This window comes from Streptomyces showdoensis (assembly GCF_039535475.1).
In the GTDB taxonomy this organism is placed as follows: domain Bacteria; phylum Actinomycetota; class Actinomycetes; order Streptomycetales; family Streptomycetaceae; genus Streptomyces; species Streptomyces showdoensis.
Window position 1 is genome coordinate 55,801 of the sequence record NZ_BAAAXG010000012.1, and the last position, 56,973, is coordinate 112,773.

Genomic DNA, 56,973 nt, shown 5'->3' on the forward strand with positions numbered 1-56,973 from the left:
TCACCTTCTGGCCGCGGTCGTGGCCGTCCTGGCCCATCTTGGCCACCAGGATGCGCGGCCGGCGGCCCTCGGCCTCCTCGAAGGCGTCCACCAGGGCCCGGGTGCCGTCCACGGACGGGGACGCGCCTGCTTCGTTGCGGTACACGCCGGAGATCGTACGGATCTGGCCCGCGTGCCGCCCGTACACCTTCTCCAGGGCGTCCGAGATCTCGCCGACCGTCGCCTTCGCTCGGGCCGCGCGGACCGCCAGCTCCAGCAGGTTGCCCTCGCCGCCGGCGGCCCGGGTCAGGTCGTCCAGCGCGTCCCGGCAGGCCCGCTCGTCGCGCTCCGCGCGCAGCCGCCGCAGCTTCTCGATCTGCTGCGCCCGCACCGAGGAGTTGTCGACCTTCAGGACCTCGATCTGCTCGTCGCCGTCCACCCGGTACTTGTTGACGCCGATCACCGGCTGCCGGCCCGAGTCGATCCGCGCCTGGGTGCGGGCCGCGGCCTCCTCGACGCGCAGCTTCGGGATGCCCGCGTCGATGGCCTGCGCCATGCCGCCGGCCGCCTCGACCTCCTGGATGTGCTGCCAGGCACGGCGCGCCAGGTCGTAGGTGAGCCGCTCCACGTACGCGCTGCCGCCCCACGGGTCGATGACCCGGGTGGTGCCCGACTCCTGCTGGAGCAGCAGCTGGGTGTTGCGGGCGATCCGCGCCGAGAAGTCGGTCGGCAGCGCGAGCGCCTCGTCGAGGGCGTTGGTGTGCAGCGACTGGGTGTGCCCCTGGGTCGCCGCCATCGCCTCCACGCAGGTGCGGGTGACGTTGTTGAAGACGTCCTGGGCGGTGAGCGACCAGCCGGAGGTCTGCGAATGGGTGCGCAGCGACAGGGACTTGGCGTTCTTCGGGTCGAACTGCTTGACCAGCTTCGCCCACAGCAGCCGGGCCGCGCGCAGCTTGGCGACCTCCATGAAGAAGTTCATGCCGATCGCCCAGAAGAACGAGAGCCGCGGCGCGAACGCGTCCACGTCGAGCCCCGCCTCCCGGCCCGCCCGCAGGTACTCCACGCCGTCCGCCAGCGTGTACGCCAGCTCCAGGTCGGCCGTCGCGCCCGCCTCCTGGATGTGGTAGCCGGAGATGGAGATGGAGTTGTAGCGGGGCATGTTCCGCGAGGTGAAGGCGAAGATGTCGGAGATGATCCGCATCGACGGCTTCGGCGGGTAGATGTAGGTGTTGCGGACCATGAACTCCTTGAGGATGTCGTTCTGGATGGTCCCCGCCAGCTTCTCGGCCGGCACCCCCTGCTCCTCGGCCGCCACGATGTACAGCGCGAGCACGGGCAGCACCGCGCCGTTCATCGTCATCGACACCGACATCCTGTCCAGCGGGATCCCGTCGAACAGCTGCCGCATGTCGTAGATCGAGTCGATGGCCACGCCCGCCATGCCGACGTCGCCGGTCACCCGCGGGTGGTCGCTGTCGTAGCCGCGGTGCGTCGGCAGGTCGAAGGCGACCGACAGGCCCTTCTGGCCGGCCGCCAGGTTGCGCCGGTAGAACGCGTTGGACTCCTCGGCGGTCGAGAAGCCCGCGTACTGCCGGATGGTCCACGGCTGGTTCACGTACATCGTCGGGTACGGGCCCCGCAGGTACGGCGCCACGCCCGGGTACGTGCCGAGGAAGTCGACGTCCTCCAGGTCACGCCCGGTGTACAGCGGCTTGACCCCGATGCCCTCGGGCGTCTCCCACAGCAGGTCGTCCCCGCCGGAGGACCGCTTGAGGGCGGCGCGCCACTCCTCGGCGCTGCCGGCGGGCGAAGGGGATCCCAGGCCGATCCCGGTGAAGTCGGGGATTCCCATCAGGACACTCCCATGCGGTCGAGGGTGGCGGAGAGCACGGCGACGGCGTCGCACCCCGCGAAGACGTGGCTGTCGACACCGGCGTACGTTCCCCGGCCGGCCAGGGAGACGTGCGCGGCGCCGGCCGCGCGCAGCCCGGCGGCGGCGGACTCGGCCTGCTCCTCGTAGAGCGCGTCGCTGGAGCACAGGCAGGCCTCGCCGGCGCCGCTGTCCTCGAAGGAGCCCTCGGTGACCGGCTCGATGCCGCCCGCCTGGAAGAGGTTGGCGGCGAAGGTGAGCCGGCCGGTGTGCGCGGCGGCGGGGCCGAGCGCGGCCAGGAAGACCTTCGGGCGGGCGCCGGTCGCCGCGAGGTGCGCGTCCGAGCGGGCGCGCAGCGCCTCGAAGGCCTCGTCGCGGCGCACCCGCGGCAGACCGCCGGACGGCTCGGCCGGGGCGGGCGCGCGGACCACGGGCTTCTCGCCCAGGTGCGGGAACTCGCTGACACCGGTGACGGGTTCGCGGCGCTTGGCCAGGGCCTTGGAGCGCTCGGCCCAGGTGGCGGCCAGGTCCTCGGCGATCCTCCCCGAGCGCAGCACCGCGGCCTGGCCGCCGTCCCGCTCGATGCCCTGGAAGAACTCCCAGGCGGCGTGGGCGAGTTCGTCGGTCAGCCGCTCCACGTACCAGGAGCCGCCGGCCGGGTCGATCACCCGGGCCAGGTGCGACTCCTCGATGAGGATCGTCGAGGTGTTGCGGGCGATCCGCCGGGCGAAGGCGTCCGGCAGGCCGAGGGCGTGGTCGAAGGGGTGGACGGTCACGGACTCGGCGCCGCCGACGCCGGCCGCCAGGGTGGCGAGCGTCGTCCGCAGCATGTTCACCCACGGGTCGCGGCCGGTCATCATCACCGAGGAGGTCACGGCGTGCTGGAGCTGCGCCCCGGCCGCCGGGGCCCCGCAGGCCTCCGCGACCCGCGCCCACAGCCGGCGCGCGGCGCGCAGCTTGGCGATCGTCAGGAACTGGTCGGCGGTGGCCGCGTAGCGGAACTCCAGCTGCCCGAGGGCCTGCTCCACCGTCAGGCCGCCCGCGGTGAGGGCCCGCAGGTAGGCGACGCCGGTGGCGAGCGAGGCGCCCAGCTCCTGTGCGGCGGAGCCGCCGGCCTCGTGGTACGGCAGGGCGTCCACGGTCAGCGCGCGCAGCCCGGGGTAGGACTCGGCGCACAGCCGGGTGAGGGCGACCGTGGCGGGGAAGCCGTCGCCGTCGTAGGCGGCGCCGGTGCGGGCCTCGGTGCCCAGCGGGTCGGCGCCGAGGTTGCCGAGCGCTGCCTCGGGCGCGATGCCGCGCCGGGCGAAGACGTCGAGCAGCTCGGCCGCGGCCGTCGGGGTCTCCGCCCCGGCGTCCAGGACGACCGGGGCCAGGTCGAGGTACACGTCCTTCAGGACCCGGTCGAGCTCGCCGGCCGGGATGCCGCCCGGACCCACGGCCAGCCACAGCGAGGTGACGCCGTTCTCCAGGTCGGTGAGGACCGTCTCGGGGTCGGCCACGGCGTGCCGCTGGCGCACGTCCCAGCCGTTCGCCGTGTTGCCCTCGGGGCGGCCGGCCCGGACGAAGGGGGCGAACCCGGGCAGTCCGGCGTCGGGAGCGGACCCGGAAGCGGCGACGGCGGTGTCGGCGGGGCCGTCCGCCGTGTACAGCGGGCGGGCCCGCAGGCCGTCCTCGAGCACGGTGGACAGGACGTCCTCGGCCTCGGTGTCCGGAACGTCCTTGCCCGACCTGCTCAGTACGCCCGCCACGAGGCGCTGCCACTGCGCATGGGTCGCTGCGGGGAATTCGGCGGCCAGCGAGAGGCCGTCGTCAGGCAGCACAGTCATGCTCGGATGCTAGGTCAGCCCCACAAAGGAGCGCAGGGTGATCCGCTGTGACCTTGACCTCCCCTGATCGGCCTTGAACGGCGGGCCGCATCCGTGCTCGCGCCCGCCCCGCACCGGCTCATCCGGAGGCCGCGTCGAGCTCCTCGTCCAGGGCGATCGCCGCCGAGATCAGCGCGAGATGCGTGAACGCCTGCGGGAAGTTGCCCAGTTGCTCGCCCGCCGGGCCGATCTCCTCCGAGAAGAGCCCGACGTGGTTGGCGTAGGTCAGCATCTTGTCGAAGGAGTACCGCGCCTCGTCCAGCCGCCCGGCCCGCGCGAGCGCCCCCACGTACAGGAAGCTGCACAGCGAGAAGGTGCCCTCGCCGCCCCGCAGCCCGTCGGGCGACGCCGCCGGGTCGTAGCGGTAGACGAGGCTGTCGGTGACCAGCTCGGCCCCCATCGCGTCGAGCGTCGACAGCCAGCGCGGGTCCGAGGGCGCGATGAACCCGACCGCCGGCATCAGCAGCAGCGAGGCGTCCAGCACCTCGCTCCCGTAGTGCTGCACGAAGGCCCGCCGCTCCTCGCTCCAGCCCCGCTCCATCACCTGACGCAGGATCGCGTCCCGGGCCGCGGTCCATCCCGCCAGGTCGGCGGGCCGGGCGAAGCGGGTGGCCAGCCGGATGCCCCGGTCGAAGGCGGTCCAGCACATCACCCGGCTGTACGTGAAGTCCTGCCGCCCGCCCCGGGTCTCCCAGATGCCCTCGTCGGGCCGGTCCCAGCTGCCGGCCAGCCAGTCGAGCACGTCCGACACGGCGAGCCAGCCGTCCCACCCGATCCGCCGGGCCGCGCTCCCGCCCTCGCGGGCGAGCCCGAAGACCGCCTCGCCGTAGATGTCGAGCTGGAGCTGCGCGGCCGCCCCGTTGCCCCGCCGGACCGGGGCGGAGCCGCGATACCCCTCCAGGTGGTCGAGGGTCTCCTCGGTGAGGTACGGGTCGCCGTCGACCCGGTACATGATCTGCAGCGGCTCGCCGGTCACCGTCCGCTGCTCGCGCAGCCGCGTGCCCAGCCACAGGCGGAAGGCGTCCGCCTCCTCCTCGAAGCCGAGGCCGAGCAGCGCGTGCACCGACAGCGAGGCGTCCCGCACCCAGGTGTAGCGGTAGTCCCAGTTGCGCTCCCCGCCGATCCGCTCGGGCAGGCCCATGGTGGCGGCGGCGACCGGGGCGCCGGTGGGCGCGTACGTCAGCAGCTTGAGGGTGATCGCCGAGCGGTTGACGCCCGCCTGCCACCGGCCCCGGTAGCGGCTGCGCCGGATCCAGCGGTGCCAGAAGTCGCGGGTCCGACGGAAGTCCTCGGTCAGCGAGGCCCGGTCGACCGGCGGCGGCGGCCCGGCGCCCGCCTCGTCCAGGGTCAGCACGACCGCCGCCACGTCCCCCTGCGCCAGCTCCACCGCCGCCCGTACGTCGCGCCCGTCCGGGCCGTCCCGCAGCAGCTCCACGGGCCCGGCGGTCTGCAGCACCGCCCGGATCCCGGGCCCCGCGAACGTGGCCGTGCCCGCACCGTCCAGGGTCAGCTCGTGCCCGGCCCGCCCGTAGTCGAAGCGCGGCCGGCACTCCACGGAGAAGCGGACCCGGCCGCGCGGCACCCGCAGCACCCGGATCAGCCGGTGCCGGGCCGTGGCCGTCTCCGGCCGGTCCAGCGGCATGAAGTCGGCGACCTCGCCGACCCCGTCCGCGGTGAGGAAACGGGTCACGAGGACCGCCGTGTCGGCGAAGTACAGCTGCCGGGTGGTGACGTCGGGCGCGTCGACGGTGACGGCGAAGTGCCCGCCGCGCTCGTGGTCCAGCAGGGCGGCGAAGACGCTCGGCGAGTCGAAGCGGGGCGCGCAGAGCCAGTCGACGACCCCGTCGGACGAGACCAGGGCCGCGGTCTGCAGATCTCCCACGAGCCCGTGGTCGGCGATGGGCGGATAGCGGCGCACCGGGCTCACGGGACCTCCTCGGCCGGGGGAACGGACGCCGGTCCGGACCGTGCTCCGACGGCCCCGGCGCGACCCGACGTGACCCGAGCCTCACGGCGATCGGCCGGTCCGACCAGGCGGGATCGGCCGAACGGGGGACACGGCGGTGCCCGCCCCCGGGCCCCTACCGCAGCGGCTCGCTCAGCTCGATCGCGCGCAGGGCCGCCGCCAGCGCCGGCTCGTCGCCGACGTCGAGGGCCGTGTCGGTCAGCTTGACGACGTGCTCGTCGCCGTGGGCCAGGGCCCGCTCGAAGACCTCCTCGGCGGTGACGGAGCCGGGCGGGACGTACGCGACCGGGGCGTCCGGCGCGTACATCGAGGTCACGGCCGCCGAGGCCGTCCAGGCCGCCCGCAGGCTGGGCACCCACAGCTCGCGGGGGAGCGCCGGCAGGGCCCGCAGCACCGCGTTGGGCGCCGTCGCCGCGTGCACCAGCATCGTCTCCTCGCCGTGCCCGTGCGTGGCGTACCGGTGGGTGGCCGCCCGCACCAGCTCGGCCAGCAGCCGCCGCGCCTCCTCCGGGTCCGTCACCCCGTCCGCCCACACCGGCAGCGCGTCGACCCGGGCGAGCCGGTCGGGGAAGCCGCCGTCCCGCTCCCCGATCGGCCGGACCGCGTCGAGCGCGTCGGCGGCCCGCGCGGCGCCGGGCAGCGGGGCGAGGCCCTCGACGGGGCGGTGGCGCGCGGCCCAGTACCCGAGACCGTGCGCGAGTTCGGTCAGCCGCGGCGCGGTCTCCTCGCCCGCGAGCAGGGTGCGCACGCCGTGCCCCACCCGGATGACGGGGTGCGTGGAACCGCCGTACAGGCCCGGCAGCAGCCGCGGCCACCACACGGCGAGCACCTCGCGCCAGGGCCGCTCGGCGAGCTCGCGCCCGAAGTGGCCGATCCAGTCGGCGGCCCGCCGCGGGTCCCCCAGCGCGCGCCGCCAGTCGGCCGCGGTGACCGGCTCGACGCCGGCCGGGAACTCCTCCAGCCGGGGCGCGTAGCGGTCGAGCCAGCGGTGCACCGACCCGGCCCGCCCGTGGGCGGCGAGGGCCTCGACGGCCATCGGGGCGTGGTTGGTGAGCCGCCCGAGCCGCTCGGGCCCGGAGGAGTGCAGGCGCTGGAGCGCCTCGTCGAGCGTGCCTGTCGTGTCCATGAGAGGGACGGTAGGCGGGCCGGTGCGACGGCGGAACGGGCCGGGGACGTAGGGCGGGCGGACGAAGGGCGGAGGACGCACGCAGGACGGGCGGAGGACGGACCTAGGACCCGGGGCCCCCGTCCGGCGTCCGTCCGGCGTCCGTCCGGCCGGTGTCCTCCGGGCCGACGCCGGTGGGACGCCGGGTGTCGCGTCAGTACGATGGGCGGCCGGGTACCCGTTCCGGGGGACGGCGAGGCGGAGGGCGGCAGGATGGCGGAGGTTCCGCGACGGCGTGGGCAGGGCGAGCTGGAGACCCTGGTGCTGGCCGCGCTGCGGGCCGCCGACGGGCCGGTCACGGCCGGCTGGGTGCAGGAGCGGCTCGGCGGCGACCTCGCGTACACCACCGTCATCACGATCCTGACCCGCCTGCACACGAAGGGCGCCGTCGCGCGGGAGCGGGCGGGCCGGTCCTTCGAGTGGACGGCCGTCGCGGACGAGGCGGGTCTCGCCGCGCTGCGGATGCGCCGGGTCCTGGACGGCGAGTCCGACCGGGAGGCGGTGCTCGCCCGGTTCGTGACGGGACTGTCCTCGGCGGAGGAGCAGTTGGTGCGCGAGCTCCTGGCCCAGGCCGGGGAGGACGGGGAGGACTGACGCCATGGGGGTCTTCGTCTTCCTGCCGCTGGTCCTCCCGCTGACCGCCTGGCCGGTCGCGCGACTGGCCGAACAGCACCTGCACCCGCGCACCGCGACCCGGATGCTGACCGCCGTCGCCGCCGTCCTCGCGCTGTGCAGCACGCTGTGCCTGGCGCTGCTGGTGGTCGTCGGCACGGCCCAGCTCCCCGGCAACCCGCTCCCCGACGCCTGGTCCGACCCCGAGGTGCGGGCCGCGGTGCCGTACGACGAGGTGGCCGGCCGGCTCGCGATCCCCGCGCTGCTCGCCGTACTGGCCGCCTGCGGCTGGACGCTCGCGCGGCACCGGCGGGTGCGCCGCCGGGCGGAGCGCGCGCTCGCCCTCCTGCCCGCCCGCGCGGTCGCCGTGCTGCCCGACGAACTCCCTTACGCGTACGCGCTGCCCGGCGGGCGGCGGGACCGGGTGGTGGTCAGCCGCGGGATGCTGGCGCGGCTCGGCTCGCGCGAGCGCCGTGCGCTCTTCGCGCACGAGCGGGCCCACCTGGAGGGCCGCCACCACCGCTTCCTGCTGGCCGTGCGCGTGGCGGCGCGCGCCAACCCCTTTCTGCGCCCGCTGAGCACCGCCGTCGGCTACACCGCCGAGCGGTGGGCCGACGAGGAGGCCGCCGCGCGGGTCGGCAGCCGCCGGGCCGTGGCCCGCGCCATCGGCAAGTCCGCCCTGGTGTCGGCCGGGGCGCCGGCCCCGACCCTGGCCGGTTTCGCCGTGACCGGCCCGGTGCCGCGGCGGGTGGCCGCCCTGCTCGCCCCGGCCCCGGTCGCCCGGGCCTGGCCGCGGGTCTCCACCGCGACGGGCGTGGCGGCCTGGGGCGCGGCCGTGGGGACCGCCGCCTCCGCCGTCTCCTCGGCGAACTCGGCGGTCACGCTGTACGCGATCCTCCACACGGCCACGTCCCTGTAGCCCGGCGGCCACGCCCCGTCGGCCGGCCGGCAGGCGCCCGTCGGCCGGTCGTCAGCTGATCGCCAGCGGGTCGTTCGGGGCGAGCGCGGCCGCGATGCGCCGGGCGACCACCTCGGCCATGTTGCCCTCGGGCGTGGTCGGGGTCTTGGTCGCGGACACCGCGAGGGCGAGCCGCTTGGACGGCAGATAGGCCTGGATCGCCGCGTACCCGGAGAACGACGGGTTCTGCAGCACCCAGCCGTTGACGACGATCACGCCGAGGCCGAAGTGCTTGGCCTTCGTCTGCTTCAGGCAGATCGTGGCCGGGCAGGTGGCGGTCCCGCCGCCGAGGCCGACCGTGCCCGGGTTCAGCAGGGTGCGGTAGCCGCGGGGCGAGAGGAGCTCACCGCTGCCGATGCCCTCGGCGGAACGGGCCAGGTCGCAGACGTGGGTGGTGATGACCGCGCCGGGCGCGGTGGTCCACGACGGGTTCCAGAAGGTGGACTCCTCGTAGAAGCCGCGGTCGGAGGTGAAGGCGTGCAGCACCCGCTGCGGGATGTCCGGGGTGAAGTCGTTCCGCGTGTTCCGCAGCCCCAGCGGCCCGGTCACCCGCTCCCGTACGAACTCCTGGATCGGCATGCCGGTGATCTTCTCCAGCGCGGCGACCAGCAGCACGTAGTTGGCGTGCGAGTAGCTCCAGCTGGTGCCCGGCTCGTACCAGAAGGAGTGGCGGTACGGGTAGGAGAGCAGCTGCCGCGGGGTCCACTGGCGGAACGGGTGCGCCGTCAGCTCCTTCACGAACGCCGGGTCGGTCACGTAGTCGTGCAGACCGGTGGTGTTGGTGGCCAGCATCCGCAGGGTGATCTGCCGCGCCTTGGGCACGTCGGGCAGCCACCGGTCCACGGTGTCGTCCAGGCTCACCGTGTGCTCCTGGACCAGCTGGAGCAGGGCCGTGCCGATGTGCGCGAAGGCGACCGAACCGGCCCGGAAGTGCATGTCCGGCTCGGCGGGCACCCCGGTCATGGACTCGCCGAGCGCGTCGGTGAGGACCTCGCGCCCGTCGAGGGTGACCTTCAGTTCCACGGACTTCAGCCTCAGGTCCGCCTTGGCCTTGCGGGTGATGTCCAGGACCCGCCGGGCCTGCCCGTCGAGCGGCCGCCGGGTCCGCTCGCACGACCGGTCGCCGTGGCCCGCCGGCTCCCGGGCGGCGGCCGGCGCGACGGCGGGGGCCTGGGACACGACGGCGAGGAGGGCGGCGCAGAGGGCCGCGCGGAGCGTGGTGCGTCTCATGCCCGCACTATCTCCGCGCCGCCGGTCCCGCCCCGCCCGCAACTCCGGCGGACACTCCGCACGGGGGGCGGGGAGGCGGCCGTGTGGGGCAAGGGCGGAGCCGTGGCGGGGCAGGGCGGCGGGCCTCAGGCGCCGGCGGCGTCCAGGCGGGCGAGCTGTCCGGCGGAGAGGCTGAGCTCCAGGGCCGGGAGGGAGGCCTCGTACTGCTCCAGGGTGCGCGGGCCGATCAGCGGGATCACCCGCGGCGCGGTCTGGTGCAGGAGCCAGGACAGCACGAGCTGGTTGGGGGTGGCGCCCGTCTCGGCGGCCAGCCCGGCGAGGGCGTCGAGCCGCGCGTCGGCGTCGGGACCGGCGTACCGCTCCATCATCCAGTGGTCCCGGCGCTTGGCCGGGTCGTCGTAGATGCCGCGCAGGATCGGCGAGTAGGCCACCAGGCTCAGGTCCTCGTGGGCGCGCAGGTAGTCCAGCTGCTCGTGGTCGACGACCGAGGCGACGTCGAGCCCGGTGCGCGGCCGCAGGTAGGAGTGCTGCTGCTGGAGGGCGACCGGGGCGGGCCAGCCGTGGCGCTCGCACAGGCCGCGGATGCGCTCCATGCGCCAGGTGCGGACGTTGGACCAGCCGATGTACCGCGCCTTGCCGGAGCGCACGATGCCGGCCAGCGCCTCCAGGGTCTCCTCCAGCGGGGTCGCCCGGTCGTCCACGTGGACGTAGAGCAGGTCGACGTGGTCGGTGCCGAGGCGGCGCAGGCTGTCGTCGATCGACGTGTTCAGGGTGCGCGCCCCGGCCCCGTCGAAGCGGGCCCGGCTCCAGTCCGCCCCGCCCCCTTCGAGCCGCGCCTCGTCGGCGTTGACGACCAGGCCCGCCGCCTTCGTGGCCAGGAACACCCGGTCGCGGCGCCCGCCGCGGGCCATCCAGCGCCCCAGCACCGCCTCGCTCTCGCCGCCGTCGCTGCCCGGCCGGTCCCACCAGCAGTAGCAGTTGGCGGTGTCGAGGAGGGTGCCGCCCGCCTCGGTGAACCGGTCGAGCAGGGCGACCGAGGTCTCCTCGTCCGTCGTCGTGCCCATCAGCATGCAACCGAGGCCCAGCTGGCCGATCCGCTCCCCGGTGCGGCCCAGTTCGACGTGCTTCATGGAACTCCCCCTCGTCATCGGCCCGTTCGCCGGTGGCACACGCTAGGTGTTGGAGTGCGCGCGAAGGCAAGCCGCTCCGAGCGGGGTCTCCCCAGGCCGTCGGCCGGACAGCGGGGCCAGGTCGGGCTCGGTCCAGGAGGTCCGAGCCGCCTCGCCGGCCAGGGTCTCCGGCCGGCGGTGACACGGGCGGGTGAGGAGACCCGTCCGCCGGTCCCGGACGGCCATGCCGGATGATCGAACGCATGCTGTTCGAGTCCCTCTCGGTCGCCGCGCTCGTCGTGGTGCTGGTCTGCGCCGTCGCCCGCCCGTTCGGGTGGTCGGAGGCGGCCTTCGCGGTGCCCGCCGCCCTGCTCCTGGTCCTCGTGGGCGCCGTGCCCCTGGAGCACGTGCGGGAGGAGGCGGTCCGGCTGGGGCCGGTGATCGGGTTCCTCGCGGCGGTGCTGGTGCTGGCCCGGCTCTGCGACGACGAGGGGCTCTTCCACGCCTGCGGCAGCTGGATGGCCCGCTGGGCCCGCCGCCGGCCGCGGCGGCTGCTCGGCGCCGTGTTCGCCCTGGCCTCGCTGATCACGGCCGCCCTGAGCCTCGACGCCACCGTCGTGCTGCTCACCCCGGTCGTCTTCGCCACGGCCGCCCGCATGGGGGCCTCGGCCCGCCCGCACGCCTACGCGAGCGCGCACCTGTCGAACACGGCCTCCCTGCTGCTGCCGGTCTCCAACCTCACCAACCTGCTGGCCTTCGCCGCCACCGGGCTGAGCTTCACCCGCTTCGCGCTCCTGATGCTGCTGCCCTGGCTGGCCGCCATCTGCGTCGAGTACGCCGTCTTCCGCCGCTTCTTCGCCGCCGACCTGGCACCCGGGCCGGACGGCGGCGACGGCGGGGCCGCCGGGGACGACGAGCCCGTCGAACTGCCGCTGTTCCCGCTGATCACCGTGGCCGCCACCCTGGTCGGCTTCGGCGTGGCCTCGGCGGTCGGCGTCGACCCGGCCTGGGCGGCGGCGGCCGGCGCGACGGTGCTGGCGGTGCGCGCCCTGCTGCGCGGGCACACCCGGCCGGCCGCGCTCGTGCGTTCGGCCGCCCTGCCCTTCCTCGCCTTCGTCCTGGCCCTCGGGATCGTGGTCCGCGCGGTCGTCGACAACGGCCTCGGCCACGCCCTCGGCGCCGTCCTGCCGGACGGCGCCTCACTGCCCGCGCTGCTCGGCACCGCGGCCCTCGCCGCGCTCCTCGCGAACCTGATCAACAACCTCCCCGCGGTGCTCGCGCTCGCCCCGCTCGCCGCCCCCGCCGGTCCGGGCGCCGTGCTCGCCGTGCTGCTCGGCGTGAACATCGGTCCCAACCTCACGTACGCCGGTTCGCTGGCCACCCTGCTCTGGCGCCGCATCGCCCACGAGCGGGGCCACGACGTCCGGCTCAAGGAGTTCACCCTCCTCGGCGTCCTCACCGTCCCGGCCGCCCTGGTCGCCGCCACCGTGGCGCTCTGGGCCTCGCTGGCCGTCCTCGGTCCCTGACGGTCGCCGGCCGAGGGGGGCCGTCCGCGGCCTTGTCAGGGGGCGAGCGGCGGGTGGAGCCTAGACCCGCCGGACGTCGACGCCCTGCTCGGTGAGCGCGTCGACGACGGGGTCGGGGGCGTCGTGGTCGGTGACGAGGATGTCGATGTCGGAGATGGCGCAGACGCGGGCGAAGGCCCGCCTGCCCAGCTTGGTGGAGTCGGTCACCACGACGAGGGTGGCCGCCCGCTCCGCCATGGAGCGGTTGGCGCTCGCCTCGCCCTCGTCGTGGGTGGAGGCGCCGAAGTCGGGGTCGACGGCGTCGATGCCGAGGATCGCGTAGTCCAGCGAGAGGCCCTGGAGGGTCGCCGCGGCGAGCGGGCCGGTCAGCTCGTAGGACTGCGGGCGGGCCACCCCGCCGGTCACGACCGTCTTCACGTACGGGCGGACGGCGAGCTCGTTGGCGATGTTGACGGCGTTGGTGACGATGGTCAGCGCCGGGCCGTTGGACTGCTGGGCGAGGTCGCCGCGGGTGGCCAGTTCGCGGGCGACCTCCGAGGTGGTCGTGCCGCCGTTGAGCCCCACGATCGCGCCCGGCGGGACGAGCGCGGCGGCGGCCCGGGCGATGCGCTGCTTCTCGTCGGCCTTGCGGGCGGTCTTGTAACGCAGCGGGAGGTCGTAGGTGACCCCGCTGAGCACGGCGCCGCCGCGGGTGCGGGTGAGCAGTTGCTGGCGGGCGAGCTCCTCCAGGTCGCGGCGGACCGTGGCGGGGGAGACGCCGAGCAGTTCGGCCGCCTCGCCGACCTCGATGCTGCCCTTCTCGCCCAGCGCGTCGAGCAGCCGCGTCCAGCGCTCGTGCGTGCTCATCACCGTTCTCCTCGCCTCGTGACCTCGGGGGGCCGAGCCTAACGCGCACTCTCCCGATATGAGCGTTCCTTGCGCATGCTTGCTCAAAGTTGCGCGCAGACTCTATAAAGGACTCAACTTCAATCATCACGGTTCGGGGAGGCGACGCCATGAGTCATGTCGACACGGAGATAGCCAGTCAGCCCGCCTGCTGGCGCCGCGCGCAGGAGGCGAAGCCCGAGGGCCTGCCCGCCGACGGCGAGCGCGTGGCCGTCGTCGGCTGCGGCACCTCCCTCTACATCGCCCAGGCGTACGCGGTGCTGCGCGAGGCCGCCGGGCTCGGCGAGACCGACGCCTTCGCCGCCTCCGAGTACCCGGCCAACCGCCGCTACGACCGGGTCGTCGCGATCACCCGCTCCGGCACCACGACCGAGGTCCTCGCCGCCCTGGCCCGGGTCCCCGAGGGCACCCCGACCGTCGCCCTCACCGGCGACCTCGACACCCCCGTCGTCGGCGCCGCCGACACCGTCGTGGACCTGTCCTACGCCGACGAGAAGTCCGTCGTGCAGACCCGCTTCGCCACCACCGCCCTGGTCCTGCTGCGCGCCGCCCTCGGCCTCGTGCCGGACGACCTCGTCGAGCAGGCCGAGCGGGCCGTCGCCGACCCGCTCCCCGAGGCCGCCGTGGCGTCCGAGCAGTTCACCTTCCTCGGCACCGGCTGGACCATCGGCCTCGCCAACGAGGCCGCGCTCAAGCTCCGCGAGGCCGCCGGAGCCTGGACCGAGTCGTACGCGGCGATGGAGTACCGCCACGGACCGATCAGCGTCACCGGCCCGCGGAGCACCGTCTGGTTCCTCGGCGCCCCGCCCGCCGGACTCCTCGACCAGATCGGCGCCACCGGCGCGTACGCCTCGGTCTCCGACGCCGACCCGCTCGCCGACCTCATCCGGGCCCAGCGCCTCGCCGTCGCCCTCGCCGGCCGCCGCGGCCTCGACCCCGACCGGCCGCAGGGGCTCACCCGCTCCATCGTGCTGGCCGACTCCTGACCCGGGCCGTGTCCGGCCGGTGACCCCCCGGCCCGCCGCCGGCCCCCTTCCGGCGGCGGGCCGCCCGGCCCCGCGTCCCCACCCAGCCGAGCAAGGAGCAGAACCGTCATGCCCCTCGTAGGAACGGGCGACATCGTCGGACCGGCCGCCGCCGCCGGCCGCGGCGTCGGCGCCTTCAACGTCATCCAGCTCGAACACGCGCAGGCCATCGTGGCCGGCGCCGAGACCGCCGGGACCCCGGTGATCCTCCAGGTCAGCGAGAACACCGCCCGCTACCACGGCGCCCTCGCCGCGATCGGCACCGCGACCCTGGCCGTCGCCCGGGCCGCCCGGGTCCCGGTCGCCGTCCACCTCGACCACGCGACCTCCGCCGCGCTCGTGGAGGAGGCCGTCGCCCTCGGCTTCTCCTCCGTCATGTACGACGCCTCCACGCTGCCGTACGAGGAGAACGTCGCCGCCACCGCCCGGGTGCGGGAGCTCTGCCACGCCTCCGGGGTGTGGGTCGAGGCCGAACTCGGCGAGGTCGGCGGCAAGGACGGCGTCCACGCCCCCGGCGCCCGCACCGACCCGGCCGAGGCGGCCGCGTTCGTCACCGCCACCGGCGTGGACGCCCTCGCCGTCGCCGTCGGCACCTCGCACGCCATGGACACCCGGGACGCCGCCCTCGACTTCGGCCTCATCGCCGCCCTGCGCGCCCGGCTGCCCGTGCCGCTCGTGCTGCACGGCTCGTCCGGCGTCGGCGACGCGGACCTGGCCACCGCCGTCGGGCACGGCATGACCAAGGTCAACATCGCCACCCACCTGAACCGGGTCTTCACCCGCGCCGCCCGCGAAGTCCTCGAAGCGGACCGCGCCCTGGCCGACACCCGCCGCTACCTCGGCGCCGGGCGGACGGCGATGGCCCACGAGGTCACCCGCCTCCTCGGCATCCTGGACGCGCGGACGGCGGTGGCCTGACCGGACGTCACCACGGTTGCGGACGGCCCTCGTTCCGCACCGCCGCCCCCGCCCGCCCCGCGGCATCGGCCTCACAGGGGGCGCGGCCGCCCCCCCCGGGTCACCCCTGGGCGGCGGCCGCGGCCGTGGCGCCGGGCGCGCCGAACCACCGCTCCAGCCGGGCGGTCAGCTCCCCCTGGTCCTCGCCGACCCAGGCCACGTGCCCGTCCGGCCGCAGCAGCACCGCGGCCGTGCCGGGCACGTCGTCGCCGAAGGCCTCGGCGTCGGCCTCGTCGACCCGGTCCACGACCCGGTCGACCCGGTCCGCCCAGCCCGCCACCGAGAGCCGTCCGGTGCGGTCGAGCAGCAGCCCGCGGCCGGCGTGCATCAGCCCGTACAGCCGCCCCCGCTCCAGCCCGACGTCCCGCAGCCGCCGGCCCACGAGCCCGTGGTCGTCGCCGAAGTCGTAGCGGACGTCGACCGCGGTGATCATCCCGGTCACGTACCGGTTCACCTCCTCGAAGTCCATCAGCCGTCCCAGCAGCGCCCGCAGCGCCGCCGCCCCCGGGTCCTCGGTCCCCATCAGCGTGATCTGCGCGCGGGTGTTGTCGAGGACGGCCGCGCCCACCGGATGCCGCTCGGCGTGATAGCTGTCGAGGAGGTCCGCCGGGGCCCACCCGTTCACCTCGGCGGCCAGCTTCCAGCCCAGGTTGAACGCGTCCTGCACACCGAGGTTGAGCCCCTGCCCGCCGGTCGGCGGATGGACGTGCGCCGCGTCGCCGGCCAGCAGCACCCGGCCGGACCGGTAGTGCTCGGCCTGCCGGGTCGCGTTCCCGAACCGGGAGAGCCAGCGCGGCGAGTGCGCGCCGAAGTCGGTGCCGGCGTGCGCCCGCAGCTGCGCCCGGAACTCGTCCAGGGTCGTCGGGGCCGTCCGGTCCTCGGCCACCCCGTCGGCGGGCACGACGATCCGGTACACCCCCTCGTTCCCGTCGACGTCCGGCACGGCGCCGAACCGCAGCTGGGTCCTGCGGACCTCCTCGACGACCGCCATGACCGTCGCCCGGTCCGCGGTCACCTCCATGTCGCCCAGCAGCGTCTCGACCGTCGACGGTTCGCCGGGGAAGCCGATGCCGGCCAGCCGGCGCACCGTGCTGCGGCCGCCGTCGCACCCCACCAGATACCGCGAGCGCAGCCGCGTGCCGTCCGCGAGCCCCACCTCCACCCCGGTCGCGTCCTGGCTCAGACCGACCACCTCGTGGCCGGGCCGGAGCTCGGCCCCGAGCGCCAGGGCGTGCTCCCTGAGCAGCCGCTCGGTGACCGGCTGCGGGGTGGTCAGCCCGTACGGGTGGGCCGTGTCCAGGCCCTCGGGCCACGGCTTGTGGATGCCCCCGAAGAAGCCGCCCACCCGGAACTTCTCGCTCACCGCGAGGAATCCGCCGAGCAGACCGCGCTGGTCCATCACCTCGACGCTCCGCGCGTGCAGCCCGCGCCCCCGGGAGTGCCCCAGCGGCTCGGCCGACTTCTCCAGCACCACCACCCGCACGCCGTGCAGCCGCAGCTCACCGGCCAGCATGAGCCCGGTCGGCCCGCCGCCGACCACGATCACATCCGTCATTTCCGTACACCTGCTCACGAGACATGCCAAAGTGGCTCGATCGGGAATCGGCCGCCCATTCTGCGCCTCGTACGGGGCCTTGCCGCAAGCCCCCCTGTGCGCTATATCTTGATAGTGGCAAGGAGTCTGTGACCTCCTTGCCCTTGTCATGTGCGGCCCGTCGCGGCCCGCACCGCCCCGACCCGCCCCACGCCCTTCCCTCTCGGCTGCGAGAATGATCGTCGGGAACAGGGGGAGGGGGAACTTCGGTGCGCGAACGGCTTCGGGCCCGGTTCCGGTACTGGTTCGACGGCACGATGGACCGCGGCACGCCCGCCCTGATCAGCTGGCTGGCCCTCGCCTCGCTGCTGCTCATCGGCGTGGCCTCGACGCTCGTCGTGCTGGTCACCGACACCGACGCCGAGGACAACGGCGGCTGGGCGGGCGTCGCCTGGATGAGCCTGCTGCGCACCCTGGACCCCGGCACCATGGGCGGGGACACCGGCGGCCCGGTCTTCCTCGGCCTGATGCTGGCCGTGACGATCGGCGGCATCTTCATCGTCAGCGCCCTCATCGGTGTGCTGACCACCGGCCTGAACCAGCGGATCAACGAGCTGCGCAAGGGCCGTTCCAAGCTCATGGAGCGCGGGCACACCATCGTGCTCGGCTGGTCGGAGCAGGTCTTCACGGTGGTGGCCGAACTCGTCGAGGCGAACCAGAGCGAACGCCGCTCGTGCGTCGTGATCCTCGCGGACCGGGACAAGGTCGCCATGGAGGACGCGATCCGCGAGCGCATCCCCGAACCGGGCCGCACCCGGGTCGTCTGCCGCTCCGGCAACCCGCTCGTCCGGGCCGACCTGGAACTGGTCAGCCCCGACACCGCCAAGTCCATCATGGTGCTGCCGCCGACCGGCACCGACCGCGACGTCGCCGTCATCAAGGTGCTGCTCCTGCTCAACAGCCGCAAGTGGAACGCGGTGCGTCCCCATGTCGTCGCCTCCGTGCACGACTCGGAGAACCTCGCCGCCGCCCGCCTGGCCGCCGGTGACACCGCCCTGGTCATCGACGCCGAGGACATCGCCGTCCGCCTCATCGCGCAGGCGCACCGCCAGACCGGCCTGTCGACCGTCTTCAACGAACTGCTCAGCTTCGTGGGCAACGAGTTCTACTTCCGCGAGGAGCCGTCCCTCGTCGGCGCCACGTACGGGGAGGCCCTGGGCGCCTTCGCCCGCGGCGTCCCGGCCGGGCTGCACCGCACCGACGGCCAGGTGCTGGTCAACCCGCCGATGGACACGGTCATCGGCCCCGGCGACCATCTGCTCATGGTGGCCGAGGACGACCTCCTCATCCACCGGGCCGACGCCCCGCCGCCGGTCGTCGAGACGGCGATCACGACCGCCCCGGTCCAGCCGCCCCACCTCGACCGGACCCTGCTCATCGGCGACAACTCCCGTACGGTGAAGCTGGTCAGCCTGCTGGACAGCCTCGTCGAACCCGGCTCGACCCTCGACATCGCCGCCCCCCGCCGGCCGGACGCCGCCCTCCAGGGGCAGCTGTCCCGCCTCACCGTCGGCTTCAAGCGCTGTGAGCCGACCCGCAGGTCCTCGCTGGAGTCCCTGGACCTGGGCGGCTACCAGCACATCGTGGTGCTCTCGGACGACACCGTCGCCCCCGGGCGGGCCGACGACCGCACCCTGGTCACGCTGTTGCACCTGCGCGACATCGAAGTCGGGCTCGGCGACCCGTACTCGATCGTCACGGAGATGCACGACGACGCGAACCGCGAGGTCGCCCAGGTCACCAAGGCCGACGACTTCATCGTCAGCACCAAGGTGATCAGCCTGCTGCTCACCCAACTCACCGAGAACCGGGACCTGTACGCGGTCTTCGCCGACCTCTTCGACCCGGAGGGCTCGGAGATCTACCTCAAGCCGGCCTGCGACTACGTGGTCCCGGGCGCCGAGGCGAACTTCGCCACCGTCGTCGAGGCCGCCCGGCGCCGGGGCGAGACCGCCATCGGCTACCGCCTCGCCCGCCACGGCGACGAGCCGCCCACCTACGGCATCTTCCTCAACCCGCCCCGCACGGCACCCCTCGTCTTCGAACCGCGGGACGCGGTCGTCGTCTTCGCCGAGAACTAGGGGGTCAGGGCCCTGCGCGCCGAACACCGCGGACAGCGCGCAGGGCCTTCCCGACCGGTGCTCCCCGCGCGGCGAGAGCCACTCCTCCGCACGGGGCCGGTGTGCTGCCGGTCAAGCAGGGGGAGACCCCGCGGACGACTGGAGTCGGATACGGGGTCAGGGCTTCTGGAAGCCGGCGTCCTGGAGGATCTTCTGGGCTTCGGGGGTGCTGAGCCAGGCGACGAACGCGGTGGCGGCGTCGGCGTTCCTGGAGTTCTTGAGGGTGGCGGCGGGGTATTCGGCGACGGCGTTCTGGTCGTCGGGGATCTCGACGGCGTCGACCTTGTCGGTGGCGCTCCGGGCGTCGGTCCTGTAGACGAGTCCGGCGTCGGCTTCGCCGAGTTCGACCTTGCTGAGGACGGCGCGGACGTTGGGTTCCTGGGAGACCGGCTTCACGGTGATCTTCTGGGCGTCGAGGATCTTCTTGCTGTACTTGCCGGCGGGGACTTCGGGGGCGGCGAGGACGATCTTGAGCTTGGGGTCGGCGAGGTCCTTGAGGGAGCCGATCTTGTGGGGGTTGCCCTCGCCGGTGGCGATGACGAGGCGGTTCCTGGCGATGACGGTGGGGGTGGTGGTGTCGGTCTCCACCTTGGCCATGCTCTTGGTGTCGGCGGTGACGAGGGCGTCGGCGGGGGCGCCTTGGGCGACCTGGGCGACGAGTTCCTGGGAGCCGGCGAAGGAGAAGGTGAGGGTGGTGCCGGGGTGGGTCTTCTCGTAGGCGGCGCCCGCGGTCTTGAAGACGTCGGTGAGGGAGGCGGCGGCCAGGACGGTGAGCTTGACCTGCGGGGCGGCGCTGCTGCTGCCGGCCTTGTCCTTCTTGCTCCCGCTGCCGTTGTCGGTGCTGTCGGTGGAGCAGGCGGCGAGCGGGACCAGCAGGGCCGCGGTGAGCACGGCGGCGGCGGTACGGCGTCCGGCGGGCGTGAGGGTGACGGACATGAGGCTTCGAACTCCTTCGGGACGGACGGAAGTACTGCATGAGGGCTCAGGCGTCAGGTGCGGCCGACCTCCCCTCCCGGCAGGACTGCATGTGCGACACCGTAGGGCTGTCCGGCTTTCATCTGCAACAAGTGTGGAGGACTCTCCATCGCGGATGAGAGGCGGCTGGGAGGAAAGCCCAAGAGGCTCCACGGGCTTCCCGGGAAGCTCCACCCCGGGGCGCCGGGTCCTGTGTGTTCGGACGAGAGGCGTTTCCGCGGCCTGGTCTGGCATCTACGATGGATCGTCTCGTATTCACCTTGCGCTTGTGGGGCGAGGCGCGCGCATTCATCAGGGGGCAAGGAGTTCCGCATGCAGGTCGACCATCTTCTCCGCCTCGACCGTCTCGACCTCTCCCTGGTCTGGGGGGACCGGGCGCTGCTGGCCCAGGAGGTCGGCGGCGTGACGGCCACCGACCTGGAGGACCCGGCCCGCTTCCTGGAGTCCGGGGAGATCGTGCTGAGCGGGCTCGTGTGGTGGAGCGGGGAGGACGATCCCGCGAAGGCCGAACGCTTCGTGTCGGCGCTCAGCGAGGCGGGCGCGGTGGCCCTGCTCGCCGGCGAGGAGACCCACGGCGAGGTGCCGCGGGCCGTGGTCGACGCCTGCCGCCGGCACCGCGTCGCCCTGCTCGCGGTCCCCGCGCACACCAGCTTCCGGGCGGTCACCGAGGCCGTCTACCTGCGCCGGTGGGGCGAGCTGAGCCGCCGCCCCACGGACCACTACGCGCTGCCGGAGAACGTCCGTGCCGACCTCGACCGCGCCCTCGAACGCGGCGCGTCGGTCGCCGAGTTGCTGGACCGGGCCTTCGCCCACCTCGGCACCCCCGACTGCCACCTGCTCACCGGCAGCGGCCGTACGGTCGCCCGGACGGCGGGCGCGGCCGAGCTGCCCGCGCACCGGGCGGCGGAGCTCCTGCGCGGGGTGCGCGGCACGACGGTGCGGGTCGAGGCGGACGACGACACGGCCTTCGACGCCTGGCACCTGCACCTGCCGGAGGAGGGCCGGGTCCCGCCGCGGGTCCTGCACGAGATCGCCGAACTCCTCGGCCGCCACCGGCGCCGCGAGGACCGCCGACGGGCGACGCGCGGCGCGGCGTCGGCGGAGCTCATGGCGGCGGTGGGCGCCGCGCACGCCGACGCGAACCGTCTCCACGCGGCGCTGGCCGCCTGCGGCCTGGGCGACGGACGCGCCTACACGGTGGTCGTGGCCGGGCTGGTGCCGGGCGGAGGCCTGGGGAAGGCGGCGGGTTCCGGTGTGCCGTCGGCCTCCGGTGTGCCGTCGGCCTCCGGTGGGCCGGCGGGAGCAGGAGCAGCAGGAGCAGCAGCAGGAGCAAAGGCCGGGGCTGGGGCCGGGGTCGGGGAGACCGACGGCGCCGCCGCGCTCGCGGAGGCGCTCGGCCACCTGCTCCCGGCCACCGTCGCCTCCGTCGTCGCCGGGTGCCCCGGCGGAGAGGCGATGGCGGTCCTCGCGCACGACGAGGGCGCGGGGCCGGAGCTGCGCGCCGTGCTCGGCGAGGTGTGGCCGCTGGTCCACGCCTGCCGCCCCGCCGCCGCGCTGCACGCCGGCGTCAGCGAGGCCGTCACCACCCCGGCCGCCCTGAACGCCGCCCTCGCCCAGGCCCGTTACGCCCTGGCCGCGGCCCGGGCCGCCGCGCCGACGGGTGCGCGCCTCGCCGGGCTCGGCGACCTGCGCGGCCTGGACTCCCTGGTGGCCGGGATCCCCGCCGAGGTGCGGGAGGTGTACCGCGAGACGGTCCTCGGCCCGCTCCTCGGGCCCGGCCGGGCCTCGCACGCGACGCTCCTGGAGACCCTGGAGGTCTTCCTCGCGCACAACTGCTCCTGGGCGAGGACCGCCGAGGCCCTGCACCTGCACGTCAACACGGTCCACTACCGGATCGAGCGCGTGGAGGCCCTCACCGGCCGCGACCTGTCCCGGCTGGACCACAAACTCGACCTGCGCGCCGCCCTGCTGTGCCGGTGAACGCGCTCCGGGTCAGGGCAGGTCGACGTGGACGCCGGTCGACTTCACCCGCGCGGTGACCGTCACCCCGACGGCGAGCCCGAGCTCCTCGACCGCCTCCCGCGTCACCAGGGAGACGAGCCGGTGCGGCCCGGACTGGACCTCGACCTGCGCGGCCACGTCGTCGACCCGTACCGCCGTCACGATCCCCACGAAGGAGTTCCGCACCGAGGTCGGCACGTCGTCCTCGGGCACCGCGTGCGGACCCGCGCCGCGCTCCACCGCGAAGCGGGCCAGATCGGCGCCCTCGACGAGCCGGGAGCCCGCCCGGTCCCGAGCCACCCGGAGCCGTCCGCCGTCCGCCCACCGGCGCACGGTCTCCGGACTCACGCCGAGCAGCTTCGCGGCCTGCCCCATGCTGTACGAAGGCACTGCGGCACCCTCTCACTCGATGGTGTGTAAAGCGGCCCCGGGGCGCCCTTCCGGGCGAGTCCCGCCGATGTGCGAACCCTAGACTTCCCGCACATGTCGCTCTGGCTGCTCAATCATTTCAGCACCTTCACCCTGACCGTGGTCACCGTCGGCGGGACCGTCCTCCTGGCCGTCGTCGGCAGCGTGCTGGCCCGGCGCAGGTACCCGTCGCTGGCCCAGGGCGAGCACAACGACATGGTGGGCGTGACGCTGGGGATGTTCGGCGCGATCTACGGGATCATCCTCGCCTTCGTCATCGTCACGCTCTGGACGCAGCTGGACAGCACGCAGACCATCGTCGCCACCGAGGCCACCGACGTGGCCCTGATCGCCCGGGACGCCGCCGCCTTCCCGCCCCCGGTCCGCGCCGACGTCGACGCCGCGCTGAGCGGCTACGTCCACGCGGTCGTCGAGGACCAGTGGCCCCGGATGCGGGCCGGAGATCCCAGCTACGGGGCCACGGCCGAGAAGCTGCAGAACGTCTTCGACGCGCTCCAGGCGTACGAGCCGAAGACCGCACGGGAGGAGGTCTTCTACGAGGAGGCCGTCGGCCGCCTCAACGACGTCGCCGGGCAGCGGCGGGCCCGCCTGACCATGGCCTCGCAGGAACTCCCGGCGCTGCTCCAGGTACTGGCCTTCGGCGGCGCGCTCGTCCTCATCCCGCTCACCTTCCTGTACGGCATGCGCCGGCTGCGCATCCAGCTGCTCTTCGTCGGCGCGGTGGCCGGACTCGTCGGCTTCAGCCTGCTGCTGGTCTTCGTCCTCGACCGCCCCTTCGCCGGCGACCTGAGCGTGAGCCCGGCACCGTACACGGAGGGGGCGCTCGCCCGGTACTGGAGCGGCGGGGCGGGCTGACGGCCGGCCGCCGGGCACGGGGTGTCCGGCGGCCGGGGGTGCGGCGGGTGTCAGGCCACGCCGCGGATCCGGGTGACGAGCAGGCCGCCGAGGAGGATGACGAGGGCCGCGGCGGCGTACAGGCCCGTGTAGCCGCCGAGGTGCGCGATGACCGGCGCGGCGAGCGCGGGGGCGAGGACCTGGGGGCCGGAGTTGGCGATGTTGATGACGCCGAGGTCCTTGGCCCGGTCGGCGGCCCGCGGCAGCACCTGGGTGACCAGCGCCTGGTCGACGGCCAGGTAGATGCCGTATCCGGCGCCGAGGACGGCCGCGGCGACGAGGGCGGACGGCCAGGTGTGGAGCAGGGCGAGCAGCAGCGCGGCCACGGCCATGATCACGGAGCACAGCACGACGAAGGTCCGGCGCCGGCCGACCCGGTCGGAGAGCGCGCCGACCGGGATCGCGGTGGCCGCGGCGCTGAGCGTGTAGACCCCGGTCAGGATCAGCACGCCGGTGCCGGGGTCGCCGTAGTGGACGGCGTCGGCCAGGAAGTAGAAGAGGTAGAGGGTGCCGAGGGCGTTGCCGAGGTTGATCAGGAACCGGGTGAGCCAGGCCCAGGCGAAGTCCGGGTGGCGCCGGGGGCTGACCCAGAACGACCGGGCGAAGGCGCGGGCGTCGAAGGCCGGGCGCAGCTCCCGGGGGAGGGCCGGCTCGCCGTGGCGCAGGACGAAGGGGAGGGCGAGGGCGACGGTGAGCACGGCGAGCGTGACGTAGCCGGAGCCGACGCCGGTGACGAGCAGGGTGGTGATCAGGGCGCCGAGGACGAGCCCGATCGACTGCATGAGCCCGGTCCAGCCCGAGACCTGCGCGCGCTGGGCCAGCGGCACCCGGTCGGCGATCGGGGTGGCGACCCCGGCCAGCATCGCGTTCAGGCCCGCCTGCGCCAGGCACCAGCCGACGGCGACCCCGGCGACGGTGTGCTGGCCGGCGGTGAACACGAGCCCGGCCGCCCCGGCGAGGGCGCCGCCGAGGATCCACGGGCGGCGCCGGCCGAACCGGCTGGTGGTGCGGTCCGACCAGGCGCCCGCGAGCGGGTTGGCGAGGACGGCGATCAGCGCGCCGAGACCGGTGACGAGCGAGAGCGCGGTGTTCTTGTCCTGCGGGTCGATCCGCTCCAGCTGGAGCGGCAGCAGGATCTGGATGGGGGTCATGAAGGCCATGAAGACGGCGAGGGTGGCCAGCGAGAGCCCCGTCGTCCAGCCGGGCCCGACGGGGGCGGTGGGCTCGGCGAGGAGGGCGGCCGTACCTCTCGCGCCCGGGTCGGCCGTGCGTCTCGCGCCCGGGTCGGCCGTACCGGCTCCCTCGCTCATGACCGCTGGGCGGCGATGAGGGCGCGGTACCACTCGAAGCTCGCGCGGGGCGTGCGGAGCCGGGTGGCGAAGTCGACCTCCACCAGGCCGAAGCGCTGGTGGTAGCCCTCGGCCCACTCGAAGTTGTCGAGCAGGGACCAGGTGAAGTAGCCGCGCACGTCGACGCCCCGCTCCATGGCCCGGGCGATGGCGGCGAGGTGTCCGGCGAGGTAGTCGATCCGGGCCCGGTCCTCGGTCCCGGCGGGCTGCGAGCAGCCGTTCTCGGTGATCCAGACCGGTGGGAGGGCGTCTCCGTAGCGGGCCTTCAGCCCGGTGAGCAGCTCGGTCAGCCCGTCCGGGACGACCGGCCAGCCGAACGAGGTGCGCTCGTACGGCTCCTCGGGCTCGGCCAGGTCGAAGGGCAGTCCGACGGGCGGGTCCGCGGGGGCGGTGACCCAGGTCGGGTTGTAGTAGTTGATGCCGAGGCCGTCCAGCGGGGCGGCGATGGTGGCGAGGTCGCCCTCGCGCACGACGCCGCCCCAGGCCGGGTCGGGCATGCCGTAGGCCGAGAGGTCGGGGTAACTCCCGCGCAGCAGCGGGTCGTTGAAGAGCCGGTTGTGCAGGACGTCGTAGGCGGCGGCCGCCGCGGCGTCGCGGTCCGAGCGGGCGTCGGAACGCAGCCGGACCGGGGTGCAGTTGTTGGCGACCAGCACCTGCGCGTCCGGGACGGCGGCCCGCAGCGCGGCGGTCGCGAGCCCGTGGCCGAGGAGCTGGTGGTGGGCGACGGGCAGGGCGTCCAGCATGAGCGCGCGGCCGGGGGCGTGGACGCCGAAGCCGTAGCCGAACGACATGTGCACGAAGGGCTCGTTGAGGGTGATCCACCGCTTGACCCGGTCGCCGAGCCGCTCGGCGACCACGGCCGCGTACTCCCCGAAGCGGTGGGCCGTCTCGCGGTTCAGCCAGCCGCCCTCGTCCTCCAGGGCCTGGGGCAGGTCCCAGTGGAAGAGGGTCGGGGTGGGCTCGATCCCGGCGCCGAGCAGGGCGTCGACCAGCCGGTCGTAGAAGTCGAGCCCGCGCGGCTCGGTCTTGCCCGCCCCGGTCGGCAGGACGCGCGGCCAGGAGAGCGAGAAGCGGTACGCGTCGAGGCCGAGCCGCCGCATCAGGGCGACGTCCTCCTCGAACCGGTGGTAGTGGTCGCAGGCGACCTCGCCGGTGTGCCCGTCGCGGACGGCGCCGGGGCGGCGCACGAAGGTGTCCCAGATCGAGGCGCCCTTGCCGTCCTCGTCCGCCGCGCCCTCGATCTGGTACGCGGCGGTCGACGCGCCCCAGGTGAACTCCGGTGGGAACGAGGGCAGTCGGGTGCCGTCGGTGGGGTCGCCGGGATCGGTGGAGCTCGTGCTCACGGGCACCTGCCTTCGTCGTGCTGATGCGGAAGTTCGCTCACGTTCGGCCGCAGGGGTGCACGGCGGGCCGCAACATAACATGAACCCTTGTTCATGTTCTATGGATGTGCGCGCGACCCGCTCCGGGCGGTGCCGGTTCCCGGTCAGCGCGCCCCGGCGTCCGTCAGCCGCGCGCGCAGGTCCTCCCAGTAGACGTCCAGCATCCGCTTCAGCTCGTCCAGGGTCCCGTGGTCCGGTTCCCCGCCGCCCTTGAACGCCTCGTGCAGCACGGCGTTGGCCGCCCACACCACCATGCGGGTCGCGCGCCGCGCGGGCTCGCCGCCGGGGCCGCCGGTCAGGTGCTCCACGATGCGCTGGAGGCCCGCCGCGACCAGCGCGTTGCTCGCCTCGTCGGCCCGCGCGAGCTCCGGGCTGAGGTGCCGCCCCGACCACAGCGCCATGCCGCCGGGCTGGGCCCGGAAGAGCCCGGCGTAGACGTCGACCATGGTGCCGACCAGGTCCGTGAGCTCCCCCGCGAGGGCCCGCTCGACCAGGTCGTCGATCGCGGTCTCGAACGCCTCCAGGTAGCGCCGCCCGAGCGCGTCCACGACGGCGCCCTTGTCGGGGTAGAACTGGTAGATGCTGCCCACCGGCGCGCCCGACTCCTCGGCGATCCGGCGCATGGTCAGCGCCTCGTACCCCTCCCGCGAGAGGATCCGGTCGGCCGCGCCGAGGATGGCCTCGACCCGGGCGCGGCTCCGTGCCTGCTGGGGCTGCCGGCGCAGTCGCGGCGCCGATGCTTCCGTCACCGCGTGCTCCCGGTGGTCATGAGGCTCCTTCGGGTGCGCCGGACACGGCACGCGGCCGTCCGGGCGGTGGTGCCGTGCTCGCCCGGACGACGAGACGGGGTTCGATGGAACGGGGGTCGGGGAGGGGGCCGGGGGCCGCGATGCGGCGCAGCAGGTGCGCGACCGCCTGGGCGCCGATCTCCTCGAAGGGCTGCGCGACGGTGGTCAGGGACGGCGAGCAGTACTCGGCGAGCTCGATGTCGTCGAAGCCGATGACGGAGACGTCGCCGGGCACGCTCCGGCCCGCCTCGTGGAGGGCGCGGACCACGCCGAAGGCCATCTCGTCGCTGGCCACGAACACGGCCGTGACGTCGGGGATCCGGGCGAGCACCAGGCCGTTGCGGTACCCCGAGGCGGGGGTCCAGTCCCCTTCGAGCGGCGGCGGTGCGGAGCGCCCCGCGGCCTCCAGGGCGGACCGCCAGCCGTCCCGGCGCAGCCCCGCCTCCAGCCACTCGGCCGGTCCCGCGATGTGCCAGACGGTCTCGTGCCCGAGGTCCAGCAGGTGCTGGGTGGCCATGCGCGCGGCCTCGGCCTGGTCCAGGGCGACGACCGCGGTGGCGTCGGTGCGCGAGCCGTCGGTGGTGATGGTGGGGGTGGTGCGGGTGAGCTGCTCGATCCTGGGGCTGCCGTGGATCAGCGGCACCGACAGGATGATCCCCTCGACGCCCTGCTCGGTCAGCCGGGACAGCGCGTTCTCGATGGCGAAGGTGTCGAGCGAGGTCGTGGTGGCGGTGCTGACGGCGTAACCGGCCGCGTGGGCCGCGTTCTCGATGCCGCTCGTGACGGCCGCCCGGGAGTAGAAGTTGGTCTGCAGCGTCACGACCCCGAGGGTGCGGCTGCGTCCCGAGGAGAGCGCCCGGGCGGCGTTGTTGCGCCGGTAGCCGAGCTGCTCGACGGCGGCCAGGACCTTCGCCCGGGTCTTCTCCTGCACATGGGGGTGGCCGGCCAGCGCGCGCGAGACCGTCTGCGCCGAGACCCCGGCCACCCGGGCGACGTCCGCCATCCCCGGTTGGCGCGCGCCCTCGGCCGTGCTCCGCCTGCCCATCGTTCCCTCCCCGCCGTCGTCGCCGATCGTAGCGCCCCCGCGGTTTCCCCCAGCGGCCGCGCGAGAGGGGGACGCCAATCCTGCGCAACGGTTGGCAGCGATAACAGTCTCTGCCATAGTTTCGGCCATCGCCGGGAGCAGTAAAAGCCCTTCATCGCAGTGTTGTTGAGGGCGAGCAGGGTATTTGGCATCGATAACATCCCGGCTTCAGCACCACGAGTCGCGTCACCGTCCTGACCTCCCCCCCACCCCAGGAGTACTCGTGAAAGCTCCGCGCAGCAGACTGGTGAGCGTGCTCGCCGCGGCGGCTCTGGCCGTCACCGCCGGCGGCTCGCTCGCGGCCCCGTCCGCCTCGGCGGTCCCCCCGGCCCCGTCGCCCGCCTCGGCCGCGTCGTCCCCCGTGGCCGCGGCCACGTACACCGTCACCGTCGGCGCGAAGGGCTCGTGGACCCGTCCGGACGACACCCCGGCGAGCCCGTACCTCGACAAGGACGGCAGCTTCTACTACCAGCAGGCGCACGCGCTCTACGGCGCGAACGAGGGCCGCAGCTGGACCTTCTACACGGGCACGAACTTCGACACCGCCAACCGCTCGGGGACGATCAGCGACGCGGTCAACCCCGCCAACGCCAACGACAAGAACAACGACACCACCTGGCGCTGCAACAACAGCCCCACCGGCGTGGAGTCCACCCCGGCCCCCACCACCGGCAGCTACGCCCACCGCAACTACTGCGACCTCACCGGCCTGTGGGTCGACCCCGACACCGGCGACTGGTACGGGCTGGTGCACAACGAGTTCACCCCGCAGCCCTTCGGCGACGGCATCCACTACGACGGCATCGACTACGCCGTCTCCAAGGACCAGGGGAAGACCTGGGCGATCAAGGCCCACGTCATCACCTCGCCGTACAGCACCAAGCGCGGCGACACCGCGGCCTTCCCGCAGCAGACCTACCACTACGGCACCGGCGACCCGCGGCTCTTCGTCGACACCGCCTCCGGCTACTTCTACGCCTTCTACGGCTCCCGGATCGTGAACAAGGGGGGTGGCTGGGCGGCCTTCTACGGGCACGTCGCCCGCGCCCCCATCTCCGGCAAGATGGCCCCCGGATCCTGGAAGAAGTGGTACGACGGGACCTGGACCGAGCCCGGCACCGGAGGCCGTGAAAGCACCATGGTCCCCGTCGGTTCCGGCAGCACCACCGGCTACACCCCGGCGGCCAAGGAGTACGACCCGGCCAACAGCGGCTCCGTGAGCCAGCAGGTCGCCGCCGGGCTGACTCCGCCGACCTCCCCGCTGTTCGTCATGGACATCACCTACAACGCGTACCTCGGGCTCTACATCGGCGAGCCGCAGGCCGTCGACCAGAGCGGCAACGCCCCGCAGGAGCTCTACGCCACCGACGACCTGACCACCCAGAAGTGGTTCAGGCTCGGCGACACCGGCAGCTACAAGAACGCCTCCTGGTACCGCTGGTTCCTCGACAGCGGCAACAGGACGGGCTCCGGCATCGTCGGCAAGGACTTCCGCTCCTACTGCTCCTTCGGCTGCTCCGGCGGCAGCAGCAGCGAGTACGTCAACCTGAGCATCGGTACGAGCGCCCCCGCCGCCCCCGTCGACACCACCAGGACGTACCGGATCGGCAGCGCCGCCGGGCGGGTCCTCGCCCAGGTCTCCGGCGGCTCCGCCACCACCTCCGAGGCCGCCGCCACCGGCTCGGCGCTCGAGTCGTGGAGCTTCACCGCGAAGGGCGACGGCTCCTACCGGATCGCCAACGCCTCCACCGGGCAGCTGCTCGGCGTCGCCGCCACCGGCCCGACGACCCGCGCCTGGGGCACGAAGCCCACCGTCACCCCGGCCGGGACCGGCGGCTCCACCGTCGGCCAGGAGTGGTTCGTCATCCGCGGCGCCTCCGCCGCCGACAACGCGCCCACCGGCACGTACAAGCTGGTCAACCGCTACAGCGGGCTCGTCCTCGGCCTGTCCGCCGCGGCCGACCGGCCCGCCGAGACCACGCCCGTCCGGGCCTGGACCGACACCACCGGCAGCACGGTCGGCGGCGGCCGCACGGCCGGCGAGCAGACCCTCACGCTCACCCCGACCGGCGAGGCCCCGGGCGGCGGCTCGCTCGACGGGGTCCACACCCTGACCACCGGCGGCAAGGCCCTCGACGACCCCGACAGCAGCACCGCCAACGGCACCCAGCTCGTCACCTGGACCGCGAACGGCGGCGCCAACCAGAAGTGGACCTTCACCCGCCAGGCCGACGGGGGCTACGAGCTGAGGAACGTCCACTCCGGCAAGTGCGCCGACGTCGAGAACAGCGGGGCGGGCGCGGGCGCCAAGGTCATCCAGTGGACCTGCCACGGCGGGGCCAACCAGCGGTGGAACGCCACCCGCCTGGCGAACGGCGCGTACACGCTCGCCTCGGCCGGCAGCGGCCTGCTCCTGACCACGGCGTCCGCGGCGGACGGCTCGGCGGTCACGCAGCAGGCGGACACGGGGAGTTCCCGGCAGCAGTGGACGATCGGCTGAGCCCCGCGGGGCGCTCGTGAGGCCCTGCCCGCGGCGGGTACGGCCTGAACTGATCACCCGTCACACCCGCCCCGCCTCCCTATAGTTTGGGCATGTGCCTGACAGTCGTGGGCCATGGCGTCACGCCGTGGCCCACGCGCGGCACCCACCCCGAAGGGAGCGATCAGCGCATGACCAGCCCTGAGAACGCGGGACCCGAGTACGACGTCGTCATCAGCGGCGCCAGCCTCGCCGGCAGCGCCGCCGCGATCCTGCTCGCCCGCCGCGGTGTCCGCGTCGCCCTGCTGGAACGCCACGCGGACCCCGAAGCGTACAAAGTGCTCTGCACCCACTCCATCACCGCCAACGCCTACCCGGTGTTCGACGAACTCGGCCTCGTACCCGCCCTGGAGAAGGCCGGGGCCGTCCGCAACGAGGCCCGCTGGTACACCCGTTGGGGATGGATCGAGCCGAGGGCCGCGCCGGGCGGACCCGAGCTCCCGTACGCCTACAACGTCCGGCGCAGCGTCCTCGACCCGATGATCCGGGCCCGCGCCGCCGAGACCCCCGGCGTCGACCTGCTCCTCGGACACCGGGTGACCGCTCTGGTCGCGGAGGGCGGGCGCACCGCGGGGGTGCGCGCGTCGACCGCCGACGGCGAGCGCGAGATCCGGGCCCGCCTGGTGATCGGCGCCGACGGCAAGGACTCGGCCGTCGCGAAGCTCGCCGGCATACCCGCCCGGCGGCACGAGAACGGCCGCTTCGGCTACCTCGCGCACTTCCGCAACCTCCCCCTGGAGCGCGGGGTGGGCCAGACCTGGTTCCTGGAACCCGACATGGCCTACGCCTTCCCGAACGACGACGGGGTGACCGTCCTCGCCGTCCTCCCGGACAAGAAGCACCTGCCGGCCTTCCGGGAGGACCTGGAGGGCAGCTTCCTCTCCTTCGTCCGCGGCCTGCCCGAGGCGCCGCCCGTCGACTCCGCGGAACGCGTCTCGAAGATCATCGGGACGGTCGACTACCCCCTGCAGACCCGCAGGCCCACCGCGCCCGGCATCGCGCTCGTCGGCGACGCCGCCCTGACCGGCGACCCCCTGTGGGGAGTGGGCTGCGGCTGGGCCCTCCAGTCCGCGCGCTGGCTCGCCGAGGCCGTCGCCCCGGCCGCGGCGGGCCGGGGCGACCTCGACGCGTCCCTGGCGGCCTACGCCCGGGGACACCGGCGCCGGCTGCGCGGCCACCAGCAACTGGCCGTCGACTTCGCCGGCTCCCGGCCGTTCAACCCCGTCGAGCGGCTGGTCTTCTCGGCGGCGGCGCGCGACGAGGCGATGGCCCGGCACATGTACCTGTTCGCCTCCCGCCTCATCGGCCCGCTGGGCTTCCTGAACCCGGTCGCCGTGGCGAAGGCCGCCGCGATCAACCTCAGGCACCGGAAGGCCGCGGCGCGCGCGGCGGGCTGAGCGGCGGAGCCCGCCTCACCGGGCCCGGGCGACCGCCTGGCCGCCGCACGCCCCTCCGGTCTCGTCCGGCCCGCCGAGGACGCGCCCCGGCAGCCCGCGGGGGCGCCCCCGCGGGCTGCGGATGCGCCCCCGTCCGGTCACACCGAACCGGCTAGTCGGTGATCTCGATGACCCCGTCGGCGGCGGGCGCCGTCGCCACCCCGGCCGCCGCTCCCGTCCCCTGCCCCGGCACGGTCCGCTTCTGCGCGAGGCCCTGGAGCATCGAGGCGAGGTCCACGCCCGTGGTGGCGGAGAGCAGCTCCATGCCCTGGGCGACGTTGTCCGTGACGGTACGGGCCAGCCGGCCGGCGCCGTCGGTGGAGATGACGGTCATCTTGTCCACGGCGGCCAGTGGCTCGGCCGCCTTCGCGACGATCTGCGGCAGCGCCTCGACCAGCATCTGGAGCATGGCCGCGTCCCCGTACCGGTCGTACGCCTCCGCCTGCTTCTGCATGGCCTCGGCCTGGGCCGCGCCCTTCGCCGCGATGGCGGCTGCCTCCGCGTCGCCCTCCAGGCGGACGGCGTCGGCGATGGCGGCACGCCGGGCGCGCTCGGCCTCACCGCGCTTGGCACCCTCGATGGCCTCGGCCTCGGCCAGGGCCTGGCGGCGCTGCTTCTCGCCCTCACCGGTCAGGCGGGACCGCTCGGCCTCCGCCTCGGCGGCCGCGATCGCGGCCAGGCGCTCGGCCTCGGCCTGCTTGACCCGGGCCACCCGCTGCGCCTCGGCCTGCTGCTCCGCCTCGTACCGCTTGGCGTCGGCGGGCTTGCGGACCTGGGTGTCGAGCTGCCGGTCCGTCAGGGCGGCCTGGCGCTCCGCGACCTTCTCCTGCTCGGTCAGGATCTGCTGCTGCCGGTCCGCCTCGGCCAGCGGGCCGGCGGCGGCGGCCTGGGCGGCGGCCGCGTCGGTCTCGGCCTTGATCTCCGCCTGGCGCAGGTACAGCGTGCGCTGGGCGACCGCGATCTCCTCCTCGGCCTTCAGCCGGGCCTGCTCGGCGGCCCGGCGGGCGCTCGCCTCGGCGATGTCGGCCTCCTGCTTGGCGCGGGCGGCCTCCGGGCGGCCGAGGTCCTCCAGGTAGGAGCCCTCGGTGGTGATGTCCTGGATCTGGAAGGCGTCGAGCACCAGGCCCTGCCCCGACAGGCTCGCCTCCGCCTCCTCGGCGACCTGCCCGGCGAACGCGGCCCGGTCGCGGATGATGTCCTCGACCGACATCCGGCCCACGATCGAGCGCAGCGCGCCGGAGAGCACCTCCTGCGTGAAGCCGACGATGCCGTCCTGCTGCATCAGGAAACGCTGGGCGGCGGCGCGGATGGAGTCCTCGGTGCCGCCGACCTTGACGATGGCGACCCCGTCCAGGTTGGCCTTCACGCCCCGCAGGGTGACGGCGCCGCGGACGGCGACGGGGATGTGCCGGCTGGACAGGTCGAGGCTGAACTTCTGCTGCACGAACGGGATGACGAAGACGCCGCCGCCGACCACGACCTTCTGGCCGCTGTTGTCGGTGAAGACCTGCCCGGTGGCCGGGTCGGTGGACCGCTTGCCGCGGCGGCCCGTGACGATGAACGCCTCACTGGGCCCGGCGACCTTGTACCGGGTGATGACGACGAGACCGAGCAGCACGAGCAGGACGACGATGCCCACGACGGCCAGGAGGACAGGGCTCATGAAGAGACCCCCTTCGATGGAACGGAACAGAACAAGCTGAGAAGGCGGGGGAGGGGCGTGGGTGAGGCGTGGGTGAGGCGTGGGAGGGCCGGGGAGGCGTGCCTCCGCGGTCAGCGTTCGACCGGGCGGACGGCGACGGACGTCGGCGAGAGCACGTCCTCGACCCAGACCTCGGCGCCGCGGGCGACGGGCGCGTCGGCCCTCGCGGCGTACTTCACCGGCTGACCGGCGAGCCGGAGCAGCACCTCGCCGTAGCCGCCGGCGGGGATCGCGGTGACGACGGAGCCGGAACTTCCGGTGAGGTCCTCGCCCTTCGGCGCGGACGCGGCGCCGTCGCGCATCAGCGCGCGGCTGAACCGGCCCGTCAGCCAGGCCACGAGGAGCCCGGCGACCGCCCCCGCGCCGGTGGCGCCGGCCGCCCCCGCACCGGTGGTGCCGAGCACGATCGCCCCCGTGAACCCGAGCGCCGACACGAACCCGGCGACCGCCGGCAACGACAGGAGCCCGTCGAGCCCGCCACCGAGTCCGCCGAGTCCGTCGAGGAGCCCTTCCAGGACTCCGTCGAGGAGCAGGCTCAGCGCGAGCAGCACCAGACCGGCGATGCCGAGACCGAGAAACCATGCCATGCCCCTGCTCCCCTCGGCCGCGGTGTGCTGTCTGCCGTTATGGGGAATCGTTTCATCGGAGGGGGTCGGGTTTCACTGCCGGACTCCGGCAATCTTTACGCGTTCTTGATGCCGCAGGCGCTCATCTCACAGCTCCCGCTCCGGCCAGCCGAGGAGCCGGGAACCGATGACGGCGGTCTGGAGGGTGTAGCGCTGGGTCGGGTCGGCGGGGTCGGCCCCGGTCAGCCGGTGGATGCGGTCGAGCCGGTACGTGACGGCGCGCACGCTCAGCGAGAGCCGGCGGGCCGCCTCGGTGGTGACGCAGCCGCTGTCGAAGTAGGCGGTCAGGGTGTCGAGGAGCGGCCGGGCGCCGCCCCGCGCCTGCCGGATCGGGCCGAGCACGGTGCCGACGAGGTCGGCCATGGCCTGCCGGTCGCGCGTGAGGACGGGGTAGACGAGGAGGTCGGCGGCGTAGAGGACCGGTCCGTCCAGGTCCATGCGGTCCGCCAGGTCGAGGGCGTTGAGCGCTTCCTCGTACGAGTGGACGACGCCTCCGGCGCCCGGGTGGGAGCGGCCGATGGCCACGCGGCCGCCGTCGGTCGCGGCGTACGCCTGTTTGGCGAAGTGGGTGAGCACGTCGGGCTCGTCGGCGGGCGCGACGCAGATCAGCCGTCCGTCCTTGGTGGTCAGAAGGATGCGGCGGTCGCCGAACCGGGCGAGCAGCGAGGCCTCCACGGCCCGGGAGACGGGGAAGCCGTCGGCGTACGGCTCCGGACCCTGGGCGACGGCCACCGCGTGCGCGCCCGACAGCAGCAGCCCGAAGCGCTCGGCCCGCTCGGCGAGCCGGCCGAGGTCGCTGCGCCCGTACAGCAGGTCGTCGACGAACTCCCGCCGCGCGGCCTCCTCCTGCCGTACGGCCAGGGTCTGGGCCCGCTCGTGTCCTTCCGCGAACGCGTCGACCGCCTGCTCGACGGCCGCCAGCAGCCGGTCGTCCTCGGCCCGCGCCCCGCTCGGCCGCGCCCGCCGCGCCGCGGAGAGATGGGCCCGCACGAGGAGCCGCAGTCCTATCCCGGCCTCCGCGGCCCGCTCGCCACGGGACCGCAGCCCCGCCAGCTCCTCGCGGGTCAGCCGCCGGCCCGTGGCACAGACCGAGGCCAGCACCTCGTCGTACCCGTCCAGATACGGCTCCAGGTACTCCTCGACCGGCACCTTCTCCGCCATGACCTCTCCCGTGACCCCGTCCGCGTCCTCGAAGCATTCCTGACGCGTTCCCGACGCGTTCCTGGCACGCGGTGACCAAGGGTGGCACGCCGCCGCCCGGCACCCGCCGAGGGGTGCCGGGCGGCGGGGGTGGGTGCTAGCGCGCCGTACCGTCCTCGTGGGGCGTGGGTCTGACCTGGTAGGTGGCCTGGGGCTCCGGTCCCCCCTCGGCCTTCATGGCCCGGGCCTCGCTCTTGAGGATGCGGGCCGACTTGCCCGCGCTGCGGGCGAGTTCGGGCAGCTTCTTGGCGCCGAGGACCAGGATGAGGACGATGAGGACGATCGCTATCTCGCCGATACCGAACACGGTGGGCGCTCCCTCGGTGTCGTAGGACCGGTCAGACGTTCACGCCGAAGTCGGCGGCGATGCCGGCGAGTCCGGAGGCGTACCCCTGGCCGACGGCCCGGAACTTCCAGTCCCCGCCGTGGCGGTAGAGCTCGCCGAAGATCATCGCGGTCTCGGTGGCGGCGTCCTCGGACAGGTCGTAGCGCGCGAGCTCGACGCCGTCGGCCTGGTTGACGACGCGTATGAAGGCGTTGCGGACCTGGCCGAAGCTCTGCCCGCGGTTGTCGGCGTCGTGGATGGACACGGGGAAGACGATCCGGGCGACCTCGCCCGGGACGGCGGCGAGGTTCACCTTGACGCTCTCGTCGTCCCCGTCGCCCTCGCCGGTGAGGTTGTCGCCGGTGTGCTCGACCGAACCGTCCGGGCTGGTGAGGTTGTTGTAGAACACGAAGTGCCGGTCGGAGACGACCTTGCCGGTGTCGCCGAGGAGCAGGGCGCTGGCGTCGAGGTCGTACGCGGCCCCGGTGGTGGTGCGCACGTCCCAGCCGAGTCCGACGACGACGGCGGTCAGCCCCGGCGCCTCCTTGCTCAGCGAGACGTTGCCGCCCTTGGCCAGACTCACACCCATGCCGATTCCTCTCCTCGTCTGCCGTACGCCGACAATCTACAGTGATGTAGAAGCGTCCGGTAGCCGGTGCCGTCCCCCGACGGTCCCGGGGACACCACCGCCGCGTCAACGGCACGGTCTGTCCTCCAGGGATGATCGAGCCCCTCGAACTCGTCCTCCTCGACCGCGACGGCGTGCCCGTCCGAGGGGGCTCAGCCCTCGTCGCCCTCCTCCTCGTCGTCACCCTCGAAGAAGTCCCCGACCTCGTCGACGACTTCGGCGGCCACCATGCCGCCCACCACGCCGACCGCCAGGCCCGCCGCGCCGGCGGCGACGGCCGTGCCCAGGCCGGGGCCGGAGCGGCGGCCGTGCTCGTGGTCGGGGGCGTGGTGCTCGCCGTAGTGGCCGCCGTCCTGCCCGTACCCGGCGGGTGCGCCGTGGCTTCCGTGGTGCCCGCGGGCGTCGACGAGCCGGCGGATCCAGGAGTCGACCTCCGCGGTCCAGTCGGTGTGGTCGACCTGGTCGTGGGTGACGGTGAAGCGCGTGAGCGCGTCGTGCCCGGCGGAGAACGGGCCGCCGCGCCTGTCCGCCTCCAGCACGATCTCGACCGCGCCGGGCCCCGCCAGGAAGGTCACCTCGATCTCGTCGACCCGGTGCGCGTACTGCGGGGCCGGCGTCAGTTCCAGCTCCTGGTAGAAGGGCAGCTGCTGGCCGGTGCCGTGGATCCGGCCGTACTCCAGGTCCGCGGACCTGAAGCCGAAGCCGAGCCGGCCGAGCGCTTCGAGGACGGACTCCTGGGCCGGCAGCGGCCGGACCGCGAGCGGGTCGATGTCGCCCTTGTCCTTCGCGCCCGCCACGCCGAGTTCGGTCCGCACGCCGAGGGTGATGCCCAGCGCCTGGCCGTACAGCTCGGTGAGGGGTGTCTCCCACGGGATCGGGAAGGAGAACGGGACGCTGTGTCGTTCGCCCTCCGCGAGCCGGAGGTTCCCGCCGGCGACGAACCGGTGGAAGGCCACCACGCCCTCCGACTCGCCGTCCTCGTGCTCGGCCTCGACGCGGGCCACGAGCTCCAGGGTGATGTGCTCGACGGTGAAGTCGGCGTTGCCGCCCGTGAGGTGGACGTGCCCGCTGAGCGTGCCGCCCGGCGTGACCGCGCCCGGATCGAGCACGGTGTCCACGGTCGGGCCACCGATGCCGAGAGAGCCGAGCAGTCGCTTGAACACCATCGTGGCGTCCACTCCTTCATGTGCGCGGGTGATTCACGAACGGTCGAGGAGCGGCAAGCCACTTCCTCTACATGGCTGTAGAGGATAGGGGGCGGGGGGTGCCTCGCACGCGCCTGGCGCGGGCAGGGTCCGAGAACGGCCGAAAAGAGCCGTGCGCGGACCCCCGTCCGGCGGCGACGGCTGTCGGCGGGCGCGGCACCCGTTCCTTTACAGTGGGTGTAGAAGTGAGGGGTCTTCACCCCCGCTCACCCCGCTCATCCCCCGATTCGGACGAGGACGAGAAGGAGCCACGGGCCCGCGATGGAGCCTCCGAGCACCGGCCGAGCCGAGCTCCGCCCGCCGCTTCCTCACGCGCGGCCGCGGCCCGCCGGCCCACCTCGTCGAGGTCGGCCGCTCACCCGTCCGGTCCTGTCCGCAAGGAGCCGCTTCTTGTCCGCCAGACCGACGTGCACCGACGCCTCGAAGGGGTGCGGTCGATGAACGCCGCTCTCGGCCTGCTGGCCGTGCTCGTCCTGACCGCCGGCACCGGCTACTTCGTGGCCCAGGAGTTCGCCTACGTCGCCGCCGACCGCCTCGCGCTCGCCCGGGAGGCCGCCGCCGGGGACCGGCGGGCCGCCCGCGCGCTGAAGGTGCTCGAACGCCTCTCCTTCATGCTCTCCGGCGCCCAGCTGGGCATCACCGTCACCGGCCTGGTCGTCGGCTTCCTCGCCGAGCCCTCCGTGTCCGCGCTGCTCAAGCCCCTCCTGGACGGCACCGGGCTGTCCGAGGGTGCCGTGTCGGCGATCTCCGTCGTCCTCGCCTTCGTGATCGCCACCGTCCTCCAGATGGTGCTCGGCGAACTCGCCCCGAAAAACCTGGCGCTGGCGGTGCCCGAGCGGCTCGCCAAGTCGCTGGCCCCCTCCACGCTGGTCTACCTCAAGGTCGTCGGCCCGGTCGTCCACGTCTTCGACGGCGCCGCGAACCGGCTGCTGCGCAAGGTCGGCATCGAACCGGTCGAGGAGCTGCACCACGGCGCCACCCTCGAAGAGCTGAGCCACCTCATCGGCGAGTCCCACGAGCAGGGCGAGCTGCCGCCGGACACCGCCGAGCTGCTCGACCACGCCCTGGAGTTCTCGGATCGGACCATGGACGAGGTGATGGTCCCGCGGGCCGACGCCGTCTTCGTCCGCAAGGACGCCACGCTCACCGAGGCCGTCGAGCTGATCGCACGGCACGGCCACTCCAGCTACCCGGTGCTCGGCGACCACCCCGACGACATCGTCGGCGTCCTCGGCGTCCGCGACCTCGTCCGGCTGCCCACCGACCGCTTCCGGGACCTGACGGCAGGGGAGTCGGCCCGGGACCCGCTCCTCCTGCCCGACACGCTGCCGCTGCCCCGGGCCGTGGCGCAGATGCGCGAGCGCGGCGACGAGTTCGCCGTGGTCCTGGACGAGCACGGCGGCGTCGCCGGGATCGTCACGTACGAGGACATCGCCGAGGAGCTCGTCGGCGACATCGCCGACGAGACCGACACCGTCGTCGAGTCCGCCGTTCCCGACGGGGCGGGCTGGCGCGTCGACGCCGGGCGCCGGCTCGACGAGATCGAGGAGGCCACCGGCATCGCCCTGCCGGAGGACGACGACTACGACACGGTGGCCGGCCTGGTCATCGACCGCCTCGGCAGGTTCCCGACCATCGGCGACGACCTGACCGTCGACGGCGTCCGGATCGAGGTACTGAGCCTGGACCGGCACGTTCCCGAACGCGTCCGCATCGAACGGATCGGACCCGAGGCCGAGGAGGCCCAGGCATGAGCTTCCCCATGGCCCTGTTCGTCACCGTCCTGCTGCTGATCGGCAGCGGCTTCTTCGTCGCCGCCGAGTTCGCGCTCGTCGCCGCCAAGCGGCACCGCATCGAGAAGGCCGTCGCCGACGGGCAGCGCGGCGCCAAGGCCGCCCTCGCCGGGATGCGCGAACTGTCCCTGATGCTCGCGGGCGCCCAGCTCGGCATCACCGTCTGCACCCTGGGCCTCGGCTCGATCTCCAAGCCCGCGATCTCGCACCGCCTCGACCCGCTCCTCGTCGACCTCGGACTGCCCACCGGGCTCAGCTACGGCATCGCCTTCGCCGTCGCCATGATCATCGTGGTCTTCCTCCACATGGTCGTCGGCGAGATGGCCCCCAAGTCCTGGGCCATCGCCCACCCGGAGCGCTCCGCGATGCTGCTCACGCCGGCCTTCCGGGCCGTCGTCAAGGCCGTGCGCCCGCTGCTGTGGCTGCTCAACCGGGTCAGCAACGCGCTGGTCCGCCTCTGCCGGGTGCAGCCCCGCGACGAACTGGCCGCCGTCCACAACCGCGAACAGCTCACCCACCTCGTCGCGGAGTCCGAGCGCCTGGGCCTGATCGACAAGACGGACTCCCAGCTCATCACCCGTTCCCTCACCGAGCCCAGGACCCCGGTCGCCGAACTCCAGGTCCCGGCCGCCGACATCATCGCCGTCCCCGCCGACGCGGACCTGGGGGCGATCCTGGAACGCGCGGCGGACGCCGGCGTGTCCCGCCTGCTGGTGCGCGACGGGGTGGACGTCCTCGGCTCGGTCCACGCCCGCGACGCCCTCGTCGCCGTGACCCGCGGCAAGCGGATCACGGCCCGCGACCTGGTCCGCCCGGTGCCCGAGCTCGCCGCGGAGACGACGGTGTCCGAGGCCATCGAAGCCCTCCGCCGGCGCCGCTCGTCGCTCGCCGTCGTACGGGACGCGGACGGCGGGCTCACGGGCCTGGTGAGCCTCGACGACCTGCTGGTCCGCCTCATGGGGCCGCAGGCCGTGTGAGCCCCGCGGCCGGAGCGGGGCGCCTCCCTCGTTCCGGCCGCCGCGCGTACGGGGCGGGGCCCTCCCTCGTTCCGGCCGCCGCGCGTACGCGGCGGGGCCCTCGCGCGGTGCCGGAGCCGGGCGTTCGCGGCGGCTCCGTCCGTCCGCCGGTTGTGCCTACGATGCCCGCATGCCCTCACGCGACACGTCCCCAGGTGCAGGCCCCTCGCATCAGCGCACGCCCGGCTCCCGCGAGCTGGCGGCGGCGGCCGGCGTCTTCGCGCTGCTCGCGGACCCCACCCGGCTCCACCTGGTGTGGCTGCTGGCGCGGGGCGAGTCGGACGTGAGCGCCCTCGCGGAGGCGGTCGACGCCGCCCGTCCCGCGGTGAGCCAGCACCTGGCCAAGTTGCGGCTCGGCGGACTCGTCGAGTCCCGGAAGGACGGCCGGAGAGTCGTCTACTCGCTGCCGGACGGGCACATGAGACGGCTGGTGGTGGAGGCGATCAGCCATGCCGACCACCAGGTGACGGGCGAGCCCTGGCACGACTGACCGCGCCCTCGCGGCGGCCATCAACAATTCAATAGGTGCGCACGTATGCACGCATCGGCTACGGTGGAGACTCCCGCAGCCGACCGAGGGATGCCCCGATGCCGTCCGTCCTGGGGAACCGCACCTACCGCCACCTGTTCGCCGCCCAGGTCGTCGCCCTCGTCGGCACCGGCCTTGCCACGGTGGCGCTGAGCCTGCTCGCGTACGACATCGCCGGGGGGAGCGCCTCCGCGGTCCTGGGCACGGCGCTGGCGGTCAAGATGGTCGCCTACGTCGGGATCGCACCCCTGATCGGCGCCTTCGCCGACCGCCTACCGCGCCGGGCCCTTCTCGTGTCCATGGACCTGGTCCGGGCCGGCGTCGCACTGGCCCTGCCGTTCGTGACCCAGGTGTGGCAGGTGTACGTCCTGATCCTCCTGCTCCAGGCCGCCTCCGCCTGCTTCACGCCCACCTTCCAGGCCACCCTCCCCGAGGTGCTGCCCGAAGAGCGGGACTACACCCGGGCGCTGTCGCTCTCCCGCCTCGCCTACGACCTGGAGAGCCTCTTCAGCCCCGCGCTCGCCGCGGCCCTGCTCTCGCTCGTCTCCTACCGCTGGCTCTTCACCGGCACCGCCGTCGGCTTCGCAGCCTCCGGCCTGCTGGTGGTGTCCGTCCTGCTGCCCGGGCCGCGGCCGGTGGAGCGCACGGGCGGCATCCACGCCAAGGCCGCCTTCGGCACCCGGCTCTTCCTCGCCACCCCGCGCCTGCGCGCCCTGCTCGCCCTCGACCTCGTGGTGGCCGCGGTCGGAGCCGTGGTCCTCGTCGACACCGTCGTCCTCGTCCGCGACACCCTCGGCCGCTCCGCCGGCGACGTCTCCCTCGCCCTCGGTGCGTACGGGGCCGGCTCCATGACCGTGGCGCTGCTGCTGCCCCGGGTGCTCGGCCGGCTCGGCGACCGGTCGCTGATGCTGCCGGCCGCCTTCGTCCTGACCGGCACCCTCGGTGTCCTCGCACTGGGCCTGGGGGCGGGCGGCCCCCGCGCCGGCTGGCCCTGGCCCGCGCTGCTCGCCGCCTGGACGATCATCGGGGCGGCGACGTCGGCGATCCTCACCCCGGGCGGGCGCCTCGTCCGGCGCTCGGCCTCCGACCCCGACCTGCCCGCGGCCTTCGCCGCCCGGTTCTCCCTCACCCACGCCTGCTGGCTGATCACCTACCCGCTGGCCGGCTGGCTCGCGGCGACGACCGGTCTCGCCGTCTCGGCGGGTGTGCTGATCGTGATCGCCCTCGTCGGCACGCTGGTGGCGGTACGGCTGTGGCCCCGCGAGGACCCGGCCGAACTGGAGCACGCCCACCCCGAACTGCCCCGCGACCACCCGCACCTCGCGGGCGTCGGGCAGACCCACAGCCACGACTTCCACATCGACGTCCTGCACCGGCGCTGGCCCGCCCGGGACGCGACGGACACCAGAACCGCGGCCTGAGGCCGTACACGGCGCCCGCCGGTCCGGGGGAGATGCCGACGGGTCCGGCTCCGGCCGGTCTCTCCTTCTCGAAGACTGGGACCGTCAACAAACAAGGAGACGAACCGAAATGATCGAACGAGTCCGCGCCGTCCTCGTCACCGCCGACGCCACGATGCTGGTCATCCGCCGTACCAGGCCCGGCATCCCCGAGTACTGGGTTCTGCCCGGCGGCGGCGTCGAGCCCGGTGACGAGTCCCGGGAGGCCGCCCTCCACCGCGAGATCCACGAGGAGATCGCGGGAAAGGCCGACATCATCCGCCTCCTCCACACGGTGGAGGCCGAGGACGAGCGCCAGCTCTTCTACCTCGCCCGCATCGCGACCTGGTCCTTCGACGACCGCACCGGCCCTGAGTTCAGCGCCGAGGGCCGCGGCGAGTATGCGCTGGAGGAGGTCCCGCTGACCGTGGAGGGGCTCGACGGCATCGACCTCAAGCCCGAGGAGATCGCCCACGTGCTGAGGGGAGCCGTCGACGCCGGAAGCCTGGGAGTCGAGGCGTCGCCCTGAGCCGGCACGGGGAGCCCGGAGACGACTCCTCGTGCTGCCCCGCCAGCCCGAACGAGCAGCGCCCCCTTCGCTACAGCCAGTCCTTCTTCTTGAACACCACGTACAGGCTCACGCACACCATCGCCATCAGCAGCACCGCGAACGGGTACCCGCCCGCCCAGTGCAGCTCCGGCATGTGGTCGAAGTTCATGCCGTAGATGGTGCCGACGAGGGTGGGGGCGAAGAGGATGGCGGCCCAGGCCGAGATCTTCTTGATCTCCTCGTTCTGCTCGAAGCCCGCCTCCGCCAGTGCGCGCATCTCCGCGTTCTGCTGCTGGGTGACCAGGGTCGCGTTGACCGTCAGGATCTCCGTCAGGGCCTGGCGGAAGCCGTCGACGCGTTCGCTGGTGTGCGTGACGTGGTCGGCCACGTCGCGGAGGTAGCGCTGGAGTTCCTCGTCCGTGCCGTACTTGGCGAAGCCGGCCATCAGGCCGTGGAGCATGCCCACCAGGGGGCGGGTGGCGCGCTGGAACTCGACCATCTCGCGGGAGAGTTCGTAGATGCGGCGGGACACCGCGGGGTCGCCGCCGAAGACCTCGGTCTCGATCTCGTCGATGTCGTTCTGGACGCCCGCCACCACCGGCGCGTAGCCGTCGACCACCGCGTCCAGGATCGCGTACAGCACCGCCTCCGGGCCGAGGGCCAGCAGGTCCGGGTCCTGCTCCATGCGGCGGCGCACCGCCGACAGGTCCGGGGCCGCGCCGTGGCGGACGGTGATGACGAAGTCGGGGCCGACGAAGACGTGGAGTTCGCCGAAGTCCACCTCCTCCTGCGCGTCCAGGTAGCGGGCGGCCCGCAGCACCACGAAGAGCGTGTCGCCGTACCGCTCCAGCTTCGGGCGCTGGTGGGCCTCCCTCGCGTCCTCGACGGCCAGTTCGTGCAGATCGAACTCGGCGGCCAGCGACTGGAGTTCCTTCTCCGTCGGGCGGTGCAGGCCGATCCAGGCCATGCCGTCGGGGTGCTCGCGCAGCTGCCGGAAGGTTTCCGCGAGGGTGGCCGGGGAGGAGACGCGGCGACCGTCGCGGTACAGGGTGGCCTGGACCACGCTCCGCCGCTGCTCCTCGGACGGCGAGGGGGACGGGGGCTCCGCGGTCGGCTGCGCTCCGGTCGGCTGCTCCGGCTGGCGGCGCCAGGCCGGGCGGGGGCGGCGGTCGGACATGTGCGTTCACCGGCCTCGGTTCGGTGTCCTTGCGACTCTTGCGATTCCTGCGATTCCTGCGATTCCTGCGATTCTTCGTGATTCCGCGTGAAGGATATATGCGGGAATGTCCTCGGGGTGGTCGGGGGAGTGACGGGTCGGAGTGCTCGCCTTCTGATTGCGGACCGAATCTGTCCGCAATCATCGATAGCGTGCCTCCATGGCCTCGAACACGACGTCCCCGGTCCTCAGCACCCGCGCCCTCAACCGCGCCACCCTCGACCGCCAGCTGCTGCTCCGGCCCGCCCCGCTCGGCGCCGAGCAGGCCGTGCACCACCTCGTCGGGCTCCAGGCCCAGAACACCAAGCCGCCGTACTACGCCCTCGCCGCCCGCCTCGACGGCTTCCGGCCCGAGGAGCTGTCAGGGCTCATGGAGTCCCGCGCGGTGGCCCGGATCGTCTCGCTCCGGTCCACCGTCCACACCCACACCGCGCGCGACGCCGTCGTCCTGCGCCGGCTCGTCCAGGCCGGCGCCATCGACCGGGAGCTGCGGATGTTCCGCAAGGGGCTCGACGGGGTCGACCTCGACCGCCTGACCGCCCTCGCCACCGCGTACGTGGAGGAGCGGCCCCGGACGCCCAAGGACCTCCGCGCGCATCTCCTGGAGGTCTGGCCGGACGCGGACCCGCTGGCGCTCACCATCGCCGCCCGCTGCCTCCTGCTCATGGTCCAGGTCACCCCCCGGGGCCTGTGGCGGAAGAGCGGGCAGGTGGCCCTCACCACCGTCCGGGCCTGGTTCGGCGAGGGCGGAGCCGTGGACGCGGCCGTCGACGACAGCACCGTCGACGAGACCGTGCTGCGCTACCTCGGCGCCTTCGGGCCCGCCTCCGTCCAGGACATGCAGACCTGGTGCGGGCTCACCCGGCTGCGCACCGCCTTCGAGCGGCTGCGGCCGCGGCTGCTCGTCTTCCGCGACGAGCACGGCACCGAGCTGTTCGACCTCCCCGACGCGCCCCGGCCGGACGAGGACACCCCGGCGCCCCCCGCGCTTCCTGCCCGAGTTCGACAACCTCCTCCTCTCCCACGCCGACCGCACCCGCGTCGTGCCCGCCGAACACCGGGGCCGCACCTGGACCGGCAACCAGTCCCACCCCGTCTTCCTCCTCGACGGGTTCCTCGCCGGGCTGTGGCGCCTCGACGAGGGCAAGCAGCGCACGACGCTGACCATCGAGCCCTTCGGGCGGGTCACCCGGGCCCAGCGCGAGGCCCTCACCGTCGAGGCCGAGCGGACGCTGCGGCTCACGGCGCCCGAGGGCGTCCCGTACGAGATCGTCCTCGGGGGAGGGGAGTCGTGACGGGGGCCGCCGCGGGTCACGGCAGCGCCCCCGCCCGTCTCGCCGCCAGCACCGCCTCTAGCCGCGTGTGCGCCCCCAGCTTCCGCATCGCCGAGCGCAGGTAGCCCTTCACCGTCTCCGGGCGCAGCCCCAGCCGCTGGGCCGCCGCCGCGTTCGTCGCGCCCGAGGCCACCGCCGCCAGGACGTCCGTCTCGCGCGGGGTCAGCGGCGGCGCGCTCGGGCGTTCCGGGGTGCCCTCGCGGGCGGCGGCGGCCGACTCCAGGCGGCCGCAGACCGCGAGCAGGCGGGCGCGCAGCTCCGGGTCGGCCACCTTCGGCGCCAGCTCGCGCAGCTCCCCGTGGGCCTGGCGCACCTCCTCCCAGGAGGGGCCCGGGCTGGCCGCCCGCGCGTACAGCTCCCGCACCTCGTCCCGTACGGCGAAGGCCTGCTCCACGTCCCGGGCCGCCGCCACCGCCGCGTCGAAGACCCGCTCGCCGATCGGCAGGGCGTCGCGCAGCGCCCCGTACAGCACCCCGCGCACCTTCCGGCGGACGACCAGGGGCACCGCGATCACGGAGCGCAGCCCCTCCGCCGAGACCGGGCCGTCGTACTCGTGGGTGATGTGCCGGGCGGAGGCGTAGTCCGTCACCGCGCACGGGCGCGACAGGGCCAGGCACTTGCCGCCGAGACCGGAGCCGGTCGAGATCGTCAGCCCGCGCAGCGCCGGGGTCACCGCCCCGTTCAGCTCCGCGATCCGCATCGCGCGGCCGTCGTGCAGCAGGCCCCCGAACACCACCTGGAGACCGGTGGTGCGGCGCAGCCGCAGCAGGGCGCCGCGCAGCTCCACCGATTCGACGCGCTCGGACACCGCGCGCCCTCCTTCCGCAGGACCGGCCCCGCCCGCCGATCGTTCCGATCCGCGCGGTCACCCCCGAACGGGGGTAGTGAGACCTGGGTCACCGATTACACGATGTCCGGGACCGGTCCCGCAACGAGGAGGGCACATGACGGCAGCGAGCGAGACGGACGCGACCAGAGGGTTCCGGGAGGCCCGGGACTTCCTGCTCCGGCACCGCGAGGACTACGAGACGGCGTACGAGGGCTTCGCCTGGCCCCGGCCCGACCGTTTCAACTGGGCGCTCGAATGGTTCGACGTCATCGCCGCCGGCAACGACCGGACCGCCCTCCACATCGTCGAGGAGGACGGCACCGAGACGAAGCTGAGCTTCGCCGAGATGTCCGCCCGCTCCAACCAGGTCGCCAACTGGCTGCGCGGCCAGGGCGTCCGCCCCGGCGACCGGATCATCGTCATGCTCGGCAACCAGGCCGAACTGTGGGAGACCATGCTCGCCGCGATGAAGCTGCGCGCCGTCGTCATCCCCGCCACCCCGCTGCTCGGCCCCGCCGACCTGCGCGACCGCGTCGACCGCGGCCGGGCCCGCCACGTCCTGGTCCGCGCCGAGGACACCGCCAAGTTCGACGACGTGCCCGGCGGTTACACCCGGATCGCGGTCGGCGGCGACGGCGTCGACTGGCTCGGCTACGAACACGCCTACCGCGAGTCCGCCGAGTTCACCCCGGACGGCGTCACCCACGGCGACGACACGCTCATGCTCTACTTCACCTCCGGCACCACCGCCCGCCCCAAGCTGGTCGAGCAGACCCACACCTCGTACCCCGTCGGGCACCTGGCCACCATGTACTGGATCGGCCTCCGGCCCGGCGACGTGCACCTCAACATCTCCTCGCCCGGCTGGGCCAAGCACGCCTGGTCCAATCTCTTCGCCCCGTGGAACGCCGAGGCGACCGTCTTCATCCACAACTACGGCCGCTTCGACCCGGCCCGCCTCATGGCCGAGATGGACAAGCACGGGGTCACCGCCTTCTGCGCCCCGCCGACCGTGTGGCGCATGCTCATCCAGGCCGACCTCGGCCAGCTCGCCACCCCGCCCCGCGAGGTCGTCGCCGCCGGCGAACCGCTCAACCCCGAGGTCATCGAGACCGTCCGGCGCGCCTGGGGCGTCACCATCCGGGACGGCTTCGGTCAGACCGAGACGGCCGTGCAGGTCTCGAACAGCCCGGGACAGCGGCTGAAGGAGGGCTCGATGGGGCGGCCGAGCCCCGGCTACCGGGTCACCCTCGTCGACCCGGTCAGCGGCCGCCCGGACGTCGAGGAGGGCGAGATCTGTCTCGACCTCTCCGCCCGGCCGGTGGGTCTGATGACCGGCTACCACGGCGACCCGGAGCGTACGGCCGAGGCGATGGCCGGCGGCTACTACCGCACCGGCGACATCGGCTCCCGCGACGCCGACGGCTACATCACGTACGTCGGGCGCGCCGACGACGTCTTCAAGGCCAGCGACTACAAGATCTCCCCGTTCGAGCTGGAGAGCGCCCTCCTGGAGCACGAGGCCGTCGCCGAGGCCGCCGTCGTCCCCGCCCCCGACCCGCTGCGGCTCGCCGTCCCCAAGGCGTACGTCGTCCTCGCGGCGGGCTGGCAGCCGGACGCCGACACGGCGAAGGCGCTCTTCGCGCACTCCCGCGAGGTCCTCGCGCCCTACAAGCGGATCCGCCGGATCGAGTTCGCCGAGCTGCCCAAGACGGTGTCCGGCAAGATCCGCCGCGTGGAGCTGCGGCGGCTGACCGCGGAGGGCCAGGGCGGCACGGAGTACGCCGAGGGGGACCTCGCGTGAGCCCCGAAGCCGGCCCCACCACCGATTCCGCCGCCGCCCCGGCCAACGGCCCCGCCACCGATTCCGCCGCCCCGGCCGAAGGCCCCACCGGAACCCTGCTCTCCTACGCGCACGGCGCCGACCCCACGCCGCTCCTCGGCGACACCATCGGCGCCAACCTCGACCGGGCCGTCGCCGCCTGGCCCGAGCGGGAGGCGCTCGTCGACGTGCCGACCGGGCGCCGCTGGACGTACGCCGCGTTCGGCGCCGACGTCGACCGGCTGGCGGACGCCCTGCTCGGCAGCGGGGTCCGCAAGGGCGACCGGGTCGGGATCTGGGCGGTCAACTGCGCCGAGTGGGTGCTCGTGCAGTACGCCACCGCCCGCATCGGCGCGATCATGGTCAACATCAACCCGGCTTACCGCGCCCACGAGTTGCGGTACGTCCTCGACCAGGCCGGGATCACCCTCCTGTTCGCCTCGCTCGCGCACAAGACCAGCGACTACCGCGCCATGGTGGAGCAGGTGCGCCCCGACTGCCCGCAGCTGCGCGAGGCGGTCTACTTCGGCGACCCGAGCTGGGACGAACTCCTCGCGCGCACCGCGCCGGAGGGCGTCGTACCGGCCGCGCTCGCCTGCGACGAACCGGTCAACATCCAGTACACCTCGGGGACGACCGGCTTCCCGAAGGGCGCCACCCTCTCCCACCACAACATCCTCAACAACGGGTACTTCGTGGGCGAGATGATCGCCTACACCGAGCAGGACCGCATCTGCATCCCGGTGCCCTTCTACCACTGCTTCGGCATGGTCATGGGCAACCTCGCGGCCACCTCGCACGGCGCCTGCATGGTGATCCCGGCCCCGTCCTTCGACCCGGCCGCCACCCTGCGCGCGGTGCAGGAGGAGCGCTGCACCTCCCTGTACGGGGTGCCGACGATGTTCATCGCCGAACTCGGTCTGCCCGACTTCGCCACGTACGACCTCTCCAGCCTCCGCACCGGGATCATGGCGGGCTCGCCGTGCCCGGTGGAGGTCATGAAGCGGGTGGTCGCCGAGATGAACATGGCCGAGGTGTCCATCTGCTACGGCATGACCGAGACCTCGCCCGTCTCCACCCAGACCCGCCGCGACGACGACCTGGAGCGGCGCACGGGCACGGTCGGCCGGGTCATGCCGCACGTCGAGGTGAAGGTCGTCGACCCGGGAACCGGGCTGACCGTCCCGCGCGGCACGGCGGGCGAGCTGTGCACCCGCGGCTACAGCGTGATGCTCGGCTACTGGGACGAGCCGGGGAAGACCGCCGAGGCGATCGACCCGGGCCGCTGGATGCACACCGGCGACCTCGCCGTGCTGCGCGAGGACGGCTACGTCCAGATCGTCGGCCGGATCAAGGACATGATCATCCGGGGCGGGGAGAACGTGTACCCGCGCGAGATCGAGGAGTTCCTCTACGGCCACGAGAAGATCGCCGACGTCCAGGTCGTCGGCGTCCCCGACGCCCGCTACGGCGAGGAGATCCTGGCCTGCGTGATCCCGCGCGACCCGGCCGACCCGCCCACCCTGGAGGAGATCACCGCCTTCTGCCGCGACCGCCTCGCGCACTACAAGATCCCCCGGAGGGTCGAGATCCTGGGCGAGTTCCCGATGACGGTGAGCGGGAAGGTGCGGAAGGTGGAGCTGCGGGAGCGTTACGGGGCGGGCTGACCGGCCCGTTCCCCGGGGAGCGCCTGTCCCTCGGGGAGGGCCTGTCCCCCGGGGAGGGCCCGTTCCTCGGGAGGCGTCTGCTCCCCGGCCGCCCGCTCCCGGGCCCGCGGCACCGTCACCTCGCGGCGCATGCAGACCCGGGGCCAGGCGGCCAGGCCGTGGGCGGCCTCCGCGCGGCTGATCTCCCGCAGGCCCTCGCTGAGCGCCGGATCGCCCTCCTCCAGGCGGCGGAAGCCGAGCCGGGCGTAGTACGGGGCGTTCCACGGCACCTCGGTGAAGGTGGTCAGGGTCAGCGCGGTCAGGCCCTGCTCCCGGGCGTCCGCCGCGAGGTGCTCGATCAGCTCGCGCCCGACGCCCCGGCGGGCGGCGTCCGGGTGGACGGAGACCTGTTCGATGTGGGCGGCGCCGTCGACGGTGTCGCTCAGCAGGTACCCGACGGGGTGGTCCGCCGCGTCCACCGCGACCCAGGCCCGGCCCGCGCTGCGGTAGCCCTCCAGGACGTCCAGGGGCAGGGGTTCGTCGTCCGCGATGTCATCCATGCCCAGGGGGCGGAAGGCCTCGCCCGCGGCGCGTTCGATGTCCTGGAGCAGGGGGAGTTCGGCCGCTGCGGCCACTCGGATGCGCATACGTCAGTATGGCCCCGCCGGTGTGAAGAAGGCGTCAGCCGGGTGGCGGGACCGCCCGGGGCCGGTCAGTCCGGGGCGCCGCCCGTGCAGGTCGGGCCGTTCTCCGGGTTCCAGCCGCGTCCGGTCGCGTAGCCGTCCTCCCGGTCGCGGCGCCGCCGGAGCAGGCCGCCGTCGCGGGAGAAGTGCGGCAGGAACAGGGCCAGGGCGGGGGTCGCCGTACAGCGCCACGTACAGCAGGACGTCCTTGCCGTCCGTGACCTCACGGCGCTGCGCGGGCAGCGGGTGCCGTTCGCGCAGGCCCGCGAGGAGGCGGCGGGCGGCGCGGGTCGTGGGCGGTACGCAGAGCAGGACCGCGGAGGCGAGCACGGGCGGGGCGCCGAGCAGCAGGGCCGGTGCGGTGATCCCCGTGGCCAGCAGGCCCACGCCCACCGTGACCGGCACGCAGGCCAGCAGGAACCGGGCCGCCCGCAGCCGTCCCGGCGGGCGCAGCAGCCCCGTCCCGCCGAGCTCCGCGCGCAGCGCGTCGAGTGCCTGGCGGGCCTTCGGGCGGGTCGCCAGCACCCGCAGGGCCAGGGCCCGTTGCAGTGAGCGGTGGACGCCGAGCTGGAGCGGGTCGCGGGTCCGGCCGGCCCCGCCGTTGGCGCGAATCGTGCCCCGGCGCCCGGCCGCGACGGCGCCGCGCTGGTGCAGGGCGACCAGCGCGACGGTGACGGCGGCCCGCGGGCCGCCGCGCAGCAGCGCGAGGGCCTGCGGCGGCAGTTCGGGCCGCCCCCTGCTGCGGGTACGCAACAGCACGACCGCCAGTGTCAGTTGGGCGACCGTCAATCCGAAGAACCACCACGTCCCCGTCGTCATGGTGTTCACCCCCCGAGGGTGTTGTGCCCGGAGGAGGGCCGGTCGTCACCCGGGAATGGCCGGAAATGCTAGGCGGCCCCGGTGTCGATCAGGAGGTCGGCGGGAGCGTTGACGGGCTGGGGCGTGCCGGTGAGGTCGAGCACGAAGAGCGGGATGCCGAGGCCCTCGGCGCGCTCGTGGGCCTCGGGGGTGTAGCCGGCGAGCGAGAAGCAGACGCTGGTCGACCCGTTGCTGAGGCCGTTGAGCCAGAGGCACTCCACGGCCCGCAGTCCCGTGGGCCGGGTGCTCGGATCCACCTGCGCGACCAGCCCTGGCCCCCGCAGGTCGACGGCGACCGCGGACCGCTCCTCCGGCTGGACGACGTCCCGGAAGCCCAGCCACCGCAGGTACCCGGCGGAGGCCGCCACCGCGTCCCGCGCGGTCCTGATGGTCACCGGCCGGAACGCGGGGCGGGCGGGGAGGGCGGGGTGGGCGGGGTGGGCACCCGGGTGGGCATCGGGGTGGCTGCCTGCCCAGGGTGCGGGATGGCGCTCGGTGAAGCTGGGGTAGCCGTCGGGTTCGTGGCCGGGTTCGGGGCCGGGGCCGGGGGAGGCGGTGGGGCGCGGGAGCGCCGAGCCGCTCCGGACGGCGGGCCGGTGCCCGGCCTCGGGCGCGGGCGGCGCACCGCCGGCGCCCGGCGGACCCGTGTCGGCGGGTGACTCCCCGCCGTGGGCGGCGGTGTCCTGCGGGGTCCGGTGGGCCGGGGTGCGGTCGGACCGCGGACCGGCGGAGGAGCCGGGGCCGACGGGGGAGCCGGAGCCGGGTCCGGTGCCGGTGGGGCCGACGGCCGCCTCCGGACCGTTCCCGCCGCCGCTCCCGCTCCCGCTCCCGTCCCTGCCCGAGTCCCCGTTCGGACCAGGGCCGGGGTCAGGGCCGGCGCCCCCGTCCCCGTCCACGCCCCCGTCCGGGTTCAGGCCCTCGTCCGTCCCCGCGTCGTCCGTCCCCGGGTCGGCCATCCCCGGGTCGGCCATCCCCGCGTCGATCATCCCCCGCACCGGCACCCGCAGCACCGCTCCGCACGCGCATCCCAGCTCCGGGTGCGGCCAGTCGGACGGGCGGGCGCAGGTGGGGCAGAGGACGGTGACCCATTCCTCGGCCCAGTTGCGGTGGGTGACGGGCTCGGCCGGCGCGTCCTGGGTCACCGGCGGCGCGATCGGGGTGCCGCACACGCAGGGGAAGGCGGGCGGTGCGTATCTCTGCGTACGGAGGCATTCCGGGCAGCGCACCTGTACCGATTCACCCACACCGAACCCCCTCTGCTCGCGCACCCATCGTCCACCAATCCGGCCGTCCGGGGGAGGCACTTCGGCCACCTCGGGCCGCGGCCCCGCAGATCGTCTCTTGACGCCTCTCCTCCGACCCTTCTACATTGCTTCCGTATAGCAGAACAGTACTTCCGCATTATGGAAACAAGGCGCTGAAGGCCCCCGCCGGAGCCCCGGTGCGCTTGTCTCCCCCTGGCCGAAGCAGGAGCACTCCCATGCCTCGTATGACCGCCGCCGCAGCGGCCGTTGAGATCCTCAAGCGCGAAGGCGTCACCAACGCGTTCGGTGTGCCCGGCGCGGCCATCAACCCCTTCTACCGGGAGCTCAAGAACGTGGGCGGCATCGCCCACACCCTCGCCCGGCACGTCGAGGGCGCCTCCCACATGGCCGAGGGCTACACCCGCGCCAAGGCCGGAAACATCGGTGTCTGCATCGGCACCTCCGGCCCCGCCGGCACGGACATGATCACCGGCCTGTACTCGGCGATCGCCGACTCGATCCCGATCCTCTGCATCACCGGCCAGGCCCCGGTCTCGAAGCTCCACAAGGAGGACTTCCAGGCCGTCGACATCGCCTCCATCGCCAAGCCGGTCACCAAGGCCGCGACGACCGTCCTGGAGGCCGCGCAGGTCCCCGGCGTCTTCCAGCAGGCCTTCCACCTGATGCGTTCCGGCCGTCCCGGCCCGGTCCTCATCGACCTGCCGATCGACGTCCAGCTGACCGAGATCGAGTTCGACCCGGAGACCTACGAGCCGCTGCCGGTCTACAAGCCGTCCGCGACCCGCGCCCAGGCCGAGAAGGCGCTGAGCTTCCTCCTGGAGGCCGAGCGCCCGCTGATCGTCGCCGGCGGCGGCATCATCAACGCCGACGCCACCGACCTGCTCGTCGAGTTCGCCGAGCTGACGAACATCCCGGTCATCTCCACCCTCATGGGCTGGGGCACCATCCCGGACGACCACGAGCTCGCCGCCGGCATGGTCGGCGTCCAGACCGCGCACCGCTACGGCAACGCGACCTTCCTGGAGTCGGACACCGTCATCGGCATCGGCAACCGCTGGGCCAACCGCCACACCGGGTACAACCTGGAGGCGTACACCAAGGGCCGGAAGTTCGTCCACGTCGACATCGAGCCCACCCAGCTCGGCAAGATCTTCGCCCCGGACTACGGAGTCGCCTCCGACGCCAAGGTCGCCCTGGAGCTCTTCGTCGAGATCGCCAAGGAGTGGAAGGCCGCCGGCACGCTGCCGGACTTCTCCGCCTGGGCCGCCTCCGCGCAGGAGCGCAAGGCCACCCTGCAGCGCCGCACGCACTTCGACGACATCCCGATGAAGCCGCAGCGCGTGTACGAGGAGATGAACAAGGCCTTCGGCCCGGAGACGCGCTACGTCACCACCATCGGCCTCTCCCAGATCGCGGCCGCGCAGTTCCTGCACGTCTACAAGCCGCGCCACTGGATCAACTGCGGCCAGGCCGGCCCGCTCGGCTGGACCATCCCGGCCGCCATCGGCGCCGCCACCGCGCAGCCGGACGTCCCGGTCGTCGCGCTCTCCGGCGACTACGACTTCCAGTTCATGATCGAGGAGCTGGCGGTCGCCGCCCAGCACAAGGTCCCCTACGTCCACGTCCTCGTGAACAACGCCTACCTCGGCCTGATCCGCCAGGCGCAGGGCGGCCTCGGCATCAACTTCGAGGTCAACCTCGAGTTCGAGAACATCAACACCCCGGAGATCGGCGTCTACGGCGTCGACCACGTCAAGGTCGCCGAGGGCCTCGGCGTCAAGGCGATCCGCGTCACCGACCCGGACAAGCTGGGCGAGGCGCTGGAGGAGGCCAAGAAGCTGGCCGTCGAGTTCCAGGTCCCGGTCGTCGTCGAGGCGATCCTGGAGCGCATCACCAACATCGCGATGAGCAAGACGGTCGACATGAGCGACGTCACCGAGTTCGAGGAGCTGGCCACCGAGCCCGGCCACGCGCCCACCGCGATCAAGGCCCTCCAGGTCTGACCCCTCCAGGTCTGACCCCTCCAGGTCCGACCCCACCAGGTCCGATCAGGGAGTCGTGTGACGGCCCCCGCCCCGACGAGCACCGGGGCGGGGGCCGTCCCGCGTCCCCTCCTGTGCCCGGACCAGGACCGCGCCCGCCTCCGTCCACTCGTACAGCACCGAACGCCCCGCCCTTCCGCGGCGTACCAGCCCGGCGTCCAGCAGCACCTTCAGGTGGCGGCCGACCGAGCCGAGGCCCTGGCCCGTCAACGCCACCAGCTGGCTGGTCGTCTTGGGGGCTTCGAGGCGTACGAGGACACCGGCCCGGGCGCCGCCGAGCAGGGCCCCCAGGGCCTCGGGAACGCCCGGTCCCGCCGTGTCGGCCAGGGCGCCGGAGCACGCGTACACGATCGCCGACCGCTCCGTCCCCTCCCAGGACACCCAGCCCTGCGCGGGCGTCACCGGCACGAACAGCAGCCGGCCGCCGCCGATCCAACGTGGCGGGTAGGCACGTGGGTTGACCTGGAGGCGGCCGTCGCCCAGCCAGCGCACCCTGCCGGGAGACAGTTCGTCGAGCGCCGCCGCCCAGCCGCCCTGCCCCAGCCGCGCCGTCCTGGCCGTCACGTCGGCCTCCAGGATCCTGCGGCGGCGCGGCCAGTCGGGCAGCACCGTCTCCCGCCACACCCACTCCAGGACCCCCGCCATCCGGTGCGGCAGGTCGCCCGCCGAGCGCAGCGCATCCGGTACGGGGCCGCCCACGGCCACCTCCAACTGCGGCACCGAGTCGGCGGGTTCGACGTCCCGGACCGCCTCGACCTCCTCCTCGAAGGTCCGCTCGCCCTCGCCCAGCGGCGTCGGTGTGAGGAAGTCGGCGTTCCACGTCCGCCCGAGGGCGGCCCGTACGAGCAGGGCGTCGAGCGGCTCGGCCGCGAGGCGGTCCCGGTACGCCGGGAGGTGAGCGGCCAGCCAGGCGCGCTCGCCCGGGTGGGCTCCGGCCGCCGCGTGCAGGGTCTTCAACGAGGCCACGGTCTCGGCCAGCGGAGAGAGGGCGAAACGTCCCCGGGCCAGGGAGTCCGTGCCGAGCTGCCACCAGCCCACGTGTCCACCCCGCTCTCGTTTCGCCTCCGCGCGAAACGATATCGGCCCGCCCGGGCCCTCCCCGAGACTCCCGGCATGCCCCGTTACCGCGATCTCTTCCGCACCCCCGAGTTCACCCCGCTCTTCCTCTCCGGCGCCGCCCAGATCGCCGCGCAGACCGTGTCGGGCCTGGGCCTCGCCACCCTCGTCTACCGGGCGACGGGCTCTCCGCTCCTCTCCGCGCTCGCCATGTTCGGTCCGGCGCTCGCCCAGCTGGTCGGCGCGACCGTGCTCCTGTCCGCCGCCGACCGGCTGCCGCCCCGCGCGGCGCTCACCGGAGTCTCGCTCGCCTTCGCGGCCGGTACGGCGGCCCAGACCGTACCCGGGCTGCCCGTCGGGGCCGTCTTCGCGATCCTCTTCCTCCAGGGGCTCGTCGGCTCCCTGGGCGGGGGCGTGCGGTACGGGCTGCTGCGCGAGGTCCTGCCCCGCGACGCGTTCCTGCTGGGGCGTTCCGTCCTCAACATGTCGACCGGCGTCTGCCAGATCGCCGGGTTCGCCACGGGCGGCCTGCTGCTGACGGTGCTCGCGCCGCGCGGCACTCTGGCGGCGGGTGCCGTCCTGTACCTCCTGGCGGCCCTGGTCGCCGGGCGCGGCCTGTCCCGGCGGGCCCCGCGCGCCACCGGGCGGGCGTCGGTCGCCGAGACCTGGCGGACCAACGCCCGGCTGTGGTCCTCGCCGCCCCGTCGGCGCGTCTACCTGGCCCTCTGGGTGCCCAACGGCCTGATCGTCGGCTGCGAGTCGCTCTTCGTGCCGTACGCCCCGGAACGCGCGGGACTGCTCTTCGCCTGCGCCGCGCTCGGGATGCTGGCGGGGGACACCGCGGTGGGCCGGTTCCTGCCGGCGGGGCTCCGGGGCCGGGCCGCCGCTCCGCTCCAGGCGCTGCTGGCCGCCCCGTACCTGCTCTTCGCGCTCGACCCGGGGCTGCCGTACGCGGTCGCCGCGATCACGGTGTCGGCCGTCGGCTACGGCGCGAGCCTGCTCTACCAGGAGCGGCTGATGGCGCTGGTCCCCGAGGAGCTGAGCGGGCACGCGCTGGGGCTGCACACCTCCGGGATGCTGGCCCTCCAAGGGCTGAGCGCGGCGCTCGCCGGCGGTCTCGCGCAGCTCACCTCGCCCGGTACGGCGATGGGCCTGCTGGCCGTCGCCTCGCTCGCGGTGACCCTCGTCCTCTCCCTCGGCGGGCGTCCGGCGTCCGTGGCCGGGGAGCGCGAAAGGGCCGAGGCCTGACCCCTGTGCGTGGGTCAGGCCTCGGCCTCGGTGCACGCGGTGCGGGACCGTAAACCGCACTGCGCACGTGATGCCCGCCCGACGGTGCGAGGCTGGCGCGACAGGACGTTCGCGCCGCCGGGCGGAGTCTGTGGTGTCCTCCCCGGACGTGCAGCCGGGGGAGGGGCGTTGGGACCGCGGCGGTGCCGACGGGCGCGCCGGCGGTTCCCCTCCCTTCAGGTCA

45 protein-coding genes and 1 pseudogene (1 of these 46 only partly in view) are annotated in these 56,973 nt (G+C 74.0%); 20 read left to right on the forward strand and 26 right to left on the reverse strand.

From position 1 onward, the window contains the following. The 4 genes from scpA to ABD981_RS06960 form a co-directional block, all read right to left on the reverse strand. Window positions 1–1,831, reverse strand: partial view of a methylmalonyl-CoA mutase gene (gene scpA, locus ABD981_RS06945; protein ID WP_046908019.1) — the 5' portion only. It extends 386 nt beyond the left edge of the window; only the first 1,831 of its 2,217 coding nucleotides appear in the window; the start codon lies at window positions 1,829–1,831; the stop codon falls past the left edge of the window. Continuing rightward, window positions 1,831–3,675: a methylmalonyl-CoA mutase subunit beta gene (locus ABD981_RS06950; protein WP_046908020.1), complete on the reverse strand. Its 1,845-nt coding sequence runs from the start codon at window positions 3,673–3,675 to the stop codon at window positions 1,831–1,833. The genes scpA and ABD981_RS06950 overlap by 1 nt, the downstream gene beginning before the upstream one ends. 118 nt (window positions 3,676–3,793) lie before the next feature. Further along, window positions 3,794–5,632 (reverse strand): glycoside hydrolase family 15 protein, encoded by a 1,839-nt coding sequence (locus ABD981_RS06955; protein ID WP_205628176.1) that lies wholly within the window; start codon window positions 5,630–5,632, stop codon window positions 3,794–3,796. Window positions 5,633–5,795: 163 nt separating this feature from the next. Further along, window positions 5,796–6,806 (reverse strand): questin oxidase family protein, encoded by a 1,011-nt coding sequence (locus ABD981_RS06960; RefSeq protein WP_046908022.1) that lies wholly within the window; start codon window positions 6,804–6,806, stop codon window positions 5,796–5,798. 252 nt (window positions 6,807–7,058) lie between these two features. On the opposite strand from ABD981_RS06960, the gene ABD981_RS06965 reads away from it, so the two are divergent. Together ABD981_RS06965 and ABD981_RS06970 are read left to right on the forward strand one after the other, a co-directional pair. Continuing rightward, window positions 7,059–7,439 carry a BlaI/MecI/CopY family transcriptional regulator gene (locus ABD981_RS06965; RefSeq protein WP_046908023.1) on the forward strand — a complete coding sequence of 127 codons (381 nt, stop codon included), beginning with the start codon at window positions 7,059–7,061 and terminating at the stop codon, window positions 7,437–7,439. A gap of 4 nt (window positions 7,440–7,443) precedes the next feature. After that, window positions 7,444–8,376, forward strand: a complete 933-nt coding sequence (locus ABD981_RS06970) for a M56 family metallopeptidase (protein ID WP_046908024.1) — start codon at window positions 7,444–7,446, stop codon at window positions 8,374–8,376. 51 nt (window positions 8,377–8,427) lie between these two features. Here ABD981_RS06970 and ABD981_RS06975 read toward each other — a convergent pair whose 3' ends face one another. Together ABD981_RS06975 and ABD981_RS06980 are read right to left on the reverse strand one after the other, a co-directional pair. Next, the gene (locus ABD981_RS06975; protein WP_046908025.1) at window positions 8,428–9,645 is read right to left on the reverse strand and encodes a serine hydrolase domain-containing protein; all 1,218 of its coding nucleotides are present in this window, start codon (window positions 9,643–9,645) and stop codon (window positions 8,428–8,430) included. 125 nt (window positions 9,646–9,770) lie between these two features. Continuing rightward, window positions 9,771–10,775, reverse strand: coding sequence for an aldo/keto reductase (locus tag ABD981_RS06980; RefSeq protein WP_046908026.1), 1,005 nt, complete (start codon window positions 10,773–10,775; stop codon window positions 9,771–9,773). Between the two features lie 242 nt (window positions 10,776–11,017). On the opposite strand from ABD981_RS06980, the gene ABD981_RS06985 reads away from it, so the two are divergent. Beyond that, window positions 11,018–12,280 carry an SLC13 family permease gene (locus ABD981_RS06985; RefSeq protein WP_046908097.1) on the forward strand — a complete coding sequence of 421 codons (1,263 nt, stop codon included), beginning with the start codon at window positions 11,018–11,020 and terminating at the stop codon, window positions 12,278–12,280. 60 nt (window positions 12,281–12,340) lie between these two features. Here the strand turns inward: ABD981_RS06985 and ABD981_RS06990 are convergent, their stop codons facing one another. After that, window positions 12,341–13,126: a DeoR/GlpR family DNA-binding transcription regulator gene (locus ABD981_RS06990; RefSeq protein WP_046908027.1), complete on the reverse strand. Its 786-nt coding sequence runs from the start codon at window positions 13,124–13,126 to the stop codon at window positions 12,341–12,343. Window positions 13,127–13,275: 149 nt separating this feature from the next. On the opposite strand from ABD981_RS06990, the gene ABD981_RS06995 reads away from it, so the two are divergent. Together ABD981_RS06995 and ABD981_RS07000 are read left to right on the forward strand one after the other, a co-directional pair. After that, window positions 13,276–14,151, forward strand: a complete 876-nt coding sequence (locus ABD981_RS06995; protein WP_046908028.1) for an SIS domain-containing protein — start codon at window positions 13,276–13,278, stop codon at window positions 14,149–14,151. A gap of 108 nt (window positions 14,152–14,259) precedes the next feature. Further along, entirely contained in the window at window positions 14,260–15,108 is an 849-nt protein-coding gene (locus tag ABD981_RS07000) for a class II fructose-bisphosphate aldolase (RefSeq protein ID WP_046908029.1), read from the forward strand. A 100-nt stretch (window positions 15,109–15,208) separates the two neighbouring features. Here the strand turns inward: ABD981_RS07000 and rox are convergent, their stop codons facing one another. Further along, window positions 15,209–16,702 carry a rifampin monooxygenase gene (rox, locus tag ABD981_RS07005; protein ID WP_046908030.1) on the reverse strand — a complete coding sequence of 498 codons (1,494 nt, stop codon included), beginning with the start codon at window positions 16,700–16,702 and terminating at the stop codon, window positions 15,209–15,211. Window positions 16,703–16,950: 248 nt separating this feature from the next. On the opposite strand from rox, the gene ABD981_RS07010 reads away from it, so the two are divergent. After that, window positions 16,951–18,822, forward strand: a complete 1,872-nt coding sequence (locus tag ABD981_RS07010) for a CASTOR/POLLUX-related putative ion channel (RefSeq protein ID WP_240495233.1) — start codon at window positions 16,951–16,953, stop codon at window positions 18,820–18,822. A gap of 156 nt (window positions 18,823–18,978) precedes the next feature. On the opposite strand, the gene modA is transcribed toward ABD981_RS07010, so the two are convergent. After that, entirely contained in the window at window positions 18,979–19,797 is an 819-nt protein-coding gene (modA, locus tag ABD981_RS07015; protein WP_046908031.1) for a molybdate ABC transporter substrate-binding protein, read from the reverse strand. Between the two features lie 351 nt (window positions 19,798–20,148). Here modA and ABD981_RS07020 point away from each other — a divergent pair, with 351 nt between their 5' ends. Next, window positions 20,149–21,816, forward strand: a complete 1,668-nt coding sequence (locus ABD981_RS07020) for a PucR family transcriptional regulator (protein ID WP_046908032.1) — start codon at window positions 20,149–20,151, stop codon at window positions 21,814–21,816. Window positions 21,817–21,828: 12 nt separating this feature from the next. Here ABD981_RS07020 and ABD981_RS07025 read toward each other — a convergent pair whose 3' ends face one another. Continuing rightward, complete coding sequence (locus ABD981_RS07025; RefSeq protein WP_046908033.1) at window positions 21,829–22,227, reverse strand: TOBE domain-containing protein; 399 nt, start codon at window positions 22,225–22,227, stop codon at window positions 21,829–21,831. A gap of 93 nt (window positions 22,228–22,320) precedes the next feature. On the opposite strand from ABD981_RS07025, the gene ABD981_RS07030 reads away from it, so the two are divergent. Then, entirely contained in the window at window positions 22,321–23,121 is an 801-nt protein-coding gene (locus ABD981_RS07030; protein WP_046908034.1) for a bestrophin-like domain, read from the forward strand. 50 nt (window positions 23,122–23,171) lie between these two features. On the opposite strand, the gene ABD981_RS07035 is transcribed toward ABD981_RS07030, so the two are convergent. The 4 genes from ABD981_RS07035 to ABD981_RS07050 all read right to left on the reverse strand — a co-directional run bounded on the left by ABD981_RS07035 (window position 23,172) and on the right by ABD981_RS07050 (window position 27,724). Further along, complete coding sequence (locus ABD981_RS07035) at window positions 23,172–24,470, reverse strand: MFS transporter (protein WP_240495234.1); 1,299 nt, start codon at window positions 24,468–24,470, stop codon at window positions 23,172–23,174. After that, entirely contained in the window at window positions 24,467–25,852 is a 1,386-nt protein-coding gene (locus tag ABD981_RS07040; RefSeq protein ID WP_240495235.1) for a GH1 family beta-glucosidase, read from the reverse strand. Before ABD981_RS07040 ends, ABD981_RS07035 begins: the two co-directional genes overlap by 4 nt. 143 nt (window positions 25,853–25,995) lie before the next feature. Then, entirely contained in the window at window positions 25,996–26,640 is a 645-nt protein-coding gene (locus ABD981_RS07045) for a TetR/AcrR family transcriptional regulator (protein WP_046908035.1), read from the reverse strand. Between the two features lie 16 nt (window positions 26,641–26,656). Next, window positions 26,657–27,724: a LacI family DNA-binding transcriptional regulator gene (locus ABD981_RS07050; RefSeq protein WP_046908036.1), complete on the reverse strand. Its 1,068-nt coding sequence runs from the start codon at window positions 27,722–27,724 to the stop codon at window positions 26,657–26,659. Between the two features lie 262 nt (window positions 27,725–27,986). Between ABD981_RS07050 and ABD981_RS07055 the strand changes: the two genes are divergently transcribed. Both ABD981_RS07055 and ABD981_RS07060 read left to right on the forward strand, forming a co-directional pair. Next, a complete protein-coding gene (locus tag ABD981_RS07055) occupies window positions 27,987–30,263 on the forward strand; it encodes an RICIN domain-containing protein (RefSeq protein WP_046908037.1) in 2,277 nt (758 codons plus the stop codon). A gap of 170 nt (window positions 30,264–30,433) precedes the next feature. Further along, complete coding sequence (locus ABD981_RS07060; RefSeq protein WP_046908038.1) at window positions 30,434–31,699, forward strand: NAD(P)/FAD-dependent oxidoreductase; 1,266 nt, start codon at window positions 30,434–30,436, stop codon at window positions 31,697–31,699. 151 nt (window positions 31,700–31,850) lie between these two features. Here ABD981_RS07060 and ABD981_RS07065 read toward each other — a convergent pair whose 3' ends face one another. The 6 genes from ABD981_RS07065 to ABD981_RS07090 all read right to left on the reverse strand — a co-directional run bounded on the left by ABD981_RS07065 (window position 31,851) and on the right by ABD981_RS07090 (window position 37,385). After that, window positions 31,851–33,401 (reverse strand): flotillin family protein, encoded by a 1,551-nt coding sequence (locus ABD981_RS07065; protein ID WP_046908039.1) that lies wholly within the window; start codon window positions 33,399–33,401, stop codon window positions 31,851–31,853. A 110-nt stretch (window positions 33,402–33,511) separates the two neighbouring features. Then, complete coding sequence (locus ABD981_RS07070; protein ID WP_046908040.1) at window positions 33,512–34,027, reverse strand: hypothetical protein; 516 nt, start codon at window positions 34,025–34,027, stop codon at window positions 33,512–33,514. Between the two features lie 126 nt (window positions 34,028–34,153). Beyond that, a complete protein-coding gene (locus ABD981_RS07075) occupies window positions 34,154–35,227 on the reverse strand; it encodes a PucR family transcriptional regulator (protein WP_046908041.1) in 1,074 nt (357 codons plus the stop codon). 136 nt (window positions 35,228–35,363) lie between these two features. Beyond that, the gene (locus tag ABD981_RS07080) at window positions 35,364–35,573 is read right to left on the reverse strand and encodes a twin-arginine translocase TatA/TatE family subunit (protein WP_046908042.1); all 210 of its coding nucleotides are present in this window, start codon (window positions 35,571–35,573) and stop codon (window positions 35,364–35,366) included. 31 nt (window positions 35,574–35,604) lie between these two features. Next, window positions 35,605–36,180, reverse strand: coding sequence for a TerD family protein (locus tag ABD981_RS07085; protein WP_046908043.1), 576 nt, complete (start codon window positions 36,178–36,180; stop codon window positions 35,605–35,607). Window positions 36,181–36,371: 191 nt separating this feature from the next. Next, the gene (locus ABD981_RS07090) at window positions 36,372–37,385 is read right to left on the reverse strand and encodes a sporulation protein (protein WP_046908044.1); all 1,014 of its coding nucleotides are present in this window, start codon (window positions 37,383–37,385) and stop codon (window positions 36,372–36,374) included. A gap of 476 nt (window positions 37,386–37,861) precedes the next feature. Between ABD981_RS07090 and ABD981_RS07095 the strand changes: the two genes are divergently transcribed. From ABD981_RS07095 to ABD981_RS07115, 5 genes are all read left to right on the forward strand, one after another. Further along, window positions 37,862–39,178: a hemolysin family protein gene (locus ABD981_RS07095; protein WP_046908101.1), complete on the forward strand. Its 1,317-nt coding sequence runs from the start codon at window positions 37,862–37,864 to the stop codon at window positions 39,176–39,178. Beyond that, window positions 39,175–40,194: a hemolysin family protein gene (locus tag ABD981_RS07100; RefSeq protein WP_046908045.1), complete on the forward strand. Its 1,020-nt coding sequence runs from the start codon at window positions 39,175–39,177 to the stop codon at window positions 40,192–40,194. Before ABD981_RS07095 ends, ABD981_RS07100 begins: the two co-directional genes overlap by 4 nt. 169 nt (window positions 40,195–40,363) lie before the next feature. Beyond that, window positions 40,364–40,723: an ArsR/SmtB family transcription factor gene (locus ABD981_RS07105; protein WP_046908046.1), complete on the forward strand. Its 360-nt coding sequence runs from the start codon at window positions 40,364–40,366 to the stop codon at window positions 40,721–40,723. A gap of 98 nt (window positions 40,724–40,821) precedes the next feature. Then, window positions 40,822–42,183 carry an MFS transporter gene (locus ABD981_RS07110; protein ID WP_046908047.1) on the forward strand — a complete coding sequence of 454 codons (1,362 nt, stop codon included), beginning with the start codon at window positions 40,822–40,824 and terminating at the stop codon, window positions 42,181–42,183. Between the two features lie 109 nt (window positions 42,184–42,292). Further along, complete coding sequence (locus ABD981_RS07115; protein WP_046908048.1) at window positions 42,293–42,730, forward strand: NUDIX hydrolase; 438 nt, start codon at window positions 42,293–42,295, stop codon at window positions 42,728–42,730. 70 nt (window positions 42,731–42,800) lie between these two features. On the opposite strand, the gene ABD981_RS07120 is transcribed toward ABD981_RS07115, so the two are convergent. Beyond that, complete coding sequence (locus ABD981_RS07120; protein ID WP_046908049.1) at window positions 42,801–43,928, reverse strand: magnesium and cobalt transport protein CorA; 1,128 nt, start codon at window positions 43,926–43,928, stop codon at window positions 42,801–42,803. A 199-nt stretch (window positions 43,929–44,127) separates the two neighbouring features. On the opposite strand from ABD981_RS07120, the pseudogene ABD981_RS07125 reads away from it, so the two are divergent. Further along, window positions 44,128–45,262: pseudogene (locus ABD981_RS07125) on the forward strand (winged helix DNA-binding domain-containing protein). 16 nt (window positions 45,263–45,278) lie between these two features. Here the strand turns inward: ABD981_RS07125 and ABD981_RS07130 are convergent. Then, entirely contained in the window at window positions 45,279–46,109 is an 831-nt protein-coding gene (locus ABD981_RS07130) for a helix-turn-helix transcriptional regulator (RefSeq protein WP_046908051.1), read from the reverse strand. Window positions 46,110–46,245: 136 nt separating this feature from the next. Between ABD981_RS07130 and ABD981_RS07135 the strand changes: the two genes are divergently transcribed. Beyond that, window positions 46,246–47,934: an AMP-binding protein gene (locus ABD981_RS07135; protein ID WP_046908052.1), complete on the forward strand. Its 1,689-nt coding sequence runs from the start codon at window positions 46,246–46,248 to the stop codon at window positions 47,932–47,934. Between the two features lie 95 nt (window positions 47,935–48,029). Beyond that, window positions 48,030–49,619, forward strand: a complete 1,590-nt coding sequence (locus ABD981_RS07140; protein ID WP_046908102.1) for an AMP-binding protein — start codon at window positions 48,030–48,032, stop codon at window positions 49,617–49,619. On the opposite strand, the gene ABD981_RS07145 is transcribed toward ABD981_RS07140, so the two are convergent. The 3 genes from ABD981_RS07145 to ABD981_RS07155 all read right to left on the reverse strand — a co-directional run bounded on the left by ABD981_RS07145 (window position 49,604) and on the right by ABD981_RS07155 (window position 52,281). Continuing rightward, entirely contained in the window at window positions 49,604–50,245 is a 642-nt protein-coding gene (locus tag ABD981_RS07145; RefSeq protein WP_123954503.1) for a GNAT family N-acetyltransferase, read from the reverse strand. The genes ABD981_RS07140 and ABD981_RS07145 overlap by 16 nt on opposite strands. Before the next feature lie 3 nt (window positions 50,246–50,248). Next, the gene (locus ABD981_RS07150; protein ID WP_345528396.1) at window positions 50,249–51,100 is read right to left on the reverse strand and encodes a TIGR04222 domain-containing membrane protein; all 852 of its coding nucleotides are present in this window, start codon (window positions 51,098–51,100) and stop codon (window positions 50,249–50,251) included. 68 nt (window positions 51,101–51,168) lie between these two features. Next, the gene (locus ABD981_RS07155; RefSeq protein WP_240495236.1) at window positions 51,169–52,281 is read right to left on the reverse strand and encodes a hypothetical protein; all 1,113 of its coding nucleotides are present in this window, start codon (window positions 52,279–52,281) and stop codon (window positions 51,169–51,171) included. 338 nt (window positions 52,282–52,619) lie between these two features. Between ABD981_RS07155 and gcl the strand changes: the two genes are divergently transcribed. Beyond that, window positions 52,620–54,407 (forward strand): glyoxylate carboligase, encoded by a 1,788-nt coding sequence (gene gcl, locus ABD981_RS07160; RefSeq protein WP_046908054.1) that lies wholly within the window; start codon window positions 52,620–52,622, stop codon window positions 54,405–54,407. Between the two features lie 45 nt (window positions 54,408–54,452). On the opposite strand, the gene ABD981_RS07165 is transcribed toward gcl, so the two are convergent. Then, window positions 54,453–55,484, reverse strand: coding sequence for an ArsR/SmtB family transcription factor (locus tag ABD981_RS07165; protein ID WP_046908055.1), 1,032 nt, complete (start codon window positions 55,482–55,484; stop codon window positions 54,453–54,455). A gap of 75 nt (window positions 55,485–55,559) precedes the next feature. Between ABD981_RS07165 and ABD981_RS07170 the strand changes: the two genes are divergently transcribed. Continuing rightward, entirely contained in the window at window positions 55,560–56,750 is a 1,191-nt protein-coding gene (locus ABD981_RS07170; protein WP_046908056.1) for an MFS transporter, read from the forward strand. Window positions 56,751–56,973 lie beyond the last annotated feature (223 nt).

What these genes read in the sequence shown, in the direction of transcription:
- ABD981_RS07120 (WP_046908049.1), bottom strand. Translation starts at nt 43,928, where the DNA reads ATGTCCGACCGCCGCCCCCGCCCGGCCTGGCGCCGCCAGCCGGAGCAG.
- ABD981_RS06970 (WP_046908024.1), top strand. Translation starts at nt 7,444, where the DNA reads ATGGGGGTCTTCGTCTTCCTGCCGCTGGTCCTCCCGCTGACCGCCTGG.
- ABD981_RS07030 (WP_046908034.1), top strand. Translation starts at nt 22,321, where the DNA reads ATGTCGCTCTGGCTGCTCAATCATTTCAGCACCTTCACCCTGACCGTG.
- ABD981_RS06995 (WP_046908028.1), top strand. Translation starts at nt 13,276, where the DNA reads ATGAGTCATGTCGACACGGAGATAGCCAGTCAGCCCGCCTGCTGGCGC.
- ABD981_RS07100 (WP_046908045.1), top strand. Translation starts at nt 39,175, where the DNA reads ATGAGCTTCCCCATGGCCCTGTTCGTCACCGTCCTGCTGCTGATCGGC.
- ABD981_RS07135 (WP_046908052.1), top strand. Translation starts at nt 46,246, where the DNA reads ATGACGGCAGCGAGCGAGACGGACGCGACCAGAGGGTTCCGGGAGGCC.
- modA (WP_046908031.1), bottom strand. Translation starts at nt 19,797, where the DNA reads ATGTCCGTCACCCTCACGCCCGCCGGACGCCGTACCGCCGCCGCCGTG.
- ABD981_RS07145 (WP_123954503.1), bottom strand. Translation starts at nt 50,245, where the DNA reads ATGCGCATCCGAGTGGCCGCAGCGGCCGAACTCCCCCTGCTCCAGGAC.
- ABD981_RS06950 (WP_046908020.1), bottom strand. Translation starts at nt 3,675, where the DNA reads ATGACTGTGCTGCCTGACGACGGCCTCTCGCTGGCCGCCGAATTCCCC.
- ABD981_RS07070 (WP_046908040.1), bottom strand. Translation starts at nt 34,027, where the DNA reads ATGGCATGGTTTCTCGGTCTCGGCATCGCCGGTCTGGTGCTGCTCGCG.
- ABD981_RS07075 (WP_046908041.1), bottom strand. Translation starts at nt 35,227, where the DNA reads ATGGCGGAGAAGGTGCCGGTCGAGGAGTACCTGGAGCCGTATCTGGAC.
- ABD981_RS07065 (WP_046908039.1), bottom strand. Translation starts at nt 33,401, where the DNA reads ATGAGCCCTGTCCTCCTGGCCGTCGTGGGCATCGTCGTCCTGCTCGTG.
- ABD981_RS07000 (WP_046908029.1), top strand. Translation starts at nt 14,260, where the DNA reads ATGCCCCTCGTAGGAACGGGCGACATCGTCGGACCGGCCGCCGCCGCC.
- ABD981_RS07110 (WP_046908047.1), top strand. Translation starts at nt 40,822, where the DNA reads ATGCCGTCCGTCCTGGGGAACCGCACCTACCGCCACCTGTTCGCCGCC.
- ABD981_RS07115 (WP_046908048.1), top strand. Translation starts at nt 42,293, where the DNA reads ATGATCGAACGAGTCCGCGCCGTCCTCGTCACCGCCGACGCCACGATG.
- ABD981_RS07060 (WP_046908038.1), top strand. Translation starts at nt 30,434, where the DNA reads ATGACCAGCCCTGAGAACGCGGGACCCGAGTACGACGTCGTCATCAGC.
- gcl (WP_046908054.1), top strand. Translation starts at nt 52,620, where the DNA reads ATGCCTCGTATGACCGCCGCCGCAGCGGCCGTTGAGATCCTCAAGCGC.
- ABD981_RS07085 (WP_046908043.1), bottom strand. Translation starts at nt 36,180, where the DNA reads ATGGGTGTGAGTCTGGCCAAGGGCGGCAACGTCTCGCTGAGCAAGGAG.
- ABD981_RS07150 (WP_345528396.1), bottom strand. Translation starts at nt 51,100, where the DNA reads ATGACGACGGGGACGTGGTGGTTCTTCGGATTGACGGTCGCCCAACTG.
- ABD981_RS06980 (WP_046908026.1), bottom strand. Translation starts at nt 10,775, where the DNA reads ATGAAGCACGTCGAACTGGGCCGCACCGGGGAGCGGATCGGCCAGCTG.
- ABD981_RS06960 (WP_046908022.1), bottom strand. Translation starts at nt 6,806, where the DNA reads ATGGACACGACAGGCACGCTCGACGAGGCGCTCCAGCGCCTGCACTCC.
- ABD981_RS06965 (WP_046908023.1), top strand. Translation starts at nt 7,059, where the DNA reads ATGGCGGAGGTTCCGCGACGGCGTGGGCAGGGCGAGCTGGAGACCCTG.
- ABD981_RS06990 (WP_046908027.1), bottom strand. Translation starts at nt 13,126, where the DNA reads ATGAGCACGCACGAGCGCTGGACGCGGCTGCTCGACGCGCTGGGCGAG.
- ABD981_RS07090 (WP_046908044.1), bottom strand. Translation starts at nt 37,385, where the DNA reads ATGGTGTTCAAGCGACTGCTCGGCTCTCTCGGCATCGGTGGCCCGACC.
- ABD981_RS07095 (WP_046908101.1), top strand. Translation starts at nt 37,862, where the DNA reads ATGAACGCCGCTCTCGGCCTGCTGGCCGTGCTCGTCCTGACCGCCGGC.
- ABD981_RS07035 (WP_240495234.1), bottom strand. Translation starts at nt 24,470, where the DNA reads ATGAGCGAGGGAGCCGGTACGGCCGACCCGGGCGCGAGACGCACGGCC.
- ABD981_RS06985 (WP_046908097.1), top strand. Translation starts at nt 11,018, where the DNA reads ATGCTGTTCGAGTCCCTCTCGGTCGCCGCGCTCGTCGTGGTGCTGGTC.
- ABD981_RS07105 (WP_046908046.1), top strand. Translation starts at nt 40,364, where the DNA reads ATGCCCTCACGCGACACGTCCCCAGGTGCAGGCCCCTCGCATCAGCGC.
- ABD981_RS07050 (WP_046908036.1), bottom strand. Translation starts at nt 27,724, where the DNA reads ATGGGCAGGCGGAGCACGGCCGAGGGCGCGCGCCAACCGGGGATGGCG.
- ABD981_RS07020 (WP_046908032.1), top strand. Translation starts at nt 20,149, where the DNA reads ATGCAGGTCGACCATCTTCTCCGCCTCGACCGTCTCGACCTCTCCCTG.
- ABD981_RS06975 (WP_046908025.1), bottom strand. Translation starts at nt 9,645, where the DNA reads ATGAGACGCACCACGCTCCGCGCGGCCCTCTGCGCCGCCCTCCTCGCC.
- rox (WP_046908030.1), bottom strand. Translation starts at nt 16,702, where the DNA reads ATGACGGATGTGATCGTGGTCGGCGGCGGGCCGACCGGGCTCATGCTG.
- ABD981_RS07170 (WP_046908056.1), top strand. Translation starts at nt 55,560, where the DNA reads ATGCCCCGTTACCGCGATCTCTTCCGCACCCCCGAGTTCACCCCGCTC.